A 57428-nucleotide genomic window follows, 5' to 3' on the forward strand; every position below is an offset into this window, starting at 1 on the left:
CCCAACCCGACCAACCCACCCACCCCGCAAAGCAGTTACGGCCACCCGGCCCCCGGCACACCCGCCACCTCCCCCGCACCTCACACCCCACCGACCCCGCCACCCCACACGCCCGCCGCCAACTCCCCCGCCGCACCCCCCGGTTACGGCTACCCCCAGCCTCCGGCTGCTCCGCAGGCCCACGCGCCGGGCGCCCCCGGACCGTACCCGCAGGCCCCCGCCGACCCCCGTGACGGCGGCTGGCCCTCACCCGCCGCCGCGGACGGGCAGCGGCAGCGGACCGTGGGCGGGGCACCGCTGGGGTTCACGGCGTCCATGGAGCTGTCCTCGGAGCGGCTGCTGCGCGCCAAACCGAAGCCCAAGAAGCAGGCGGGGGGCTCCCGTTTCAAGTTCGGCGGGCGCAAGGAGGAGGCCGAGCGGCAGCGCAGGCTCGATCTCATCCGCACCCCCGTGCTGTCCTGCTACCGCATCGCCGTCATCAGCCTCAAGGGCGGCGTCGGCAAGACGACCACGACCACGGCCCTGGGCGCGACGCTCGCGAGCGAGCGCCAGGACAAGATCCTCGCGATCGACGCCAACCCCGACGCGGGCACGCTCGGCCGCCGCGTGCGCCGGGAGACGGGCGCGACGATCCGTGACCTCGTGCAGGCGATCCCGAGCCTGCACAGCTACATGGACATCCGCCGCTTCACCTCGCAGGCCCCCTCCGGCCTGGAGATCATCGCGAACGATGTCGACCCGGCGGTCTCGACGACCTTCAACGACGAGGACTACCGGCGCGCGATAGACCTGCTCGGCCAGCAGTACCCGATCATCCTCACCGACTCCGGCACGGGCCTGCTCTACAGCGCGATGCGCGGAGTCCTCGACCTCGCCGACCAGTTGATCATCGTCTCGACGCCGTCCGTGGACGGCGCGAGCAGCGCCAGCACCACCCTCGACTGGCTCGGCGCGCACGGCTACGCCGAACTGGTCTCGCGCAGCGTCACCGTGATCTCCGGGGTCCGCGAGACCGGCAAGATGATCAAGGTGGAGGACATCGTGGCGCACTTCGAGACGCGCTGCCGCGGTGTCGTGGTCGTCCCCTTCGACGAGCATCTGGCGGCGGGCGCCGAGGTCGACCTGGAGATGATGCGGCCGAGGACCCGGGAGGCGTACTTCGCCCTCTCGGCGCTGGTCGCCGAGGACTTCCTGCGGGCCCAGCAGCAGCGCGGCGTGTGGGGCGAGCACGGTGGCGGCACGGCCGTACCGCCGGTGCCGGGCGGCCACGGGCAGCAGCCGCAGCCGGGCGGCCCGTACGCGCCGGGCGCCCCGGGCCCGTACCAGCAGCCCCACAGCCCCTACGGGGACAGCGCGCCGCACCAGCCGCTGCCGCCGCAGCAGCACCCCCAGCCCCCGCAGCCCGGCGCCTGGCAGCCACCGCAGCCGCCCCCGCCGGGCGGTTACGGCTACCCGCAGCAGCAGTAGCAGAAGCGGGCGGACACGGCGAGGGCCCCGGGACGCGCCGTCCCGGGGCCCTCGCCGTCATGTCCGGCTCAGCGGCCGGCGGCGTTCGCCGCCACCCGCTCCCGCTCGTAGGAGGCCACCAGCTCACGGGCCTGCTTCACGTCGTGCGCCATCCGCTCCAGGAGCTCCTCGACCGAGGCGAACTTCTCCATGCCGCGCAGATAGGCCAGGAAGTCCACGGCCACGTGCAGCCCGTACAGTTCGAGGCCGACGCGGTCGATGGCGTACGCCTCGACCGTCCGCTCCGTCGCGTCGAACTGCACGTTCGTGCCCACCGAGATCGCCGCCGGCATGGCCTCGTCGCCGACGGTCAGCCAGCCCGCGTACACGCCGTCGGCGGGGATCGCGGTGTGCGGCAGCGTCTCCACATTGGCCGTCGGATAGCCCAGCGCGCGGCCGCGCTGCGCGCCGCGCACCACGACGCCCTCGACCCGGTGCGGCCGGCCCAGGATCTCGGCGGCCCCCGCGACATCGCCCTCGGCGACCAGGCGGCGGGTCAGCGTGGAGGAGAACGGCTGCCCGCCGCCCGCCGCCCCGCTCATGAACAGGTCGACGACCTCGACCTCGTAGTCGTAGACGGCGCCGAGCTCCTTGAGGAAGTCGACGGTGCCCGCGGCCCGGTGCCCGAAGCGGAAGTTCGGACCCTCCACGACGCACTGCGCGTGCAGCTTGTCCACCAGGACCTTCACCACGAAGTCGGCGGGCGAGAGCTTGGAGAACTCCACCGTGAACGGCAGGATCAGCACCGCGTCCACACCCAGCTCCGCCATCAGCTCCGCGCGCCGGTGGTGCGCCGCCAGCAGCGGCGGGTGGCTGCCGGGCCGGACGACCTCGCTCGGGTGCGGGTCGAAGGTGACCACGACGGCGGGCACCCCCAGCTCCCGCGCCCGCTCCACCGCACGGCCGATGATCAACTGATGTCCGCGGTGGACCCCGTCGTACGAGCCGATGGTGACGACGCTGCGCCCCCAGTCCTGGGGGATGTCCTCCAAGCCACGCCAGCGCTGCACTGTGCCCGCTCCTCGCCGAAACCCGAACTTCTGTCTGTCCTACGCAGGTCTAAGAGTGCCATGCCGCCTCCCGGTGCCCCGCATCGGCCAGGGCCCCGGCTGTCAGGTCGGCGGTGTCGACTCCGTCACCTTCCCCTCCCGGCCCGCCGCCGCTCTCGCCGCGCGGGGCCTCCGCCGTGATCCGGATCCGTGCCCGCGGACCCACCACGACCGCCCACTGCGCGGGCGCCGACCGCAGCCAGCGGCGCACCTGGGCGCCGAAGACCGGGATCTCCCGGGCGAGCTGCGCGAGCCGCCGGTCGAAACAGGCCGCGCCCTCCGGGGAGCGGGCCATCAGCAGCCCGACGCGGTGCACCAGATCGCGGGTACGGGCCTCGACGCGGTCGGGGGCCCCGCCCGCGACCGCCCGCAGCAGCGCGTCCAGCACCGTGACGTCGCGCTCGAACGGCCCGTACTGCTCGCGCTCCAGCAGCACCTCCAGCAGTTCCTGGCGCAGCGGGCGCGAGACGGGCGTGCCCGGCGAGGCCAGGACGGGCGCGAGCGCGCGGCGGATCTGCGGCGGGCGGCAGCCCAGCAGGTGCACCACGAGCGGGAAGAGCACCGAGCGCGCGGCGGGACCCGCCTCCAGCCGCCGGTCGACGAAGGCGGCGGCGTCGACCGCGCCCTCGGGGCGGTGCTCGATGTGCTCCTGGACGAGGGCCGCGGCCCGGCGCGCGAGCGCGGGCGTGCCGACGTCGGCGAGGGTGCGCAGCACCTCCCCCGGGCCGTCCCCCGGCTCGTACAGCCGGGCCCGGAACGCGGCGAGCACGGGCTCGGGGTGCGTGGTCAGGGCGGGCGCGAGCGCGCCGGCCGGCACGTGCGGGTCGCCGGCGGCGAAGCGGGCGACGGCCTGCGGCAGATACTTGCCGCGCGTCTCGCCGTCGCGCACCAGCAGGGTCAGGGCCGTGCCGTGCAGGGCGCCCTCGGCGGGGCGGGCGAGCAGGGCGAGCGCCGAGTAGCGCAGCAGCTCGCGGTCCGCGTCGATGACGACGCGGGGAGCGGCCTTGAGGCCGTACGCGGCGGCGGCCACGTGCCGCTCGACGCGGTCGTCGTGCGCCCAGCGGTCCACGGCACGGCACAGCGCGGACGGCTCGTCCTCGGCGAGGGCGCACAGCAACTCGTCGGCGAGCGGGTGCGCGGCGTCCACCAGGGCCTCGGTCAGATCGTCGATGGCGCGGCGGCGGTGGGTGTGCAGCAGGGCCTGGGCGGCGGTGGCGACCGTGGGCCGGACCCCGTCGGCGCCCGCCTCGCCGGGCGGCGTCTGGAGCGGGCGCCCGTCGCCGAACCAGCGGCACAGCAGGGGCTGCACGACGCACGGGTCCTCGGTGAGGATGCCCGCCACGGTGGGCAGGAAGCGGTCGGTCTGCGGGAGCTGCGCGAAGGGGTGGGGGCGCTCGGCGCCGGGGGGCGGCGGGTCGGCGGGCAGCAACAGCCGCAGCAGGTCCAGGCGTTCGGGCAGGCCCAGCGGGAGCCGCAGCCAGAACCAGGGGCCGAACTCGGCGAGCCCGCCCAGGGCGTTCGTCGCGGCGCTGTCGAAGCCGCCGGTCTCCCGCGCGCGGGCGGTCAGCCGCCCGGCGAGCAGCCGCAGCACCTCCAGGCAGGGTGTCGCGTCGGGCAGGCGCAGCAGCGTTTCGCCGAGCAGGTGTGCGGCCCACCAGGCGGGGTCGGGCAGGGCCGCGCGGCCCTCGTCCTCCGCCCGCTCCTCGCGCCGGGGCGGCGCCGGCTCCGGCGAGCGGGGCGCGCCCGCCCTCGGCGGCGCCTCCACCGCGTGCACGAGCGCGGTCAGGCGCTCGCACAGCTCGTCGGTGCCCGAGCGGCGGCCGAGCAGCAGCAGCGCCTGGACCACGGGGCCGATGCGGTGCCGGGGCACCGGCAGCGGGCGCGGCCGGTCCTGGCCCTTGCGGCCCCGGCGGGAGGTGCGGCGGGCGGCCGCCTTGGCGGAGCCGGGGGGCGGCGGGACGTGCCCCTCGGGGGGCGGGCCGCCGCCGGGGCGCGAGGGGAGGCGGGTCTCCGCGTCGGCGGGCGGGGCCTCCGGCTCGTACCAGCGGTGGATGAGCGTGTGCAGGGCCGCGTCCAGGTCCAGGTGCATGCCCTGCAGCCAGTCGGCGAACTCCTCGTGCGCGAAGCGGTAGCCGTTGCCCGCCGGGACGAGCAGGCCCTCGGTGAGCACGGCGGACGCCCAGCCGTTGCGCCACGGGAAGAGCTCCTCGAAGGACTCCCGCTCCAGCTCGCCCTGGCCCGGCCCCAGACAGCGGCGGGCCGCCTCGTGCACCTGCCCGGCCACGCGGGCCGCGAGCCGTCTGACGAGCGTGCCGCGCAGCGGGGGTCTGCGCGCGGCCGCCAGCCGGACCGCGATGCGCAGACAACTCAGGTCCAGATAGGCCGAGAAGACGTCCCAGCGGTCCGGCGGCGGGGCCTGCTCGCCGGCGCCGTCCCCGCCGCTGCCCCCACTGCCGTCCCCGCCGCCGGGCAGCGCCGCCCGTACTTCGGCGAGCAGCCGCAGCGTGAGCGGATGGGCCGCGTCGGCCGGCTGGATCGCCTCCTGGGGGACCTCGTACGCGGCCCGGGCCTCGGCGGCCTGGCGGGGCGTGAGGTCCGTCAGGTGCAGACAGCGCGGCAGGCCGCGCGGATTGGCCAGCGCGGTCGCCGGGGCCGGGGCCGCGTGCAGGGCACGGCGCGGGAAGAGCGCCCCGGCGGTCTCCCAGTACTCGGGGCGGCAGGCCACGATCAGCCGGGCGCCGTGCTCGTCCAGCCAGTCGACGCCGGCGGCGGTCCAGGCGGGCAGCGCGTGGGCGAGGACGGGCGGCATCTCCTCGGGGCCGTCGAGCACGATGAGCAGGGGGCGGCCCACGCGGTGCGCGAGCGCCGCGACCGTCTCCGGGGTGGCCGTGGAGGCGTCGCCGACGGTGCCCGCGGCCCCGGCGGAGGCGGTGACGATACGGCCGGCGGACTTCAGGGCACGGGCGACGGCGTCCCGGACGCTGCGGTCGCCCTCCTGCAGATCGGCGCCCCGCAGCCACAGCGTCGGCGCGGGCTCGGCGCCGCGGGCCCGCCGGGAGGCCAGCGCGCTCAGCTCGGTGGTGCGGCCGGTGCCGGGGGCGCCGACGAAACCGAGCACGACGGGAGCGGCTTCCCCGGCCCCGTCCTGCCCGTCGGCGGGATCCGGGCCGGCCGGGCGCCGCTTCCGCTTCCTCTCCGGCTCCTTCCCGCCCGGTGAACTCCCCTCGCCACAGGGCGCGTTGTCCGGATCGTCCCCCTCGGCCGCCGGTCCTGTCCCCGGCCCCGCGAGCGCGCCCGCCGCGCCCGGCGGCGCGCCGTCCGCGAGGGCGTCCTCCTCGCGGGCGGGCGGTCTGCCGCCGTCCAGGAAGCGCGCGAACTCCGCCTCGACGTCCGGGCGGCGGACCGCGTCCCGCCACGGGCGGGCCGTGGTGACCTGGCCGAGCGAGGTCGCCGTGAGCTGCAGGGCGCCCGCCAGGTTCAGATCCGGGCCGAAGGCCGGGACCGTGGCCGCGTTGCGCTCGACGAGCGCGGCCAGCGGGCCGTGCGGCGAGGCGTCCGCCGCGGCCCGCAGCGGGATCGCGAAACCCCCGGAGCGGCGCTCGGCGTGCAGCGCGGTACCGAGGACGGCGACCACCGCTCCCGACCGCGCGTCGAGCACGGGCCCGCCCGTGGCCTCCTCGCCGAGCCGCAGACCCTCGCGCTCCGTGAGCAGCAACTCCACGGCGGCGTCCAGGAGATGGAAGCGGTCGGTGGCCGTGTAGGTCACCAGGGCCTCGCCGACCACGCGGGCGCTCTGCCAGCTGCCGGCCCGCAGCCGCACCTGGGACCCCTCCGCGACCGAGGGCGACGCGGCGATCGGCAGCGGCGGCGCCCCGAGCCCCTCCGTGCGCACGAGTGCCAGGTCGCAGCCGGGAAGCGGGGTGACGGCCTCCGCGCCGACGAGGCACGTGCGGTCGCCGGGGGCGAGCAGCACGAGGCGGGCGAGACCGTCCACGGCCTCGTGGCTGGTGATCAGAGTGCCGCGGTCGTCCGCCAGGAATCCCGTGCCGCGCGGCCGCCCAGCGAGGTCTCGGATGCGGACCAGTGATTCGTCCGCATCGGTCCGCCGACCGCTCATCCGTCGAACCTCCCCGCCGTGCACGTAGCTTCGACGGTAGGCAGCGGATGATCGGCGGGATAGATCGCGACCGGAACGCGCCCCCTTCCACCCCCTCGGTTCACTCCGAGCGCCTGCCCATTGGAGTGAATTCCGAGTGTCGATTGGATAGAGAGCACTAGGGAGGGGGACCGTGGGCCGGACCTTTCGTCCCACGGTACGGAACGGCCCCGGTGGCCCGTCCGGGAGGGACGGGCCACCGGGGCCGTGACAGGCCGGGCGCCGTGACAGGCCGGGCTCAGCCGAAGGCCGCCAGGCTCTTCGCCCGGCCGCCCTGGTTCTCCACGAGGACGAGGAAGCGGCCGTCCGGGCCGAAGACCGCTATCGGGCCCTCGGTGTCGAACTGCGGCACCCTGATCCGCACCCCGTTGGCGAGCAGGCGGGCCTGCTCCTCGCCGACGTTCCAGCGCTGGAAGGCGGCGGCCGCCGCGTCCGCGACCGGCATCACGGTCAGCTCCTCCTGGAGCTGTTCGAGCGTACGGGCCTGCCCGAGCCCGTACGGGCCGACGCGGGTGCGCCGCAGCGCCGTCAGATGCCCGCCGACGCCGGTGTCGGCGCCCAGGTCGCGGGCGAGGGCCCGCACATAGGTGCCGGACGAGCAGACGACGGAGACCAGCACGTCCTGCACCGGGGTGCCGTCCTCGGCCTGCGCCGGGTGCACGGCGTGCACGGTGAAGGAGGAGACCGTCACCGGCCGCGCGGGGATCTCGAAGTCCTCGCCCTCCCGGGCCCGCTTGTACGAGCGCTTGCCGTCGATCTTGATGGCGCTGACCTTCGACGGCACCTGCATGATCGCGCCGGTGAGCTTCGCGACCCCGGCGTCGATGGCCTCCCGGGTGAGCGCCGAGGCGTCCGCGCGGGAGGTGATCTCGCCCTCCGCGTCGTCCGTCACGGTGTTCTGCCCGAGCCGGATCGTCGCCACGTACTCCTTCTCCGTCAGCGCGAGATGGCCGAGGAGCTTGGTCGCGCGCTCGACGCCGAGGACGAGCACACCGGTCGCCATCGGGTCGAGGGTCCCCGCGTGCCCGACGCGCCGGGTGCGGGCGATGCCCCGCATCTTGGCGACGACGTCGTGCGAGGTGAAACCGGCGGGCTTGTCGACGATGACGAGCCCGCTCGGGGTCCCCCCGGCCGGGGACCGGGGAGGAGTGTCCTGCCGCTTCATGCGCCCGCCGCGTCCTTACCGCCGTCCTCGCCGGCGTCCTCGCCCGGCTTGCGGTACGGGTCGGCCTCGCCCGCGTACGCGGCGCCCGAGGACGCCTCGCGCACCTTGGCGTCCGAGGCCCGGGCCTTGTCGAGGAGGTCCTCGATGGTCCGGGCGGTCTCCGGCAGCGCGTCGGCGACGAACGTCAGGGTCGGCGTGAACTTGATGCCCGCCGCGCGCCCGACCTCCGAGCGCAGGATGCCCTTCGCGCTCTCCAGGCCGGCGGCCGCGCTCGCGCGCTCCTCGTCGTCGCCGTAGACCGTGTAGAAGACCGTCGCCTCCCGCAGGTCGCCGGTGACCCGGGTGTCCGTGATGGTCACGTGCGAGCCCAGCCGCGGGTCCTTGATGCCGCGCTGCAGCTTCTGGGCGATGACCTCGCGGATGAGGTCCGCCAGCCTTTTCGCCCGCGCGTTGTCGGCCACTGGTCCTTCTCCTTCTTGTTGTCCATTGTGCTTGCGACGCCGGAGGTCCGCCCGGCGGCCGCCGTCAGTCGTCCTCGCCGTGGAACCGCCGCCGTACCGACAGCAGCTCCACCTCGGGACGGGCCGCGACCCAGCGCTCGCAGCGGTCCAGTATCTCGGTGAGGTGCCCCGCGTCCCCGGAGACCGCCGCGAGGCCGAGCCTCGCCCTGCGGTACAGGTCCTGGTCGCCGACCTCCGCCACGCTCACCGCGAACCTGCGGTGCAGCTCGGCGAGGATCGGGCGGACGACGGAGCGCTTCTCCTTCAGCGACCGTACGTCGCCGAGGAGGAGGTCGAAGGACAGCGTCCCTACATACATGCGTGACGGGTGAAGCCCACCCGGGAGGCGTGAGACGTACCGGGCCCCAGGAGCCCTGCTGGTCCCTCGAACCGTACACGCAACGGCCGGGGCCGATCGACGGAAATTTCCCGCCGACCGGCCCCAGCGTCGCGTTGCGGCGTCAGCCGCGCGGCTTCTCGCGCATCTCGTACGTCGCGATGACGTCGTCGACCTTGATGTCGTTGAAGTTGCCGAGGTTGATACCGCCCTCGTAACCCTCGCGGATCTCGGTGACGTCGTCCTTGAAGCGACGCAGGCCCTCGATGGTGAGGTTCTCCGCGATGACCTTGCCGTCGCGGATGAGGCGCGCCTTGGTGTTGCGCTTGACCTCGCCGGAGCGGATGAGGACACCCGCGATGTTGCCCAGCTTGGACGAGCGGAAGATCTCGCGGATCTCCGCCGTACCGAGCTCGACCTCTTCGTACTCCGGCTTCAGCATGCCCTTCAGGGCCGCCTCGATCTCCTCGATCGCCTGGTAGATGACCGAGTAGTAGCGGACGTCGACGCCCTCGCGCTCGGCCATCTGCGTGGCCCGGCCCTCGGCGCGGACGTTGAAGCCGATGACGATCGCGTCGGAGCCGGACGCCAGGTTGATGTCGGACTCGGTGACCGCACCCACGCCGCGGTGCAGCACGCGGATGTCGACCTCCTCGCCCACGTCGAGCTGGAGCAGCGAGGACTCCAGGGCCTCGACCGAACCGGACGCGTCGCCCTTGATGATGAGGTTGAGCTGCTGGATCTCGCCGGCCTTGAGCACCTTGTCCAGGTCCTCCAGGGACACCCGGCGGGTGCGCTTGGCGAAGGCGGCGTTGCGCTCGCGCGCGGCACGCTTCTCGGCGATCTGACGGGCCGTACGGTCCTCGTCGACCACCAGGAAGTTGTCGCCGGCGCCCGGGACGTTGGTCAGACCCAGGACGAGGACCGGGGTCGACGGACCCGCCTCCTCCACGTTCTGGCCCTTGTCGTCGAGCATCGCGCGGACCCGGCCGTAGGCGTCACCGGCGACCATCGTGTCACCGACGCGGAGGGTACCGCGCTGGACGAGGACGGTGGCCACGGCGCCGCGGCCGCGGTCGAGGTGGGCCTCGATCGCGATGCCCTGCGCGTCCTGCTCCGCGTTGGCGCGCAGGTCGAGCGCGGCGTCGGCGGTCAGGACGACCGCTTCGAGCAGCTTGTCGATGTTCAGACCCTGCTTGGCGGAGATGTCGACGAACATCGTGTCGCCGCCGTACTCCTCGGCCACCAGACCGAACTCGGTGAGCTGGCCGCGCACCTTGGTCGGGTCCGCGCCCTCGACGTCGATCTTGTTGACCGCGACCACGATCGGCACGTCGGCCGCCTTGGCGTGGTTCAGGGCCTCGATCGTCTGCGGCATGACACCGTCGTTGGCCGCCACCACGAGGATCGCGATGTCGGTCGACTTCGCACCGCGGGCACGCATGGCGGTGAACGCCTCGTGACCCGGGGTGTCGATGAAGGTGATCCGGCGGTCCTCGTCGTTGACCTGGGTCGCGACCTGGTAGGCACCGATGTGCTGGGTGATGCCGCCGGCCTCGCCCGCCACCACGTTGGTCTTGCGGATGGCGTCGAGAAGCCGCGTCTTACCGTGGTCGACGTGACCCATGACGGTCACCACCGGCGGACGCGCGACGAGCATCTCCTCGCCGCCCTCGTTCTCGCCGAACTCGATGTCGAAGGACTCCAGGAGCTCGCGGTCCTCCTCCTCCGGGCTGACGATCTGGACGACGTAGTTCATCTCGCCGCCGAGCAGCTCAAGCGTCTCGTCGGAGACCGACTGCGTCGCGGTGACCATCTCGCCGAGGTTCATCATCACGGCGACGAGCGACGCCGGGTTGGCGTTGATCTTCTCCGCGAAGTCGGTGAGGGAGGCGCCACGGGAGAGCCGGATGGTCTCGCCGTTGCCGCGCGGCAGCATCACGCCGCCCACGGACGGGGCCTGCATGGCCTCGTACTCCTGGCGACGCTGGCGCTTGGACTTGCGGCCGCGGCGCGCCGGACCGCCGGGACGGCCGAAGGCACCCTGCGTGCCGCCACGGGCACCCGGGCCGCCGGGACGGCCGCCGAAACCGGGACGGCCGCCGAAGCCGCCACCGCCACCACCGGGGCCACCGCCACCGGGACGGCCGGCGAAACCGCCGCCGCCGCCACCCGGACGACCGCCGCCGCCCGGACCGGCCGGACGGCCGGCGAAGCCGGGACGGCCGGCACCGCCGCCGGGACGACCGCCGGCACCGGGGCCGCGACCGCCGCCACCGGGGCCCGGACGCGGGCCGGCGGCGGGACGCTGCGGCATCATGCCGGGGTTCGGCCGGGCGCCGCCCGGACGCGGACCGCCCGGAGCCTGCGGACGCGGCATGGCACCCGGGGTCGGACGCGGGCCCTGACCCTGCGGACGCGGAGCGCCGCCGGGACCGCCCTGCGGACGCGGGGCACCGGGGGCACCGCCACCGGGGCGCGGACCGGCCGGGCGCGGGGCCTGCGGACGGGCCATGCCGGTGGAGCCACCGGAGGTGAAGGGGTTGTTGCCCGGGCGCGGACCGGCCGGACGGCCGCCGGGACGCGGGGCCTGGCCCTGACCGGGGCGCGGCGCGCCGGAACGGCCGCCCTCACGCTGGCCGGACGGGCCGGGACGGCCGCCGGGACGCGGGCCGGGGGCACCGGGACGCGGGGCCGAGGGCGCGGCCGGGGCCGGCGGCGCCGAGAACTCGGCGGCCGGCACCGGGGTGACCGGGGCGGGCTTGGCCGGGGCCGCCGGGCCGGGCTTCGGACCGGGCTTGGGCGCCGCGCCGGGCGCCGGGGCCGCGGCGGGCTTGGGAGTGGGGGCCTGCGCCGCCGGCTTGGGGGCAGCAGGACGGGGGGCGCCCGGAGTGGGGGCACCCGGCTTCGGCGCAGCCTTGCGCGGCGCCGCGGGCTTCGCGGCGGACTTGCCGCCGGACCCCTGCAACGCGTCAGTCAACTTACGGACGACCGGCGCCTCGATCGTCGAGGACGCCGAACGGACGAATTCACCAAGTTCTTGGAGCTTGGCCATGACGACCTTGCTCTCGACTCCGAACTCCTTGGCGAGTTCGTATACCCGGACCTTAGCCACTTCGCTCCTTCTAGGTCCGGGTGTCCGCCGGACCGTCGCTACTTCATGGGCGTACTCATCGCGTACTCATCGAGTGCTCATCGCAATCTCGACCTACTTCCGACTCGCGAGGTACCTGACCGCACGGTCACCCGTGCCGTGCTTCTTACGGTGTTGCCTGCCGGTGCTCCTGGCACCGGCCGGCCTGTCCGAGGTACTGGCGCAGCGCCGCGGTGTCGAGCGGTCCCTGGGTCCGAAAGGCCCGCGGGAACGCCCGGCGGCGGACCGCCAGGTCAAGACAGACCAGTGTGGGATGCACGGAGGCACCCCGGCCGGGCAGCGTACCGCGCGGATCGGGAACGCAGGCGCCCTCGATCAGCACGATCCGCAGCAGATCACCCTTGGCCGCTCGCTCCCGGCACCCCACACAGGTTCGCTCAGGGCATGCGCGGGCATGCGTCCGGCCAGACACTGGTTAAGTCTACCTCCCCGTGCCGACCTCACCCCTGGGGGGCAGTGATCGGCCACGTATACGTTTCGGCCAGAACGCCACGGCGGCGGGCCGCATTCCCGGACCGCCGTCCCGGGCGGGCTCAGCCGCGGTCGGCGCCCGGCTCGCCCTGCTCGGTGTCCGGGCGGATGTCGATCCGCCAGCCCGTGAGCCGCGCGGCGAGGCGGGCGTTCTGCCCCTCCTTGCCGATGGCGAGCGAGAGCTGGTAGTCGGGGACGGTCACCCGCGCGGAGCGGGAGCCGAGGTCGACGATCTCGACCTTGCTCACCCGCGCGGGCGACAGCGCGTGCGCCACCAGCTCGGCGGGGTCCTCGGACCAGTCCACGATGTCGATCTTCTCGCCGTTGAGCTCGGCCATCACCGCGCGCACCCGGCCGCCCATCGGGCCGATGCAGGCGCCCTTGGCGTTCAGGCCGGGGCGGGTCGAGCGCACGGCGATCTTGGTGCGGTGACCGGCCTCGCGGGCGATGGCCGCGATCTCCACCGTGCCGTCGGCGATCTCCGGGACCTCCATGGCGAAGAGCTTCTTCACCAGGTTCGGGTGGGTGCGCGAGAGCGTCACGGACGGGCCGCGCACGCCCTTGGCCACCCGCACCACGTAGGTGCGCAGCCGCGTGCCGTGCTTGTACTCCTCGCCGGGGACCTGCTCCTGCACCGGCAGGATGGCCTCCAGCTTGCCGATGTCGACCAGGACGTTCTTGGGGTCCTTGCCCTGCTGGACCACGCCCGCGACGACGTCGCCCTCGCGGCCCGCGAACTCACCGAAAGTGATCTCGTCCTCGGCGTCGCGCAGACGCTGGAGGATGACCTGCTTCGCGGTGGTCGCGGCGATCCGGCCGAAACCGGAGGGGGTGTCGTCGAACTCGCGGGGCTCCTGGCCCTCGGGGACGTCCTGCGGATCCTCCTGGGCCCACACCGTCACATGGCCGCTGTTGCGGTCGAGCACGACGCGGGCGCGGCGGCGGCTTCCCTCGGTGCGGTGGTAGGCGATGAGGAGGGCCGACTCGATCGCCTCGACCAGCAGGTCGAAGGAGATCTCCTTCTCTCGCACCAGACCCCGCAGGGCACTCATGTCGATGTCCACGGCTACGCCTCCTCTTGGCTCTCGTCGTCAGTGGCCTTTTCCGCGGCCTTGCGGTTGAACTCGACCTCCACGCGGGCCTTCGCGATCTCGTCGAAGGCCAGGCGGCGGGCGGTGGGCTTGCGGCCCTTGACGCCCGGCACCTGCAGATCCAGTCCTTCGTCGTCCACGGCGACGATGCGGGCCACCAGCTCGTCGCCCGAGGTCAGCCGGGCCTTCATCAGCCGGCCGGTCGCGCGCACGTAGTGCCGGTGCTCGGTCAGGGGGCGGTCGGCGCCGGGGGAGGTGACCTCCAGGACGTACGGGGCGCCGCCCATGGCGTCCGTCTCGTCGAGCTTCTCCGAGACCGCGCGGCTGACGTCGGCGCACTCGTCCAGCTCGACGCCCTGCTCGGAGTCCACGACGATGCGCAGCACACGCCGCTTGCCGGCCGTGGTCACCTCGACTTCTTCCAGATCCAGCTCCCGCGCGCTCACGAGAGGGGCCAGCAGCTCGCGCAGCCGCTCGCTCTGGGTGGTGCTCATCCGGGTGACTCCTCGGCCGCGTGTGCTGTTGTGGGAAAGTCGCGTGTCAGGTCAAAGCCTATCTGTTCCGGCAGCCCGCTGACGATTCGGTGCCTGGTCGGGGGCGTCCGGCGTGCTGCGGCTGCCCGTGCGGGGGAACGGAAGCCGGTACGCTCACCTGCGGTGATCATGACGAGCTCCGGCGGTTCCCGCCGCGGGGGCGGAAGCGGAAATGAGGACCGTGCCGATCACGACCACGACGCGCGGCCCGGACGGGCCGCGGCGACGCAGGGTACTCGCCGGGAGCGCGGCCGCGCTCATCGGGCTCTCCGGCTGCTCCGGCGGTTCCCCCGGCCCCGGGGACGACAGCGCGGAGCGGGCGCCCGCCGGGCGGCGGCTGCGCGAGGCCGCCGGCCGGGACACGCTCGCACTGCTGGCCCGCTACGACGCGACGGCCGGCGCCCACCCCGCCCTCGCCGCCCGGCTGCGGCCCCTGCGGGACCAAGTCGCCCTGCACGCGGGGGCGTTCGCGGCCTCCCCGCAGCCCTCCCCCGCGGCCGACGGGGTACCGGGGGACGAGAAGGCCGCGCTGGCCGCGCTCGCCGACGCCGAGCGCCGCGCCGGTGACGCCCGTACCGCCGCCCTGGACGCGGCGCCGCCCGAACTGGCCCGGCTGCTCGCCTCCGTCGCGGCCGCCTGCGCGGCCCACGCCTTCCTGCTGCGGGGCACGGCATGAGCGCCGCCCGGGAGACACTCACGGCCGCGCAGGCGGCGCTGGCCGCCGAGCACGCGGCGGTGTACGGGTACGGGGTCGTCGGCGCGCACGTCGGCGAGGCGCGGGCCGACGCGGCGCGCGAGGCGTACGACGCGCACCGGGCGCGCCGCGACGCGATGGAACGGACCGTACGGGAGCTGGGCGCGGCGCCCGAGGCGGCCGCCGCCGCGTACGCGCTGCCGTTCCCCGTACCGGACGAGGCGGCGGCCGTGCGGCTCGCCGCCGAGCTGGAGAACCGCGTCGGCGCGGTCTACGCCGCCCTGGTCGGCGCCGCGAGCGGGGCCCTGCGGCGCGAGGCCGCGGCCGCCCTGCGGGAGGCGGCGGTGCGCGCGGTGCGCTGGAGCGGGGACGGCGTAGCCTTCCCCGGGCTGCCCGGCGGGCCCGGGACCGGCTCCGCGAGCCCCTCCCCCGCACACAGCTGACAGCCCTCACGACAGGCAGCACGGCAGACCGACAGCACGACAGACGGACAGCACGGCAAAGGACAGCGCCAGGATGAGCATCGCCGACCACCGCTTCGAACCGCCGGAGCGGCTGGCCCGCAGCCTGGGTGCCGGCCCCGCCGACGAGACGGCGCACGCCTGGCTCGCGAAGCTGCCGCACACCGTTCAGGAGTACCTGGAACGCTGGGAGTTGACACCCGAACGGGTTGTGACGCCCGGCGGCCGCAGCAGCATGCTCGTCCTCGTGCGGCAGTCCGACGGCACCCCCGCCGCGCTCAAACTCGCCCTGCCCGACGGCCGGGCCGCCCTGGAGCACGCGGCGCTCACCGCCTGGCACGGCCTGGGCGCGGTACGGCCGCTGCGCGCCGACACGGAAGCGGGCGTACTGCTGCTGGAGCGGCTCTCGGGCGAGGTGAGCCTGCGCTCCCTGACGGAGCCCAAGGCCGTGCTGGAGGCCACGGCCACGCTGCAGCGCCTGTGGGTGCGCCCGCCGCAGGACCACCCGTTCCCGTCCGTGGCCGACGGCACGGCCCGCCTCGCCGGGGCCGTACGGGAGTACGGCGCGCAGCCGTGGGCCGCCGAGGCGCGGGCGCTGGCCGAGGAGGCGCTGGACCTGCGCGAGGCGCTGACCGCCGGCGGTCAGGAGCCGGACTGTCTGCTGCACGGCGCGTACGAGCAGGGCAAGGTGCTCGCGGGCAGCCGCGCGCCGTGGCTCGCGGTCGGCCCGCGCCCCCTGGTGGGCGAGCGGGCCTACGACCTCGCGTGGCTGGTCCGGGACCGCGTCGACACCCTCCTGGCCTCCCCCGGCTCGGGCGCCGGCGCCCGCCGCCGTGTGACACGGCTCGCCGACGCCCTCGATGTCGACGCGGAACGGCTGCGCGGCTGGACCCTCTTCCGCGCCACACACGCGGGCCTGTCCGCCCTGGCCCACGGCAGCCGCCCGGCGGGCGAACTCCTCCTGGAATTCGCCGCGATGCTTTGACGCCTCCGGCACGGTCGCGTGAGGCGGTGCCCCTGGCGGGGCGGCCGGATGGGGCGCCGGCGCGCCAACCCGGCGCCGCCCGGGGCCCGTTGCCCCGCGCGCACCCCGCCGCTACGCCCCCGTCAGCCGGGCCACCGCCTGCTCCAGCGGGAGTTCCTCGCGGCTGCCCGTGCGGCGGTCCTTCAGTTCGACGCGGCCCTTGGTGGCGCCCCGGCCCACGATGAGGATCGTCGGCACTCCGATGAGTTCCGCGTCGGTGAACTTGACGCCCGGGGAGACGCCCGTACGGTCGTCGACCAGGACGCGTACGCCCGCCGCGCCGAGCTTCTCCGCGGTCTCCAGGGCGAGTTCGGTCTGGGGGGCCTTGCCGGCCGCCACGATGTGGACGTCGGCGGGCGCGGCCTCGCGGGGCCAGCACAGGCCCGCGTCGTCGTGGGTCTGTTCGGCGAGCGCGGCCACCAGGCGCGAGACGCCGATGCCGTACGAGCCCATCGTGACCCGAACCGGCCTGCCCTGCGGGCCGAGCACGTCCAGGCCGAAGGCGTCGGCGTACTTGCGGCCCAGCTGGAAGATGTGGCCGACCTCGACGGCCCGCCCGACGGCGAGGCCGGCCCCGCAGCGGGGGCAGGGGTCGCCGGGTTCGACCACGACGACGTCGAGGTGGCGGCCGACGGTGAAGTCCCGTCCGCACACGACGTTCCGGGCGTGCCGGCCGGGCCGGTTGGCGCCGGTGATCCACGAAGTGCCGGGCGCGATCCGGGGGTCGGCGATGCAGGGCAGGTCCAGGCCCTGGGGGCCGACGTAGCCGCGCACCAGGCCGGGCCGGTCCGCGAAGTCCTCGGCGGTCACCAACTCCACGGCGGCGGGCGCCAGATGCCCGGCCAGCTTGCCGAGGTCCACCTCGCGGTCGCCGGGCACGGACACGGCCGTGATCTCGCCGTCGACCTTGACGAGGAGGTTCTTCAGCGTCGCGGAGGCGGGCACGCCCAGGTGCCGGGCGAGGGTCTCGATGGTGGGGGTGTCCGGGGTGTCCAGTTCCTCGACGGGGCCGTGCCCGGACGGGTCCGCGGGGGCGACGACGGCCGTGACGGCCTCGGTGTTGGCGGCGTAGTCGCAGCGGGGGCAGTCGACGAAGGTGTCCTCCCCGGCGGCCGCGGGCGCCAGGAACTCCTCGGACGCCGAGCCGCCCATCGCGCCCGAGACCGCGGAGACGACGCGGTAGTCGAGGCCGAGCCGGTCCAGGATGCGCGTGTAGGCGGCGCGGTGCAGCCGGTAGGACTCGGCGAGGCCCTCGTCGGTGACGTCGAAGGAGTAGGAGTCCTTCATCTGGAACTCGCGTCCGCGCAGCACCCCGGAGCGGGGCCGTGCCTCGTCGCGGTACTTCGTCTGGATCTGATAGAGGATCACCGGCAGGTCCTTGTAGGACGCGCACTGGTCCTTGACCGTGAGGGTGAAGACCTCCTCGTGGGTGGGGCCGAGCAGATGGTCGGCGCCCTTGCGGTCCTTCAGGCGGAAGAGGAGTTCGCCGTACTCGTCCCAGCGTCCGCTGGTCTCGTAGGGCTCCCGGGGCAGCAGGGCGGGCAGCAGCACTTCCTGCCCGCCGATGGCGTCCATCTCCTCGCGCACGACGCGGGCGACGTTGTCGAGCACCTTCTTGCCCAGGGGCAGCCAGGTGAAGACCCCCGCGGAGGTACGGCGTACGTAACCGGCGCGGACCAGCAGCTTGTGGCTCGCGGTCTCGGCGTCGGCCGGGTCGTCGCGCAAGGTCTTGAGCAACGTCGTGGACATGCGCTGGACGTGGGCCATGGCGGGTCTCCCGGGCAGGGGTGCGGTTGGGTTCCCAGGAGGGTAGCGGCCGCCGCCGCCACCGGCGCAAACGAGTATTCCGCGGCCGGGCCGTCGGCCCCTCAGTCGAGCAGCGGCAGTTCCGCGCCCATCACCACGTACGGGCTGGGCGCGCTCGGGAAGTGCACGGGCCGGGCCAGGTCGCGGTAGCCCAGTTTGCGGTACAGGGCGCGGGCCGGGCTCTCGACGTCGATGGCGGAGAGGATCGAGCGCGGTTCGCTCGCCCCCGCGGTGATGGCGGTGATCAGGGTCCGGCCGATGCGCCGCTTCTGGAAGGCGGGGTGGACGTGCAGTTCGGTGATGACGAAGGAGTCGTCGAGCCACTCCTCGCAGCCGGTGGCCCGCAGATACGGCTCGACGACCGTGGACCACCAGTGTCTGCGGTCGTTGGGCATGCCGTAGACGAAGCCGACGAGCCGGCCGGTGGGTGTGGTCGCGCCGAGCGCGCGGGCCCCGGGGCAGGCGAGGTGCCGGAGCACGATGTGGCGCCGTACGCCGATCTCCTCCGCCGTGAGGCCGAAGGCGAGCGCCTGTACCTGGAGCGCCTCGTCGACGCGCGCGGCGAGGTCGAGGGGGCCGACCACGATGTCATCCATGCCGGGAGGCTACCCGTACGGCGGCCGCCGCCGGGGGGCGGATCACCAACGCCGGATCACGGGGGCTCCGGAACAGGACGCCGGAACAGGGGGCTAGAACAGGACACTCATGAAGGCGCCGGTCTCGCGGAAGCCCACGCGCCGGTAGGTGGCCCTGGCGGCGGTGTTGTAGTCGTTGACGTAGAGGCTGACGAGCGGGGAGACCTCGGTGAGGGCGTAGCGCAGCACGGCGGCCATGCCCGCCACGGCGAGCCCGCGGCCGCGGTGTTCGGGGGCGACCCACACGCCCTGGATCTGGCAGGCGCGGGCGGTGGCGGCGCCGATCTCGGCCTTGAAGACGACGTGGCCGTCCTCGATCCGGGCGAACGACCGCCCGGAGCCGACGAGTTCGGCGACGCGTGCCTGGTAGAGCAGTCCGCCGTCGCCGGCCAGCGGGGAGACCCCGACCTCCTCGGTGAACATCGCCACGCACGCCGGCATGATCAGGTCCATCTCGTCCTTGCGGATGCGGCGTACGAGGGGGTCGGGCTCGATACCGGCGGGCAGGGAACGGGTGACCATCAGGGGCTGGTGGGCGCGGACTTCGCGGGCCGGGCCCCAGTGCGGTTCGAGGAGCTCCCACAGGCCGGCGGTGGCCTCGGCGGGGCCGACGATGGACGAGCAGCGGCGGCCGGCGCGGCGGGCGCGCTCGGCGAAGGCCCGTACGGCCTCGGGGCCCGCGCCGATGGGCACGAGGTTGGCGCCGGCGTAGCAGAGGGCTTCGAGACGGCCGTCGGCGTACCAGCCCCACATCTCGCCGCCGAGCCGCCACGGGTCGAGGCCGGCGACGTGGACGCGGGCGGCGACGAAGGCGTTGGCGACGGGATCGCGGTCGAGGACGGCGAGGGCGGCGTCGAGCTCGCCGGGCTCCAGGACCTTGGTGGTGGTCGTGGTCAGCACGTGGGGATACGCCTCACCGTCGTGGGCTCCGGGTCGGGGGAACAGATGAGGGGAACTGTACCTCTCCGCCCTGCGCACGGCCTCCCCGCGGGCCGGTCCCCAGGCCGTGCCCCGCCGTGCGCAGGATACGGCGGGGCACCGCCTCGCTCAGGACCGGCGGACCCGCGGCCCGCGCGTGCTGTCAGCCGCTGACGCTGACGGTGGGCTCGCCGGAGGCGGCGCCGTCCTTCTCCATCTGCTCGGCGATCTTCATGGCCTCCTCGATGAGGGTCTCCACGATCTTCGACTCGGGGACGGTCTTGATGACCTCGCCCTTGACGAAGATCTGGCCCTTGCCGTTGCCGGAGGCCACGCCCAGGTCGGCCTCGCGGGCCTCGCCGGGGCCGTTGACGACGCAGCCCATGACGGCGACGCGCAGCGGGACCTCCATGCCCTCCAGGCCCGCGGTGACCTCGTCGGCGAGCTTGTAGACGTCGACCTGGGCGCGGCCGCAGGACGGGCAGGAGACGATCTCCAGGCCGCGCTGGCGCAGGCCGAGGGACTCCAGGATCTGGTTGCCGACCTTGATCTCCTCGGCCGGCGGGGCGGAGAGGGAGACGCGGATGGTGTCGCCGATGCCCTCGGAGAGCAGGGCGCCGAAGGCGACCGCGGACTTCACGGTGCCCTGGAAGGCGGGTCCGGCCTCGGTGACGCCCAGGTGCAGCGGGTAGTCGCACTGGGCGGCCAGCTGCCGGTAGGCGTTGATCATCACGACCGGGTCGTTGTGCTTGACCGAGATCTTGATGTCGCGGAAGCCGTGCTCCTCGAAGAGCGAGGCCTCCCACAGCGCGGACTCCACCAGCGCCTCGGGGGTGGCCTTGCCGTACTTCTGCAGCAGCCGCCTGTCCAGGGAACCGGCGTTCACGCCGATACGGATCGGGGTGCCCGCGTCGGAGGCCGCCTTCGCGATCTCCTTGACCTTGTCGTCGAACTGCTTGATGTTGCCCGGGTTGACCCGCACCGCGGCGCAGCCGGCGTCGATCGCCGCGAAGACGTACTTCGGCTGGAAGTGGATGTCCGCGATCACCGGGATCTGCGACTTCCTCGCGATGACCGGCAGCGCGTCCGCGTCGTCCTGGGTGGGACAGGCCACGCGGACGATCTGGCAGCCGGACGCCGTCAGTTCGGCGATCTGCTGGAGCGTCGCGCCGATGTCGGAGGTGCGCGTGGTGGTCATCGACTGCACCGAGACGGGGGCGTCGCCGCCGACGGCCACGGAACCGACCTGGATCTTCCGGCTGACCCGTCGGTCGGCGAGCTTGAGAGGAACGGACGGCATTCCCAGAGAAATGGCAGTCATCTGTCGAGCAACCCCAAGTGTGGATTCAGGTCCCGAGATCGGCGGGCTCCGCTTCGAGATTACGGCACCCGATCTGTTCGAAGCACATCCCGTCCCGTTTCCCACTCGAACGTGGACGGCCGGGCACGGGCTGTGCCCGGCCGCCGGTGTTCGAACGGTGCCGGTGTCCGCCGCGGTCAGGTGAGCCGGACGGGATTGACCACGTCCGCGATCAGCACGAGCAGCGTGAAGCAGATGAAGATGCCCGCGACGACATAGGCGACCGGCATGAGCTTCGCCACGTCGAACGGGCCCGGGTCGGGGCGGCGGAAGACCTTGGCGCAGTTCCGCCGCAGGGACTCCCACAGGGCGCCGGCGATGTGCCCGCCGTCGAGCGGCAGCAGCGGGAGCATGTTGAACAGGAACAGCGACAGGTTGAAGCCGGCCAGCAGGAAGAGCATCGTGGCGATCTGCTGCGACGGCGGGATGTCGAGGTTGAAGACCTCGCCGCCGACGCGGGCGGCGCCGACGACGCCCATCGGGGAGTCGGGCTTGCGCTCGGCGCCGTCGAAGGCGGCCCGCCACAGGTCGGGGATCTTGCCGGGCAGGTCGAGGAGGGACTGGACGCCGGTCTGCACCATGTCGCCCATGCGGTCCACGGACTGGCCGAAGGTCTGCGGGACGACCCCGGTGGCGGGCGAGAAGCCGAGGAAGCCGGCGGTGACGTACTGTCCCTTGATCGGGGCGCCCTTGCGGTCGTACTTCTGCACCTGGTTGGAGATCAGGTCCGCGTGCAGGGTCATGCGCCTGCCGTCGCGCAGGACCGTCACGGTGGCCGGTCCGGTGGTCTTGCGGATCTCGCGCTGGAGCGTGGCCCAGTCGTCGGTGCGGTGCCCGTTGAACTCCACGATCCTGTCGCGCGGCTGGAGGCCGGCGGCCTTGGCCGGGGAGTCCTTGGCGCCCTGGGGGCACTTGTCGGTCTTGGCGGTGGCGGCCACCACGCACTCGGAGACCGTGGAGACGGTGGTGGTCTGGGTGCTGATGCCGAAGGACATCATCACGCCGAGGAAGATCGCCACGGCCAGCACCAGGTTCATGAACGGCCCGGCGAACATGACGATCACGCGTTTCCACGGCTTGCGCGTGTAGAACAGCCGGCTCTCGTCGCCGGGCCGCAGTTCCTCGAAGGCCGCCGAGCGGGCGTCCTCGATCATGCCGCGCCACGGGGAGGTGGAGCGCGCGCTGAGCCGCCCGTCGGCGCCCGGCGGGAACATGCCGATCATGCGGATGTAGCCGCCGAGCGGGACGGCCTTGATGCCGTACTCGGTGTCGCCCTTCTTCCGCGAGAAGATCGTCGGCCCGAAGCCGACCATGTACTGCGGCACCCGGATGCCGAACAGCTTCGCGGTCGAGAGATGGCCGAGCTCGTGCCAGGCGATGGAGAACAGCAGCCCCACCACGAACACGAGTATGCCGAGGACGGTCATCAGGGTCGTCATGCGCGGGCCTCCGAGGTCGCCTGTGCGCTGCGGGCCGCGGGAGCCGTGTGCGCCGCCAGTTCCCGGGCCCGCGCGCGGGCCCAGCTCTCCGCCTGCAGGACGTCCGGGACCGTCAGCCGGGTTCCCGCAGCGGGTTCGCCGTGTTCGGCCACGATCTGCGCGACCGTATCGACAATCCCGTTGAACGGCAGCTTCCCCGCCAGGAAGGCGTCCACGCACTCCTCGTTGGCGGCGTTGAAGACGGCGGGCGCGGTGCCGCCGAGGCCGCCGACGTGCCGGGCCAGGTTCACCGCCGGGAACGCCTCGTCGTCGAGCGGGAAGAACTCCCAGGTGGAGGCGGTGGACCAGTCGAAGGCGGGGGCCGCGTCCGGGACGCGCTCGGGCCAGCCGAGGCCGATGGCGATGGGTCCGCGCATGTCCGGCGGGGTGGCCTGGGCGAGGGTGGAGCCGTCGACGAATTCCACCATCGAGTGGACGTAGGACTGCGGGTGGACGACGACCTCGATGCGGTCGAAGGGGATGTCGTAGAGCAGATGCGCCTCGATGACCTCCAGGCCCTTGTTGACCAGGGTCGCCGAGTTCACCGTGATCACCGGGCCCATGGACCAGGTCGGGTGGGCGAGCGCGTCCTTCGGCGTGACGTGCGCGAGCTCGTCCTTGCTGCGGCCGCGGAAGGGCCCGCCGGAGGCGGTGACGACGAGCTTGCGGACCTCGGCGCGGCTGCCGCCGAGCAGGGCCTGGAAGAGCGCGGCGTGCTCGGAGTCCACGGGGACGATCTGTCCGGGCCTGGCCAGTGCCTTCACCAGCGGGCCGCCGACGATCAGCGACTCCTTGTTGGCCAGGGCCAGGCTGCGGCCCGCGGCCAGGGCGGCCAGGGTCGGGGCGAGGCCGATGGAGCCGGTGATGCCGTTGAGGACGGTGTGGCACTCGCTGCGGGCCAGTTCGGTGGCCGCGTCGGGCCCGGCCCAGACCTCCGGCAGCGGCTCGCGGCCGTACTGCGCCGCCAGCGCCTCGCGCAGCGCGGGCACCTTCTCCTCCTGCGCGACGGCGACCGTCCGCACCCGCAGCCGCCGTGCCTGCTCGGCGAGCAGGGCGACCCGGCCCCCGGCGGCCGACAGGCCGGTGACCGTGAACCGGTCGGGGTTGCGCAGCACGAGATCGATGGCCTGGGTGCCGATGGAGCCGGTCGAGCCGAGGATCACGATCTCGCGCGGGCCGCCGGCGGCGGGCAGCGGGTGGCGCAGGTGCGGGTTGGCGAGGGAGTCCGTCATGGACCCCATTGTTGCGTCTTCGGCCGGCGGGGCGGACCGGCAGGCCCCGCGTCGCCCCGCCCGCCGCCCTCAGCGCAGGGTGCGGTGGACGTTCTCCGTCCTGGCGGGGCCCGGGGTGGAGTCGGCGATCCAGGGGCCGTCGCCGCTGGGGTCGACGATGCCGGCCTCCAGCCAGGTGTACGCCCCGCCCAGGACCCCGGAGACGACCTTGCGGTCGAGCTCGTCGGTGTTGGTCCACAGCCGCTGGAACAACTCGTCGACGCGGATGCGGGCCTGCCGGCAGAAGGCGTCCGCGAGCTGGTAGGCCTCGCCGCCGTGCGCGCCGGTGACCCGCAGGTGCTCGGCCCGTACGCACGCGGCGCTCATCGCGAACAGTTCGGCGCCGATGTCCACGATCCGCCCGAGGAAGCCCTGCTTGGTCTCCATGCGGCCCTGCCAGCGGGACATGCCGTAGAAGGTGGAGCGGGCCAGCCGGCGCGCGGCGCGCTCGACGTAGCGCAGGTGCCCGGACAGGTCGCGGTGGCCTGCCGGGTGGAACTCGGCGTACGCGCGCGGCAGGGCGCCGGGGCCCGCGACGAGGGTGGGCAGCCAGCGGGCGTAGAAGCCGCCCGCCTTCGCGCCGGCCCGTGCCTTCTCGCCGAGGGTCCTGTCCGGATCGATCAGGTCGCCGGCGACGGAGAGGTGGGCGTCGACGGCCTCGCGGGCGATGAGCAGGTGCATGATCTCGGTGGAGCCCTCGAAGATGCGGTTGATGCGCGCGTCGCGCAGCATCTGCTCGGCGGGCACGGCGCGTTCGCCGCGGGCGGCGAGGGAGGCGGCGCTCTCGTAGCCGCGGCCGCCGCGGATCTGCACCAGTTCGTCGGTCATCAGCCAGGCCATCTCGCTGGAGTAGAGCTTGGCGAGCGCGGCCTCGATACGGATGTCGTTGCGGTCCTCGTCGGCCATCTGCGCGGACAGGTCGAGGACGGCCTCCAGGGCGAAGGTGGTCGCCGCGATGAAGGAGATCTTCGAGCCGACCGCCTCGTGCCGGGCGATGGACTTGCCCCACTGCTCCCGGGCGGTGGACCACTCGCGGGCGATCTTCAGGGCCCACTTGCCGCCCGCGACGCACATCGCGGGGATCGACAGCCGGCCGGTGTTGAGCGTGGTCAGCGCGATCTTCAGGCCGGCGCCCTCGGGGCCGACGCGGTTCGCGGCGGGCACCCGCACCCGGTGGAAGCGGGTGACGCCGTTCTCCAGGCCGCGCAGGCCCATGAAGGCGTTGCGGTTCTCGACGGTGATGCCCTCGGCGTCGGCCTCGACGACGAAGGCGGTGATGCCGCCCTTGTGGCCCTCGCTGCGGGGCACCCGGGCCATGACCACGAGCAGGTCGGCGACGACGCCGTTGGTGGTCCACAGCTTGACCCCGTCGAGGACGTAAGTGTCGCCGTCGGGGACGGCGGTCGTCGCGAGCCGGGCGGGGTCGGAGCCGACGTCGGGCTCGGTGAGCAGGAAGGCGGAGATGTCGGTGCGGGCGCAGCGCGGCAGGAAGGCGTCCTTCTGCTCCTGGGTGCCGAAGAGTTTGAGCGGCTGCGGCACCCCGATGGACTGGTGGGCGGAGAGCAGCGCGCCGAGGGCGGGGCTGACGGAGCCGACGAGGGCCAGGGCCTTGTTGTAGTAGACCGAGGTCAGGCCCAGGCCCCCGTACTTGGTGTCGATCTTCATGCCGAGGGCGCCGAGCTCCTTGAGCCCGGCGACGGTCTCGTCGGGAATCCGCGCCTCCCGCTCGATGCGGGCGGGGTCGACGTGGTGCTCGCAGAAGTCGCGCAGCCTGGCGAGGAACTCCTCGCCGCGCCGGACGTCCTCGGCGGCCGGGGTGGGGTGGGGGTGGATCAGGTCGAGCCGGAACCGGCCGAGGAAGAGTTCCTTGGCGAAGCTGGGCTTGCGCCAGTCCTGCTCGCGGGCCGCCTCGGCGACCTGGCGCGCTTCACGTTCGGAGACCGGTCGTACGGATGGTGCGGTCATCAGGCACCTCGCCGCGTGAGTCGGGCCGGACCGGTCGCAACTACCGACCGGTGCTACTCGATCGTATGTACCCGATCCCGGACATCCCTACCAGCCCTCGCGCAAGGATCCGGTCCGTGCCCGTCCGGTCACTCCCCGACGGTCAGCACGATCTTGCCCTGGGTGCGGCCGCTCTCGCCGAGTTCGTGGGCCTTCGCGGCGTCCTCCAGCGGCAGGACGGCGGCGATCTCGGTGTGCAGGCGTCCGGACTCGACGAGTTCGCCGATGGCCTTGAGGCCCGCGAGGTCGGGCTCGACCACGACGCGGGCGGCGCGCACGCCCTGCTCGCGGGCGGCCGTCTGGACCTCCGGGTCGAGGGTGAGCAGGGCGGCCAGGAAGCCGCCGGGGCGCAGGGTGCGCAGGGAGCGCCGCGGGTAGTCGCCGCCGATCGCCTCCAGGACGACGTCGACGTCGCGGACCGCGTCGGCGAAGTCGCGCTCGCGGTAGTCGATGAGTTCGTCGGCGCCCAGGCCGCGCAGGAAGTCGTGCTTGGCGGCGCTCGCGGTGCCGATGACGTACGCGCCGCGGGCCTTGGCGATCTGCACGGCCAGGTGGCCGACGCCGCCGGCGGCCGCGTGGATCAGGACGCGCTGTCCCTCGCGGACCCCGGCGGTGTCGACGAGCGCCTGCCAGGCGGTGAGTGCGGCGAGCGGCAGGGCGGCGGCCCGCGTGTGGTCGAGGCCGCGGGGCTTGGGGGCGAAGTGCCGGGTGGGCGCGGTGACGTACTCGGCGTACGCGCCGGCCGGGTGCGGGAAGCGCGGCATGCCGTAGACCTCGTCGCCGGGGGCGTAGAGGGTCACGCCGTCGCCGACGGCCTCGACGACGCCGGAGACGTCGTAGCCGAGGACGAAGGGCGCCTGCTCGCCGCTGTAGAACCAGCCGCGCTGCCGGGTCTTCCAGTCGACGGGGTTGACGCCGGCGGCGCGCACGCGCACGAGGACCTCGCCGATCCCCGGTGCGGGGCGGTCGGTCCCGACGACGCGGAGCACCTCGGGGCCTCCGGCGGTCTCGGCGCGGACGGCACGCATACGGGCCGGGGTGGTGGTGTCGTTCATGATGGTTCGCTCTCCTCGCGGTGATTCGCCCCGTTGTCCTGGGGGTGTGTCCCAGATTCGCGGAGAGAACGGCCCCGGACGAGTGGCCCGGATGCCATGGTGCGCAAGGATCGGGCCACGCGGGCAGCGGCGGGGCGGCCGGATCGCCCGGCCGCCCCGCTGTGCCCGTCGTGTCCGGCGGCCTGGCTACAGGTCCAGGCCGGAGAGGACCAGCACCCGCTCGTAGGTGTAGTCCTCCATCGCGTAGCGCACGCCCTCGCGGCCGACGCCGGACTGCTTGGCGCCGCCGTAGGGCATCTGGTCGGCGCGGTAGGAGGGCACGTCGCCGATGATCACGCCGCCGGTCTCCAGGGCGCGGTGCGCGCGGAAGGCGGTCTGCAGGTCGTGGGTGAACACGCCCGCCTGCAGGCCGTACGGGGAGTCGTTGACGGCGGCGAACGCGGCGGCCTCCCCCTCGACGGCGGTGATCGTCAGGACCGGGCCGAAAACCTCCTCGCAGGCGATCGTCACGCCGGCCGGGACGTCCGCGAGCACGGTCGGCGCGTAGGTGGCGCCCTCGCGCTTGCCGCCGGTGAGGAGCTTCGCGCCGGCCGCGACGGCCTCGTCCACCCAGGACTCCACGCGCCGGGCGGCGTCCTCACTGACCAGCGGGCCGACGTCGGTGGTCGGGTCGGCCGGGTCGCCGGTGACCTGGGCCTCGACGGCGGCGACGACCTTGGGCAGCAGCCGGTCGTACACCGAGGCGTCGGCGATCACGCGCTGCACGGAGATGCAGGACTGGCCGCCCTGGTAGTTGGAGAAGGTCGCGATGCGCTGCGCGGCGTGGTCGAGGTCCGCCTCGCTGGACCAGTCGGCGAGGACGACGGCCGCGCCGTTGCCGCCGAGCTCCAGGGTGACGTGCTTGCGCGGCACGGAGTCGAGGATCGACCAGCCGACGGGGCCCGAGCCGGTGAAGGAGATCACCGGCAGCCGCTCGTCCCGCACGAGTGCGGGCATCCGGTCGTTGGGCACCGGCAGCACGCTCCAGGAGCCCTCGGGCAGCTCCGTCTCGGCGAGGATCTCGCCGAGGACGAGCGAGGACAGGGGTGTCGCCGGGGCCGGCTTGAGGACGATCGGGGTGCCGACGGCGAGCGCGGGCGCGACCTTGTGGGCGGCCAGGTTGAGCGGGAAGTTGAACGGGGCGATGCCGAGGACGGGGCCGCGCGGGAAGCGGCGGGTGAGCGCCAGGCGTCCGGTGCCGCCGGCGTCGGTGTCCAGGCGCTGGGCGTCCCCGGCGCCCCAGCGGCGGGCCTCCTCGGAGGCGAAGCGGAAGACGGAGACGGCGCGGCCGACCTCGCCGCGCGCCCACTTGATGGGCTTGCCGTTCTCGGCGGAGATCAGCCGGGCGATCTCCTCGGTGCGCTCGGTCAGCCGCTTCGCGACGTGGTCGAGGGCGGCGGCCCGGACGTGCGCGGGGCTCGCCGCGAAGGTCTCGCGCACGGCGTGCGCGGCGGCCACGGCCTGCTCGACCTGGGCCGGGGTGGGCACGCTCACGGTGCCGACGAGCCGGCCGTCGTAGGAGTTGGTGACCTCGAAGGTCTCCTCGCCGGTGGCCTGCCGGCCGGCCGGCCAGAACGCGGAGACGGCGCGGGGCTCGTCAGGGGTACGGGGCGCGCGGGGAGCAGTCACAGGCCCGGCCTTCCGAAGTGATGAGGGACAGTGCCCCTTCACGGTAGGGGCGGTGGGCCGCACCGGCGTTTGTCCACGGTGGAGTGCGGGAGGGGGCGGGCGCTACGCATTGGCGGGGCCGGGCCGGCGCTGTCCCTCTCCAGCCCGTTCAGTCCCCGCCCGTCGAGGTCGCCTTCAGGGCCAGCCACAGCTCCATGCGCACGTCCGGGTCGTCCAGGGAGCGGCCGAGGATCTCCTCGACGCGGCGCATGCGGTAGCGCAGGGTGTGGCGGTGGACGCCGAGGTCGGCGGCCGCGGCGTCCCACTGGCCGTGGCGGGAGAGCCAGGCCCGCAGGGAGGCGACGAGGTCGCCGCGGCCGGTGGCGTCGTGCTCGCGCAGGGCGCGCAGCAGGCCGTCGGCGAAGGCCCGTACCGCGTCGTCGGCCAGGAGCGGCAGGACGGAGCCGGCCGCGACCTCCTCGTGCTCGACGAGGACCCGGCCGCGGCGGCGGGCCACCGACAGGGCCTGCCCGGCCTGGCGGAAGGCGGCCGCTGCGGCGCTCGGGCCGGCCGGCGCGGACAGGCCGACGGCCAGTTCGGGGGCCGGGGCCCGGTCCTCGCGCTGCCCGGTCCGCTCCGCGCCGCGCCGGGCCGCGAGGGCGCGCGCGTGCTCCGCGCACGCGGCGACGACCGCGCCGCCGTCGGGCGCGAGGACGACCAGGCGCTGCCCGTCGGGCACGGCCAGGACGGGCTCGGCGGCCCGGCCCGCCGCGGTCTCGACCGCGTCGGCGAGGGCGCCGAGCGCGTCGTGCGCCCGGGGCGTCCGCCCGTCGCCGGGCGCCGCCGTCTCCGCTTCGGCCGCGCCCCCGGTCGCTTCCGCCACCAGCACCCGGAACGGCGCGTCCAGCAGCCCCCCGTACAAATCGCCCGCGACGGCCCGCGCGTGGTCCGGCTCGCCGGCGAGCAGCATGCGCAGCACGGCGGCCGCCAGCCGCTGCTCGGCGTCCTGCAGGGCGCGGGAGCGCTCGGTGGTGAGGGTCAGCAGGGCGATCGCGGACTGCACGGCGTAGCGCTCGGCGGTGCCGAGGGGGGCGTCGGTGCCGACGGCGAGGACGCCCCGCACGCGCCGGCCGGAGCCGAGGGAGTGCAGTTCGACGCGGTCGCCGCCCTCGTCGCCGGGGTCGGGGCCGACGACGGCGGTGGCGGGCGCGGGCCTGGTCCGCAGCCGTTCGACGTCGGCGGCGAGCCGGGCGGCGCGGCGCGCGGCCCACTCGGGGGCGGCCGCGAGGACCGTGCCGGACGGGTCGTAGAGGGCGGCCCAGCCCCGCAGATGGGTGGCGAGCCGGCTGAGCAGTGCGGCCGGTCCGCCCTCGGCGAGGGCGGCGCGGGTCAGTTCGCGCTGCGCCTCGAAGCCGGCGGTCACCGCCCGGTACTGGTCGGCGGCGACGGCCGCGGAGACCGCCTTGGTGATGGCCAGGAACGGGGTGCGGCGCGGCACCTCCAGCAGCGGCAGGCCCGCTTCCCGGGCCGCCTCGACGAGCGCGCCGGGCACCTGCTCGTAGGTGACGCCGACGGCGAAGCCGAGCCCGACGACGCCCGCGTCGACGAGCCGGCGCACGTAGCGGCGCATCTCCTCCCGGTCGGTCGCGTCGATCTTCATCGCGGTGATCAGCAGCAGTTCCCCGCCGTCCATCCACGGCACCGGGTCGGCCAGCTCGCTGACGTGGGCCCAGCGCACGGGGGTGTCCAGCCGGTCCGCTCCGGCGCGCACGACGAGCTTGAGCGCGGAGTGGTGGACGAGGGAGGCGAGGGTCAGAGGCATGGCACCTTCGGGGAGCGCACGGTGTGGGGCATGGGAATGCGCCGTCCCGTATGAACGGCCGTTCCCGATTCTGCCCCAGCGGCGGATTCCCGGGGTACGCGTACCGGTTCACACGGTACGGAACGCCCGCGGCGGCTACTCCAGGGGTACGGAGCCGTCCGCGCGCCCGCGCAGGTCGACGAGGACCGGCGGCGCCCCCCCGCCCCGTACGGACTGCACGGAGAGCACGGCGTGCCCGGCGGGCAGCGTCGCGAGCTCGGAGGCCGACCAGCGCTCCCGCTCCACCCTGCGGACGGTCACCGACTGGGCGGTCACGGCACGCCCGGTGACCAGCCGGCGCAGGACGTGCGTGGCGCGGGTGACCGGTTCGTGCGCAATGACCTGACGATCCGTCACATCCCGGGTCTCGACCCACTCCTTGCCCCACACCTCCGCGAAGAGCGTCCCGTCCCAGGTGGTCACCCCGGCGAAGGCCATCCGGCAGCCGACCGCGCCGAGCAGCGGGCCGCGCAGCGCCTCGGGGACGTCGTCGAGCGCGCGCAGGGTGAGCAGGGCACCGGCGTTGGCGGAGCGCAGCCGGCCCAGGCCGCGCACGGTCTCGGGGGTGACGGCGCGCGTGGCGTCGTCGAGGACCAGACAGGCGAACAGGGAACGCTCGCCCCGGCCGGCGACCGCCTCGGTGAACTGGGCGAGCACGAGCCGCGCCAGCATCCGCGAGGCCTCGGCGTGCCCGCGCTCGGGCAGGTCGATACGCACCCGCAGCGGGTGTTCGAGACCGCGGAAGGAGAAGGCGCGGCCGTCGGAGGCGTCGAAGGAGCGGGCGAAGGCGGGCCGGTCCAGGAGGGCGAGCCGGTCGGCGAGCAGGGGCCCGGGGTCGCCGGGGCGCCCCGACTGCCGCTGCCTGGCGTCGAGTTCGCGGGCCAGCGCCTCGTGCCCGGCGGCCGCGAGGCCGCCGCGCAGGGCGGCCAGGGCGGCGGGCGAGCCGTCGAGGAGCTCGCGCAGCTCGGGCACGCCCGGGAAGCGGCCGTGGACCGCGCGGTAGGGGCCCAGCAGCTGGGCGAGCGCGGTCGCGGCCCGCCGCCCGTCCCCGTCCGGCAGTCCGGGGGCGAGGTCGCCGACGAGGCCCTCGGCGAGGACCGCGGCGGCCTCGTCCGGGTCGTCGGTGCCGCCGTACAGGTCGAGGCCGTGGGTGGAGTCGGCCCGGCCCAGCCGCACCACGACGTCGAAGGCCGCGTCCGGGGCGAGGCCCGCGCCCGCCGCGCCGACCGCGACGACGGCGGCCCGCCGCGCGAGCGCCTGGAGGCACAGGGACTGCACCACGGGCCGCACCAGCCGGTCCGTCTTGCCGCAGCCGGCCGGGCCGACGGCGAGCAGCGAGGTGCCCAGCAGCCCGGGGTCGAGGGCGGCGCCCGCGCCCCGGTGCCCGTAAGGGTTGCGGGGGTCGTCGGCGGCCGTGCCGATCCGCACCTGCCGGGTGAGCAGGTCGTGCGCTCCCGGGGCGCGGACGGGCACGTCGCGCGCCCCGGAAGGGTGGACGTAGGCGGCCGCGCCGTACCGCAGCACCGTGTCGGTGAACTCGGCGGCGGCGTCCGGGTGTTGGGACGAAGACTGCCAGATGTGGGCGATCCGGGCGTGGTCGACGTCGTTCATCAGCCCGTGGCGGGCGTCCGCGGCGAGCCGGTCGGCGGCGGCGTGCGCGCCGCGGGCCCGCAGCCGGGGCCAGTCGGCGGGGTCCTCGTGCGCCGCCGGGACGGCCTGCCGCGGGATACCGCCGTCGTCCCACAGCCTGCGCAGCTGCGGTACGGCGTACCGGCGCCAGACCTGCGGCCAGCGCCCGAGCCGGCCGAAGACGGTGACGAGCAGGCCCAGGCAGATCGCGTAGTAGCCGTAGGCGGTCCACACCGGGCCCATGCCACTGCCGTCCAGCCAGGAGTCGGGGGCCAGCACGGTCAGGGGCCACAGCCAGTACGGCCCCAGGTAGCCGTTCCACGCGAGCGAGCCCAGCAGCCACGCGCACAGCAGGGAGATGACGGCCCCGCCGATCAGCTGCCGCCCCGGGATCCGGTCCGGCTCCTCGGCCGGCCGCGGCCGGTGGCCGTGCCGCCAGATCCCGGCCCCGGCCTCGGGGCGCGGCGCCCGCAGCCACTGGAGGAACGGGGACTGCCCGGGGGCGGGGGGAACGGGAGGGGGCGGAACGGCGGGCATCTCCGGCACCGTCCCGCGGTCGTGCCGCGCGTCGTGCGTACCGTCGTACTCCATTGCCGCCCCTTGCCCCCGCCGAAACCCCAACCGGAACTCCACCGACTCTCGTCGCGCCTCAATGTAGTGCGGGCGGCCGGTGAGTTCACGGCCTCGCCCGTCCACCCGACCGGGGTCCCGGGGGCTCCGGTCGCGGCCGCGCCGCACCCGCACCATGTCCGCCACGGACAACCCGCCCCGCCCACTTCTCCTGATCGGAACATGCCGGTCCCCCTCCCCCGCCCCTAGCCTGCGAAGTGAACCCGAGTGAGCCGGTGGCCGGGCGACGCGGTCGTCTCCCCGGACCGTCCCCGTCCCGCCCTGCTAGCCCCCTCCCGTCCCGCCCCGCTATTCCCCTGGAGCCCCCTCATGAGCGAACTGACCGGAGGCCCGGCCCTCCCCCAGGAGCGCCGCGTCGTCACCGCGATCCCCGGCCCCAAGTCCCAGGAACTGCTGGCCCGCAAGAACGCCGCGGTCGCGGGCGGCGTCGGGGTGACGCTGCCGGTGTTCACCCGGCGCGCGGGCGGCGGCATCGTCGAGGACGTGGACGGCAACTCGCTGATCGACTTCGGCTCGGGCATCGCCGTCACCTCCGTCGGCAACTCCGCCGAGGCCGTCGTACGGCGCGCGGCCGCCCAGCTCGCCGACTTCACCCACACCTGTTTCATGGTCACCCCCTACGAGGGCTACGTGGAGGTCTGCGAGGCGCTCGCCGAGCTGACCCCGGGCGACCACGCGAAGAAGTCGGCCCTGTTCAACTCGGGCGCCGAGGCCGTGGAGAACGCGGTGAAGATCGCCCGCGCGTACACCAGGCGGCAGGCGGTCGTCGTCTTCGACCACGGCTACCACGGCCGCACCAACCTGACGATGGCGCTCACCGCCAAGAACATGCCGTACAAGCACGGCTTCGGCCCGTTCGCGCCCGAGATCTACCGCGCCCCGCTCGCCTACCCCTACCGCTGGCCCACCGGCCCGGAGAACTGCGGCCCCGAGGCCGCCGCCGCGGCCATCGACATGATCAGCAAGCAGGTGGGCGCGGACAACGTCGCCGCGATCGTCATCGAGCCGGTGCTCGGCGAGGGCGGCTTCATCGAGCCGGCCAAGGGCTTCCTCCCGGCGCTCGCGCGGTTCGCGAAGGACAACGGCATCGTCTTCGTCGCGGACGAGATCCAGTCCGGCTTCTGCCGCACCGGCCAGTGGTTCGCGTGCGAGGACGAGGGCGTCGTCCCCGACCTGATCACCACGGCCAAGGGCATCGCCGGCGGTCTGCCGCTCGCCGCCGTCACCGGCCGCGCCGAGATCATGGACGCGGCGCACGCGGGGGGCCTCGGCGGTACGTACGGGGGCAACCCGGTGGCGTGCGCGGCGGCGCTCGGCGCGATCGAGACGATGCGCGAGCTGGACCTGAACGCGAAGGCCCGGCGCATCGAGGAGGTCATGAAGGGCCGCCTGCTCGCGATGCAGGGCAAGTACGACATCATCGGCGACGTGCGCGGCCGGGGCGCGATGATCGCGGTCGAGCTGGTGGAGTCCGGCTCCAAGACGCCGAACGCGGCCGCGGCCGCCGCGCTCGCCAAGGCGTGCCACGCGGCGGGCCTGATCGTCCTGACCTGCGGCACCTACGGCAACGTGCTGCGCTTCCTGCCGCCGCTGGTCATCGGCGAGGACCTGCTGGGCGAGGGCCTGGACATCATCGAGGAGGCGTTCGCGGGGCTGTGAGCCCCCCGGGCGCGAGCCGGTGAAGAACCTGTGCGGGGCGGGTGGTGGAGGAGTGAGCCGACTGTCCGTCCCGCCCCGGCCTGCCGTACGGTTTCTGCAGATGAGTGAAACACCTCGCCCGCGGGAGACCGCGGACAGCGCCGCGCCGGTAACTCCCCAAGTCCGGCCCGGCCGTGCCTTCGCGCACACCGCTGGAGCCGACGGCTCCGGACATCCTCACCGGCCGGACGACCGCCCGTCCCAACCCCCCCGGGGCGCGCGGCCCACCGGTCGAGGCGGCGGCCTCGGAACCTCCCCCCCTGTTCCGGGGCCGCCGGCCACGACGGCCGCTCCCGCGGCAAGCCACAGGTGGCGCGGCGGCGTGCGCACGCCGCTCCGCCCCCGGGTGGGCCTCCCGGCGCTGAGCGGGCTCGCCTTTGCCGCACTCACCTGGCAGATCTCCGTGCACGGCCCCCTGCGCACCGCTGACGAACGCCTCGGACGGACCGCCGTCACCGACGGCGTCCCCGGACTCCCGCCGGGCGTCGCCCAGTTCCTCGCCGACCTCGGCAACGCCACGGTGGCCGTACCCGTCCTGGTCCTGGCCGCCCTGTGGGCACTGTGGCGACCGTGCCACGCGCCGCGCTGGCACGCACCGCTCGCCGCGGCCCTGGCGATGGCGGCCGTCCCCGCGCTGGTCGTCCCGCTGAAGCTGTGGATCGCCCGGCCCGGCCCGCCGCCGATGGCGGGCGTGCCCGCCGGTTTCTTCCCCTCCGGGCACGCGGCCACCGCGGCGGTCGCCTACGGGGCCGCCGCGCTGCTGCTGGCGTACGGGCGCCCCTCCGGCCGCCTGCGCGCGGTGGTGGCGGCCGGCTGCGCGGTGGTGAACATCGGCGTGGGCGCCGGCCTGGTGCGCCGTGGCTACCACTGGCCGCTGGACGTGCTGGGCAGCTGGTGCCTGGCGGGCGTCCTGCTGTGGGCCGTGGCCCGCGTCCTCACGCGGGCCCGTGCCCCGCGCGGCCCGCGGCCGCCTCGTGCATCGACCACTCCAGCAGCGCCGGGTCGGTGAGGGTGCCCGTCCCGTCGGGCGGCACGATCCAGCGCACCCCGCTCGCGCCGCGCACCGGGTGCGGGACGACGATCCACGTACCGGCCCCGGCGGCCCGTACCCCGGTCGCGACCCAGCCCGCCGCCGTGCCCGGGGGCACGAAGAAGCCGACGCGGCTGTCGCCGAAGTCCGCGAGGACGGGCCCGAGCCGGTCCGTGCAGCGGCCGAGGATCTCCAGGGTGGGCCAGCCCAGGGTGCTCGGCAGGACCAGGACGTCCCAGAGCCGGCCCGCGGGCAGGAGGGCGACCCCCAGGGGGTTGCGCTCCCACTCCCGCCGGCAGGTGCCGGGATCGGGCGCCGCCGATACCAGCCACTCCAGCACGCCCCTCGCCGCCGCGTCGTCACCCATGCCCCGCGCCTCCGTCCGTCTCCCGGCCCGCCCTTGTGGGCGGACAGGGGTGAGAGGGCCGTACAGGCGCGTCCTTACGCGGGTTTCGCGGCCCGCCGGCGCGGGGCGGGCCGTGCGCGCCGGGCGGGGGTCAGCTGTCGAAGCCCATGCCGACCTTGTCCATGGCCTTGAGCCACAGATTGCGGCGGCCGCCGTTCTCGTCGGCGCGGGTCATCGACCACTGGGTGATGCCGATCCCGAGTGAGCGCACCGGCTCCGGCGGGAAGGGCAGCGGCCGTGAGCGGACCATCTCCAGCGCGGTGCGCTCGGTGTACGCGCCGGCGAGCAGGTCGAGCATGACGTCCGCGCCGAAGCGGGAGGCGCCGACACCGAGCCCCGTGTAGCCGAGGGCGTAGGCGGCGCGGCCGCCGAGCGCGGTGCCGAAGAACGCCGAGAAGCGCGAGCAGGTGTCGATGGCGCCGCCCCAGCTGTGCGTGAAGCGCACGCCCTCCAGCTGCGGGAAGCAGCGGAAGAAGTGCTCGGCGAGCTTCTCGTAGGTGGCCGGATGGTGCTCGTACTCGGAGCGGACGCCGCCGCCGAAGTGGTAGACGATGTCGTAACCGCCCCACAGGACACGGTGGTCGCGGGTGATGCGGAAGTAGTGGAAGTGGTTGGCGGCGTCGCCCAGGCCCTGCCGCCGCCGCCAGCCGAGGGCCTCGCGCTGCTCGGCGCTGAGCGGTTCGGTCATCAGCGCGTAGTCGTAGACGGGGGCGATGTACGGGCGGACGCGCCGCACCAGGGAGGGGAAGGCGTTGGTGCCCAGGGCGGTGCGGCGGGCGAAGACACGCCCGTAGGGGGTGCGGACGGCGGTGCCCGCGCCCTGTTCGGCGAGCGCGGTGCCGGGGGTGTTCTCGTAGACGCGCACGCCCAGTTCGCGGCAGGCGCGCTTGAGCCCCCAGGCGAGCCGGGCCGGGTCGAGCATGGCGACGCCATCGCGGTCCCACAGTCCGGCGAGGAAGGTCGGGGAGCGCACCTCGGCGCGCAGCCGGTCCTGGTCGAGGAACTCGTAGCCGCTCACGCCGAGGGCGGCGAGTTCGTCGGCGGACTCGCGCAGTTCGGCGACCTGGTGCGGGGCGGTGGCGATGTCGATCTCGCCGGTGCGCTCGAAGTCGCAGTCGATGCCGTGGCGGGCGAGGGTGGCCTCGATCCCGTCGAGGTTGCGCAGGCCCATCTCGTGCAGGGTGGTGAACTCCCGCGGCCAGCGGGCCTGTCCGTTGGCCCAGCCGTGGGTCAGGGAGGCGGAGCAGAAGCCGCCGTTGCGGCCGGAGGCGGCCCAGCCGCACTCGCGGGCCTCTATGAGGACGACGTCACGGCCGGGATCGCGTTCCTTGGCCCGCAGCGCGGTCCACAGTCCGCTGAAGCCGCCGCCGACGACCAGGAGGTCGCAGGTCTCGTCGCCGACGAGGGCGGGGAGGGCGGCCGGCCGGCCGGGGTCGTCGAGCCAGTACGGGCGGGGGGCCGCGTCGGCCAGTGCCCGGCGGGAGAGTTCGTGGTGCGCTCGGTCACGGTCCATGGCTCTGCCGGCCATGCTCTCAGCTCCTTTTCCGGCGCCCGCCGACGAGTCTGCCGGCGAGGACGCACAGCACGGCGATGGCGAACATCGCCGTTCCGATGACATTGATCTGAACGGGTGTGCCTCGTTGTGCGGCTCCCCACACGAACATGGGGAAAGTCACAGTCGAACCGGCGTTGAAGTTCGTGATGATGAAGTCGTCGAAGGACAGGGCGAAGGACAGCAGGGCGCCGGCCACGATGCCGGGGGCCGCGATCGGCAGCGTGACCCGCAGGAAGGTCTGCAGCGGAGTGGCGTACAGATCCTGCGCGGCGGCCTCCAGGCGCGGGTCCATGCTCATTACACGCGCCTTGACGGCCGTCACCACGAAGCTCAGGCAGAACATGATGTGGGCGATGAGGATGGTCCAGAAGCCGAAGCCCACCCCCATGTTGAGGAACAGCGTGGCCAGTGAGGCCGCCATGACGACCTCGGGCATGGCCATCGGAAGGAAGATCAGCGTGCTGACGGCCCCGCGGGCGCGGAAGCGGTAGCGGGCCAGCGCGAAGGCGATCATGGTGCCGAGGACGGTGGCGCCGAGCGTGGCCCACAGCGCGACGCGCAGGCTGAGCGAGAGCGAACCGCACAGGTCGGCGACGCCGCACGGATGCGTCCAGGCGTCGGTGGAGAAACGCTGCCACTCGTAGTTGAAGCGCCCGTTGGGCTTGTTGAACGAGAAGACCGTCACGATGACGTTGGGCAGCAGCAGATACGCGAGCGTGCAAAGGCCCGCGATCACCACGAGGTTGCGGCGCAGGAAGCGCGTCAGGGTGCGCATCAGACGAGCTCCTCCGTCCCGGAGCGGCGGATGTAGACGGTGACCATGGCGAGGATGGCGGCCATGAGGAGGAAGGAGAGGGCGGCGGCGGTCGGATAGTCCAGGACGCGCAGGAACTGCGACTGGATGACGTTGCCGATCATCTTCTGGTCCGTGGAGCCGAGCAGTTCGGCGTTGATGTAGTCGCCGCAGGCGGGGATGAAGGTCAGCAGGGTGCCGGCGACGACGCCGGGCAGGGACAGCGGGAAGGTCACCCGGCGGAAGGTGGTCAGCGGCCGGGCGTACAGATCGCCCGCCGCCTCGTGCAGCCGGGGGTCGATGCGTTCCAGCGAGGTGTACAGCGGCAGGATCATGAACGGCAGGAAGTTGTACGTCAGCCCGCACACGACGGCGAGCGGGGTGGCGAGGACCCGGTGCCCCTCGGTGATGCCGAGCGTGCTCGTCACGTCGAACAAGTGCAGGCTGTCGAGCGCGGAGACGACGGGGCCGTTGTCGGCCAGGATCGTCTTCCAGGCGAGGGTGCGGATCAGGAAGCTGGTGAAGAACGGGGCGATGACCAGGATCATCAGCAGATTGCGCCAGCGTCCCGCCCGGAAGGCGATCAGATAGGCGAGCGGGTAGCCGAGGGCCAGGCACAGCACGGTGGCGGTGGCGGCGTAGCCGACGGAGCGCAGGAACTGCGGCCAGTACTCGCGCAGCGCGTCCGCGTAGGTCGCGAAGTGCCAGGTGACGCTGAAGCCCTCTTCGAGGGAGCCGGTCTGCACCGAGGTGGACGCCTGGTAGACCAGCGGTGCGGCGAAGAAGAGCAGGAGCCAGAGGATGCCGGGGAGCAGCAGCCAATAAGGGACGAGTTTTCCGCGGCGGACGGCGGCGCGGGCGGCCGGGCCGGGCGCGGCAGCGGCGGGGGGTTCGTCGGCGCGGGGGGTGGTGAGTGCGTTCACGTGCCTTCTCCCGTGTCCGTTCCCGCCTCCAGGCTCTGCGCGGCGTCCAGTCCGAAGCCGTGGCCGGGGTTCCAGTGCAGGATCACCTCGGCGCCGGGCACGAGCCGGGCGTCGCGCTCGATGTTCTGCTCGTAGACGGACAGACCGGTGCCCACGGGGCTGTCGACGAGGTACTGGGTGGACACGCCGATGAAGCCGGCGCCGGTGATGCGGCCGCGCACCTGGTTGCGGCCCCCGGGAACGGCGGAGGCGTCGTCGGCGTGGGTGAGGGTGATCTTCTCGGGCCGTATGCCGAGGGTGAGCCTGCCGCCCGTGCGGGCGGCGGCTGTACATCGGGCCCTGGGCAGCGCGAGTTTGGTGTCGGCGGCGCGCAGCACGAGGGTCTCGCCGGTGGTGTCGAGGACGTCGGCGGTGATGAGGTTGGAGGTGCCGAGGAAGTTGGCGACGAAGGTGGTGCGCGGGGTCTCGTAGAGCTCGGCGGGGGCGCCGAGCTGCTCGACGCGGCCGGCGTTCATCACGGCGACGGTGTCGGCCATGGTCATCGCCTCTTCCTGGTCGTGGGTGACGTGCACGAAGGTGATGCCGACCTCGGTCTGGATGCGCTTGAGCTCCAGCTGCATCTGGCGGCGCAGCTTCAGATCGAGGGCGCCGAGCGGTTCGTCGAGGAGCAGCACCTGCGGGTGGTTGATCAGGGCGCGGGCGAGGGCGACGCGCTGCTGCTGCCCGCCGGAGAGCTGGTGGGGCTTGCGGCGCGCGTACTCGCCGAGCTGGACGAGGTCGAGCATCTCGCCGACCTGCCCCGCCACCGACTTCACGCCGCGGCGGCGCAGCCCGAAGGCGACGTTCTCGTGGATGTCGAGGTGCGGGAAGAGCGCGTAGCTCTGGAAGACGGTGTTGACGGGCCGTTTGTAGGGGGGCAGGGCGGTGACGTCCCGGCCGGCGAGTTCGACGGTGCCGGTGGTGGGGGCCTCCAGACCGGCGATCATGCGCAGCGTGGTGGTCTTGCCGCAGCCGGACGCGCCGAGCAGTGCGAAGAAGGAGCCCGCGGGCACGGTCAGGTCGAGCGGGTGGACGGCGGTGAAGGCGCCGTAGCTCTTGCTGATGCGGTTCAGGCGGACGTCCGTGCCGCTGCTCGCGGCGGGGGCTGTTGCTGTCATGGGTCTTCGCAGTCCAGGGGGGTCGGGGGGTGAGCACGGACGGGGCGTACGGGACGTACCGCCGCGTACGTTCTCATATGTCCGGGGCCGGGTGGCCGCGCCGGGGCCCCACCGGCGCGGCAGGCGCCCGGTGGGCCCGGAGAATTCTGCCCCGAACAGCGCGTGCCGCGCTCGCCGCCGCCCTCGGGGCGCGGCGGACGGGGCGTCAGCGGCAGGTGAAGACCGTGCGGTGCCACGCCTTGCGGGCGGTCCCGGTGTTGTCGGACATCACGTGCTTGATCTGGGTGTACTCGTCGAAGGAGTAGGCGGACATGTCCTTGCCGTGGCCGGACGCCTTGTATCCGCCGTGCGGCATCTCGCTGATGATCGGGATGTGGTCGTTGACCCAGACGCAGCCGGCCCGCAGGGCGCGGGTGGCGCGCCCGGTGCGGTAGACGTCGCGGCTCCAGACGGAGGCGGCGAGCCCGTAGGGGGTGTCGTTGGCGAGCGCGAGGCCCTCGTCGTCGCCGTCGAAGGGCAGCACGACCAGGACCGGGCCGAAGATCTCGGCCTGGACGGCCTCGCTGTCCTGGGGGGCGCCGGTCAGCAGGGTGGGCAGGTAGTAGGCGCCCCCGGCGAGCGCGCCGCCGGGGGCCGCGCCGCCGGTGACGACGGTGGCGTACGCGCGGGCCCGCTCCACGAAGCCGGCGACGCGGTCGCGCTGGGCGAAGGAGACGAGCGGGCCGAGGTCGGTGGCCGGGTCGAAGGGGTCGCCCGGGCGCACGCCCGCCATGAGGTCGGCGACGCCGGAGACGAAGGCGTCGTACAGCGGCCGCTGGACATAGGCGCGAGTGGCGGCGGTGCAGTCCTGGCCGGCGTTGATGAGGGCGCCGGCGACGGCCCCGTGGACGGCCGCGTCCAGGTCGGCGTCGTCGAAGACGAGGAAGGGGGCCTTGCCGCCGAGTTCGAGGTGGACGCGCTTGCCGGTGCGGCCGGCGAGTTCGGCGACCCGGCGGCCGACGGGGGTGGAGCCGGTGAAGGAGGTCATGGCGATGCCCGGGTGGGCGACGAGGTGTTCCCCGGCGTCCTTCCCGGCCCCGCTGATGACGTTGATCACGCCGTCGGGCAGGCCGGCCGCGGTGGCGGCCCGCGCGAACATCAGGGGGGTGAGCGGGGTGGTCTCGGCGGGCTTCAGGACGATCGTGTTGCCCGCCGCGACGGCCGGCAGGACCTTCCACGCGGCCATCTGCAGCGGGTAGTTCCACGGCGCGATCGAGCCGATGACGCCGATCGGCTCGCGGCGCACGTAGGAGGTGTGGTCGGCGCTGTACTCGCCGGCGGAGCGGCCCTCCAGATGACGGGCGGCGCCCGCGAAGAAGGCGGTGTTGTCGATCGTGCCGGGCACGTCGAACTCGGTGGTGAGCCGGATCGGCTTGCCGCACTGCGCGGACTCGGCGCGCGCGAACTCCCCGGCCTGCTCCGCGAGTACGCCCGCGAAGCGGTGCAGTGCGGCGGAGCGCTCCGCCGGGGTGGCGCCCGCCCAGACGGGCAGCGCGGCCTCGGCGGCGGCCACGGCCGCGTCCACGTCGGCGGGGCCGGCGAGTTCGTAGGCCAGCAGCTCGGCGCCGGTGGCCGGGTCGACGACGGACTGCTTGCGGCCGGACGTCCCGGCCCGCCGGGTGCCCGCGAGATACTGGGCGCCGTCGGCGAACTGCCCGGCGGCATCGAACCGTTGAACCATGACGCACTCCTCCGCCGACCGTGGCGATCCGTGAACGGGCGTAGCTCTCACCGGTTTCGGGGCAACGATCCTGGCAGAGCAGTCGATTGACAACAAGGGATTCCGTCGCGGCGTTTTACTGCCGCGACGGAATCAGTGAGTTGGAGGTGGGCCGGAGCGGGGCCGGCCGGGGCCTTCAGGCGGACATGCCGACACCTGCCGCGACAAGCCCGATCCAAGCGAACAGCAAGACCACGGCCACGATGCCGAGCACCAGACCGGAGGTGGCCACCCCGCGGTTGGTCGCCTGCCCCTTCTTCGCCCGGGAACGGCCGACGGCGCCGAAGACGATCGCGAGGACGGCGAGCACGAACGCGAAGAACCAGAAGGGCCACATGAAGCTGAGGACCAGCCCGACGATGCCGCAGACCAGACCGGCCGTACCCATCCCGTTGCGGGGCGGCACGGGCACCGGACCGCCGTAGGCGGCCGCGTACGGGTGGCCGTACCCCGGGTACTGCGGGAGCTGTTGGGGAGCGTTCTGCCCGTACGGGTTCTGCCCGTGGTCCGACATGGTGTGCCTTTCCTCGTCTTTCGTCACATCATGCTAGGTCCGGGCCGGGTCGGGGTTTTCTCCGGGCCGCTCCCGGTGGGTGCTGTCAGTGGCCTCTGCCACCATGAAGGCATGAAGATCAACGGGGGCAGGGAAACAGCACCTCACGCGCACCGGGCCGACGGGCCGCGCTCCGTCGCGGAGCTCACGGCGGCCGTCGGCGCCGCGACGGAGCGCGGCGAGCGCGTGAAGTACGTCTACTTCTGGGGGCATCGGGCGCCGCGCGGCGGCGGGGTGGGCCCGGGGTGCTTCAGCCAGTGGTGGCCGTCGCCGTTCACGGTCGACGGGGTGGCCTACGCGACGGCGGAGCACTGGATGATGGCCGGCAAGGCGCGGCTGTTCGGCGACGCGGAGGCGGAGGCCCGGGTGCTGGCCTCCGGCCACCCGAAGCAGGCCAAGGACGCGGGGCGCACGGTGCGCGGCTTCGACGAGGAGGTCTGGCGCCGCCACCGCTTCGCCCTGGTGGTGGCGGGCAGCGTCCACAAGTTCGGCCAGGATCCGGCGCTGCGTGCGTATCTGCTGGGCACGGGGAGCCGCGTGCTGGTCGAGGCCAGCCCGGTGGACCGCATCTGGGGCATCGGGCTGGCCGCGGACGACGAGCGGGCGGCGGATCCCGCGCAGTGGCGCGGCGCGAATCTGCTCGGCTTCGCGCTGATGGAAGCGCGTCAGCGGCTGGCGGCGGCGTCGAGCACGAGCGTCGGCGCCGAGAGATAGGCCCCGTAGGTGCCGGCGGGGTCGTCCTCGGGGGTGGGGCCGTCGTCGTCGCTCGCGTCGCCGATGCGGAAGTAGACCAGCAGCATCAGCGCCGTGGTGACGAGCGCGACGCCGCCGAGGATCAGCCCGGCGAGCGCCTGTCCGCCGTTGTCGGCCTCGCCGCGGGCGGCCTTGGCACGGCCGATCGCACCGAAGACGATCGCGAGCACGCCGAGCACGGCGCTGGGCACGATGGTGGGCGACAGCACGATGCCGACGATGCCCAGGACGAGGGCGGTGACGCCGAGCCCGTTGCTGGGCGCGGGCCGGTAGGCACCCGCCGCGTACCCCGGCGCCGGCCAGCCGTAGGCCACCGGCTCGTAGGGGCCGGCGGCGTAGGGCGGCGGAGCGTACGGCCCGGGATGCCCATAGGGCGCCTGCCCGTACGGGCCGGAGGGGTACGCGCTGGGGGTACCCGGCCCGGTCGGCGCAGGCGGCACGGGCGGAACCCCCTCGGGGGCCGGCGCGAGACCGGGCACGGCTTGCTGCGGGGCGGGACCGGTGCCGGGCGCTTGCTGCCCCGGCGGGGTGGTCGCCGCGGCCTGCTGCGGACCAGGCTGCGGGGTGCTCTCGCCCGGGCGGGCCGACGCGACGACAGGCGCGGACTGCTGCGGGGCGGGACCGGCGTCCGGCACGGCCGGTGCGAGCGGTACCGACGGGACGCCCTCGGAAGCCGACGCGGTCGGGGCGCTCTCGGCAGTCGGCGCGACGGCGGGCCCGGGCTGCCCCGGTGGGGTGGTCTCGGGGGCACCGGGCGTGGCTTGCCGGGGTGGTGCGGTGCGCTGGGGTGGCAGGGCGGGTGTGGTCGCGGCCGGGGTGTCCGGGCGGCCGTCGGGCTCGGTGGGCTCCCGCCGCTGCGGCGGAGCCCACGGGTCGCGGGCTTGCGGCTGTTCCTCGGCGCCGCCGGCCTTGTCGGACATGGTCCTCCCCAGTTCGTACCCCGTCATGCTAAGCCCTGGCGGAAGCCGTCGTGCCCGCCCCGCATACGATGACCGGGCCGTACCCACCGCGCGCCCGCACCCGGGGGCGGCGCCCGCCGCGACCACCGACAACCGAAGAACACCGAGGGCGCTAAGGACGGGCAACGGCCCGGAGGAGCGGCCCGCCCCGCAGCCCGACCGGCCCTGGAGGACCGCATGTCCGAACTCGCCCCGTTCATCGCCGGCCTGCCGAAGGCGGAGCTGCACGTGCACCACGTCGGCTCGGCCTCGCCGCGCATCGTCGCCGAACTCGCCGCCCGCCACCCGGACTCCCCGGTGCCGACCGACCCCGGCGCGCTCGCCGACTTCTTCACCTTCCGCGACTTCGCCCACTTCGTGGAGGTCTATCTCTCCGTCGTCGACCTCATCCGCGACGCGGAGGACGTGCGGCTGCTGACCTTCGAGGTCGCCCGGGACATGGCGCGGCAGAACATCCGCTACGCCGAGCTGACCATCACCCCCTTCAGCTCGACCAAGCGCGGCATCCCGGACGTGGCGTTCGTCGAGGCCATCGAGGACGCCCGCAAGGCGGCCGAGCGGGAGCTGGGCGTGGTGCTGCGCTGGTGCTTCGACATTCCCGGCGAGGCCGGTCTGGAGGCGGCCGAGGAAACCGCCCGCATCGCCTGCGGGCTCAAGCCGGAGGGCCTGGTCTCCTTCGGGCTGGGCGGTCCGGAGATCGGGGTGCCCCGCCCGCAGTTCAAGCCGTACTTCGACCGTGCGATCGCCGCCGGGCTGCGCAGCGTCCCGCACGCCGGTGAGACGACGGGTCCGCAGACGATCTGGGACGCCCTGGTGGAGCTGCGGGCCGAGCGGATCGGGCACGGCACGAGCGCCCCGCGGGATCCGCGGCTGCTGGCCCATCTCGCCGAGCACCGCATCCCGTTGGAGGTCTGCCCGACCTCCAATCTCGCCACCCGGGCCGTGGCCGACCTGGAGGAGCACCCCGTGAAGGAGATGGCGAAGGCGGGCGTGCTCGTGACGATCAACAGCGACGACCCGCCGATGTTCGGCACCGACCTCAACCAGGAGTACGCCGTGGCGGCCCGGCTGCTGGAGCTGGACGAGAAGGGTGTGGCCGGCCTGGCGCACAACGCCGTCGAGGCGTCCTTCATGGACGCTCCCGCCAAGGCGGCCCTGCGCGCGGAGATCGACGCCTACACGGCGGCGTACCTCGGCGCCCGGCCGGTCGGCTGAGCGCGGGGCCTGCCGCCCGGCGGACCGGAACACGCCCGCAGCGGGGCCGGCATGCGGGCGGGCACCACCGGCCGGCCGGTTCCGGGCTCCTCGGTGACGGCCGCTGCGGCGGGGCCAGGCCGCGCCGGGCGGCCTCGTCCGCGGGCGTCCGGCGGCCACAATGAGCGCATGCGCGGATCGGACGACGACAGCACCCAGGACGGCACCACCCACGGCGGCACCCACGCCACCGGCAACTCCCCCGGTGGCAGGCCCCGGTTCACGGCGGTCGCCCACCGCGGTGATCCCTACCGGCACCGCGAGAACACCCTGCCCTCGGTCCGCTCCGCGCTGCGGGCGGGCGCGGGGGCCGTGGAGATCGATGTGCGGCTGACCCGGGACCGGGTGCCGGTCCTGCTGCACGACGCGACGCTGGAGCGGCTGTGGGGCGCGGGCCGCCGCCTGGACGCGGTCACGGCCGAGGAGTTGCGCGATCTGACGGGCGGCGGGGTGCCGACCCTGCGCGAGGCGCTCGCGCTCGTCACCGGCGAGAGCGACGGCAACGGCAACGGTGATGGCGATGGCGTTGGCGATGGCGTTGGCGTTGGCGTTGGCGGGCAACACGGCAGCGGGCAGCGGCTGTTCATCGACCTGCCGGACCCGGCGGCCGCCGGCGCGGCCGTGGCCGAGGTGCACGCGTGCGGCGCGCGGGAGCGTGTCTACTACTGCGGCGGGACGGCCTCGATGCGCGCGGTCCGCGAGGCGGATCCGGCCGCCGAGACCGCGCTGACCTGGACCACGCTCGTCCCTCCGCGCGCGGCGCTGCTGGAACGGCTCGCCCCGCGCTGGCTCAACTACCGCTTCGGGCTGCTGAGCCCGGAGCTGGTCGCGCGACACCACGCGGCCGGTTTCCTGGTGTCGGCCTGGACCGCCGACACCAGGGGCACCATGCGCCGGCTGCTGGCCGCGGGCGTCGACTCGATCACCACGAACCGCATCAGGACGCTGTGCGCCCTCCGCCCGGCCGGGCCGGGCCGCTCCTGAACCCGGCGGGTCTCACAGCCCGATGATCTCGTTCCACTCCTTGGTGAGCGCGGGCCGCTCCCTGGGCGTCATGTCGCGCGCGGTCGCGAGCCGCGAGCGCATGTCGTCGGTGGGGAACACCAGGGGGTTCTCGGCGAGTTCGGCGAGTTCCCGGTCCTTGGAGCGGGCGAGTACCTCGCGCGCGGCGGGGACCGGGCAGACGTAGTTGACGGCGGCGGCCAGCCGGGCCGCGACCTCGGGCTCGTAGTAGTAGTCGACGAGCCGTTCGGCGTTGGCCTTGTGGCGCGCGAGGTCGGGGATCATCAGGCTCTCGGCCCACAGTTCCGCGCCTTCCTGCGGGACGACGAAGGCGATGTCGGGGTTGTCGGCCTGGAGCTGGATGATGTCGCCGGAGTACGCCTGGCAGGCCAGTACGTCGCCGGAGGACAGGTCCTTGATGTAGTCGTTGCCGGTGAAGCGGCGGATGTGCTTCTTGCGGACGAGTTCGCGCAGCCGGTCGCACATGCGGTGGAAGTCGTCGGGGGTCCAGCGGGTGACGTTCACGCCCTCGCCCTGCATGAGCAGGCAGAACGCCTCGTCGAGGCCGGAGAAGAGGGTGACGCGGCCGCGCAGGTCGTCCTGCCACAGCTCGGCGGTGCGGCGGATCTCGCGGCCGAGCCGCCTGCGGTTGTAGGCGATGCCGGTGATGCCGGACTGCCAGGGCACCGTGTGCCGGCGGCCCGGGTCGAAGGCCGGGTTGCGCAGCAGCGGGTCGAGCTGGGCGGCGACGTGGGGCTGCCGGGAGCGGTCCATCTCCTGGACCCAGCCGAGCCGGACGTAGCGCGAGCACATCCAGTCGCTGACGACGACGAGGTCCCGGCCGGTGTCCTGATGGTTCATCAGAGCCGGGCTGATCTTGCCGAAGAACTCGTCGTTGTCGTTGATCTCCTCGGTGTACTTCACCGAGATCCCGGAGCGCTTCTCGAACTCCTCCAGCGTCGGCCGCCGCTGCGGGTCCTTGTCGTCGACGTCGATGTACAGCGGCCAGTTGGCGAACGTCAGCCGCTTCTCCCCGGCCGACCGGTCACGGGCGGAGCGCTCCCCGGCGGGCACGTACGCCGCGGGCACGCCGCACCCGGCGAGTACGGCGGCCCCCGCGCCGGCGCCCAGCGCGCGCAGCAGGGTCCGGCGGGCGGGGCTCTTCACGGGGCTCACTCGCATTCCGGCAGGATGACCGTTCTGATCGTCTCGGACAAGCCTTCGATGATAACGGCGCCGTCCGCCGGTGCGCCCCCGGGACGCGGACGGCCGCGCCGGCTGACCGGCGCGGCCGTTCCCCTGCCGTGCGTGACGCCCGTCAGCCCAGGGACGTCATCACGTGCTTGATGCGCGTGTAGTCCTCGAAGCCGTAGGCGGACAGGTCCTTGCCGTAGCCGGACTTCTTGAAGCCGCCGTGCGGCATCTCGGCGACCAGCGGGATGTGCGTGTTGATCCACACACAGCCGAAGTCGAGCTTCTTGGACATCCGCATGGCGCGCGCGTGGTCCTTGGTCCACACCGAGGAGGCCAGCGCGTACTCGACGCCGTTGGCGCGGGCGACGGCCTGGTCCTCGTCCGTGAAGGACTGGACGGTGATCACGGGCCCGAAGACCTCGCGCTGGACGATCTCGTCGTCCTGCTTGAGGCCGGTGACGACGGTCGGGGCGTAGAAGTAGCCCTGGTCGCCGACGCGCCGGCCGCCGGTCTCGACGCGGGCGTGCGCGGGCAGCCGCTCGATGAACCCGGAGACCTGCTCCAGCTGGTGGGCGTTGTTCAGCGGCCCGTAGAGCACGTCCTCGTCGTCCGGGGCACCGGTCTTCGTCTCGGAGGCGACCTTGACGAGCGCGGTGACGAAGTCGTCGTGGACGGACTCGTGGACCAGCACCCGGGTCGCGGCCGTACAGTCCTGCCCGGCGTTGAAGTAGCCCGCGACCGCGATCTCCTCGGCCGCCTTGGCGAGGTCGGCGTCCTCGAAGACGACGACGGGGGCCTTGCCGCCCAGCTCCAGGTGGACCCGCTTGAGGTCCTTGGAGGCGGACTCGGCGACCTGCATGCCGGCCCGTACGGACCCGGTGATGGAGGCCATGGCGGGCACCGGGTGCTCGACCATGAGCCGGCCGGTGTCGCGGTCGCCGCACACGACGTTGAACACGCCCCGCGGGTGGCCGAGTTCACCGAGCACGCCGCCGATGATCTCGGCGAGCAGGACGGTGGAGGCCGGGGTGGTGTCGGACGGCTTGAGGACGACGGTGTTGCCCGCGGCGAGCGCCGGGGCGAACTTCCACACGGCCATCATCATGGGGTAGTTCCAGGGCGCGACCTGCGCGCAGACGCCGACGGGCTCACGGCGGACGATCGAGGTCAGGCCCTCCATGTACTCGCCGGCGGAGCGGCCCTCCAGCATCCTCGCGGCGCCCGCGAAGAAGCGGATCTGGTCCACCATCGGCGGGATCTCCTCGCTGCGGGTGAGCGCGAGGGGTTTGCCGGTGTTCTCGCTCTCGACGGCGATGAGCTCCTCGGCGCGCGCCTCGATCGCGTCGGCGATCCTCAGCAGCGCCTTCTGCCGCTCGCCGGGCACCAGGTCGCGCCAGACGGGGAAGGCCGCGGCGGCCGCGGCCATGGCGGCGTCGACGTCGTCCTTGCCGGACAGCGGGGCGGTGGCGTACACGGTGCCGGTGGCCGGATTGATCACCTCGGTGGTCCGCCCGTCGGCGGCGTCCCGGAACTCCCCGTCGATGTAGTTGCGCAGCCGGCGCGGCTCGGTGGTCACGATGCGCCACCCCTTCTGTATGAAGTCCGAATGAAGTCCGATCGCTTGTGGCGCTCAGCCTAGCCAGGGGACCGACGCTTTCGGCAGACCCGAAAGCCAGGAACAACGGAATCAGTTTCACCGAGCACGATCAACAACGAATTTCATCAGGCAAGCCTTGCTTCACGGACATAACCCGTGCACAGTGGGGTGCGTGGCCACACGTAGCGCAGACGTCAAGCGCGGCGCCCCCGCCGCTCCGCCCCTCGACGCCGTCTCCCTGGCGATCATCGAGCAGCTCCAGGAGGACGGCCGCCGCCCGTACGCGGCGATCGGCAAGGCCGTCGGACTGTCCGAGGCGGCCGTCCGGCAGCGCGTGCAGAAGCTGCTCGACCAGGGCGTGATGCAGATCGTCGCCGTCACCGACCCGCTCACCGTGGGCTTCCGGCGGCAGGCGATGGTCGGCATCAACGTCGAGGGCGACCTCGACCCGGTCGCCGACGCCCTGACCGCGATGGACGAGGTGGAGTACGTGGTCGTCACAGCGGGCTCCTTCGACCTCCTGATCGAGATCGTCTGCGAGGACGACGACCACCTGCTGCAGACCATCAACAAGCGCGTACGGACCCTGCCGGGCGTGCGCTCCACCGAGAGCTTCGTCTACCTCAAGCTCCGCAAGCAGACCTACACATGGGGAACCCGATAGCCGTGAGCAAGGACCTGTCCAAGACGGCGTACGACCACCTGTGGATGCATTTCACGCGCATGGGCTCGTACCAGCACACCCCCGTGCCCACCATCGTGCGCGGCGAGGGCACCTACATCTACGACGACAAGGGCAAGCGCTATCTCGACGGCCTGGCGGGCCTGTTCGTGGTGCAGGCGGGCCACGGCCGCGCCGAGCTCGCCGAGGCGGCCGCCAAGCAGGCCCAGGAGCTCGCCTTCTTCCCGGTGTGGAGCTACGCCCACCCGCAGGCGATCGAACTCGCCGAGCGGCTCGCGCACTACGCGCCGGGCGACCTGAACAAGGTCTTCTTCACCACGGGCGGCGGCGAGGCCGTCGAGACCGCCTGGAAGCTCGCCAAGCAGTACCACAAGCTCACCGGCAACCCCGGCAAGTACAAGGTCATTTCACGGACCGTCGCCTATCACGGCACCCCGCAGGGCGCCCTCGCCATCACCGGACTGCCCGCCCTGCGAGCGCCGTTCGAGCCGCTCGTGCCGGGCGCGCACAAGGTGGCGAACACCAACATCTACCGGGCCCCGGTCTTCGGCGACGACCCCGTGGCCTTCGGCCGCTGGGCCGCCGACCAGATCGAGCAGCAGATCCTCTTCGAGGGTCCCGACACCGTCGCCGCCGTCTTCCTGGAGCCCGTGCAGAACGCGGGCGGCTGCTTCCCGCCGCCCCCCGGCTACTTCGAGCGCGTCCGCGAGATCTGCGACACCCACAACGTGCTGCTGGTCTCCGACGAGGTCATCTGCGCCTTCGGCCGGCTGGGCACGATGTTCGCCTGCGACAAGTTCGGCTACGTGCCCGACATCATCACCTGCGCCAAGGGCATGACCTCCGGCTACTCCCCCATCGGCGCCGCCGTGGTCTCCGACCGCATCGCCGAGCCCTTCTACACCGGCGACTCCGCCTTCCTGCACGGCTACACCTTCGGCGGCCACCCCGTCTCCTCCGCCGTCGCCCTCGCCAACCTCGACATCTTCGAGCGCGAGAACCTCAACCAGCACGTGCTGGACAACGAATCGGCCTTCTTCTCGACCCTCTCGAAGCTGCACGACCTGCCCATCGTCGGCGACGTGCGCGGCAACGGCTTCTTCTACGGCATCGAACTGGTCAAGGACAAGGCCACCAAGGAGTCCTTCACCCCCGAGGAGTGCGAGCGCCTGCTGTACGGCTTCGTCTCCAAGAAGCTCTTCGAGAACGGGCTGTACTGCCGCGCCGACGACCGCGGCGACCCGGTCGTCCAGGTCGCCCCGCCGCTGATCTCCGACCAGTCGACGTTCGACGAGATCGAGCAGATCGTCCGCGGCGTCCTGGCGGAGGCCTGGACACGGATCTGACCGCTCCGGCCACTCCGACCGCGCGAGAAGTCCGCACACGCCGCGCGTGTGCCCCGCGCGCCTGCCGCACGCGCCCCACACCCCGCGGCAGGCGCGCACGCCACGCGTACGCAGCTGCGCTCCGACTCATGGGCGACGGCCCGGCCATGAGGCCGACCGGAGGAAAGTGCGGGCTGCCAGCGCCGAGCCTGGGCGGGGGCTAGGATCACGGTTCCGTACGGTGCCAGTGACCCAATGGCCTCTGGTTCGTTCACCCGGACAGGGGAACGGACCCTTAGCGACCGAGGTGCTCGATATGGTGGCCCCGCCGGACAACGACGTGCTCTGGGCACGCGGCCTGCACTACGCCTACAGCGGTTCCCCCGCTCTCGCGGGGGTGTCCATCGGTGTGCGCGAGAGCGAGATCCTCGCCGTCACCGGACCGCGCGGCTCGGGCAAGACCACCCTCCTCAAATGCCTGTCGGGGCAGTTGCTGCCCGACCCGGGCGAGGTGTGGTTCAACAGCGCGCCCGTGCACACCCTCTCCCGCCCCGCCCGCGAACGGCTGCGCCGCGAGCGGTTCGGCTGGATCGACAGCGAGCCGCACCTCGTACCGGAGCTGACGGCCTGGGAGAACGCCGCCCTGCCGCTGCTGATGCGCGGCGTCGCCCACCGCACGGCCAAACGCGCCGCCGGCGAGTGGCTGGAGCGCCTGGACGTCGGCGACTGCTCGCGCAAGCGGCCCGCCGTACTGCTCCAGGCGCAGCGGCAGCGGATCGCCATCGCCCGCGCGCTGGCCACCGAGCCCACCGTGCTCTTCGCGGACGAGCCGACGGCTCCGCTGCACGCCGCCGACCGCGCCCAGGTGCTGCGCACCCTGACCACGGCGGCCCGCTCGCACCAGATCACCGTCGTCATCGCCACGCTCGACGAGGAGATCGCGACGCTGGCCGACCGCACGGTCCACCTGGCCGACGGCCGCCGCAACAACGGCGTCACGACGCCGGACGCGGCAGACGGAGAGGGAAGGGCGGCGTGCTCAGTCTCCGCCTAGCGCGTGGCGCGCATCCGCTCGTCCTGCTGCGACGGCTGCTGGTGGCGGCCGCCGCCGCGGGGGTCGGCTTCCTGCTGCTGTGCACGCTGGGGTACGCGGTGGCCCATCCGAAGGAGACGGGCCCGTCCCTGGTGCGGCTCGTCTGGTGCGCGGTCCCGCTGGCGGCCGTCGTGCAGTTCGCGCTCGCCGTGGCCCGTACGGACCCCGCGACCCGCCCCCGCGACGGCCTGGACGCCGTGGGCCTCGGACCGGTGCGGCTCTCCCTGCTCGCGGCCGCCTCGACCGCGCTCTCCTGCGCCCTGGGCAGCGGCATCGCCCTGCTGGTCTACCTGGAGCTGCGCGGCGACCTGGGCGGCACGCCGATCAGCGGCGCGGCCGCGAGGATGCTCGGCGGGCAGGCGCCGGTGCCGTGGGGCGCGACGCTGACCCTGCTCGGTCTGCTGCCGGCGCTCGCGGCGGGCGCGTGCGCGCTCGCGCTGCGCCCCGGACGCGAGAGACCCCGCAGGGCGCCGCGCGCCGCGCGGCCGCCGGAGGGGGCGGCGGAGCCGGCCGACGGCACCGCGGTCGCGGAGGCCGCGCGGACCGTGGCCGCGACCGGGGCCGCGCAGGGCGGCGCCGTCAGCTCCCCCGTCGCCCCGCCCGCCGCGGCCCCCGCCGCGCGCCCCGGCTACGCGGGCCTGCCCTGGGGCATCGCGATCATCGCGGTCGGGCTGGCCCTGGAGGCGTACGTGGGCCACCGCCCGGCCCCCGACCCCGAGACCCTCATCGCCCTGCCCGGCCGCTCCCGGGGGACCTCACCGGGCGTCCTGGGCGGCTGGCTGCTGGCCTCCCTGGGCCTGGTGCTGGCCGGGCCCGGGCTCACGCACTGGTGCGGGGCGCTGCTCGCGGCAGGCCGGCCCGGGGCGGTGCGGCTGCTGGCCGGCCGGATACTGCAGGACGCGGCGACGCGCATCGGCCGGCCGCTGGGGGTCCTGTGCGCGGTGGCCTCGGGGGCGCTGGCGGCCTCGGAGCTGTACGGCGCGGCGTGGGAGCACACCGGGCCCCGCCCGTTCGGCCCGCTGACCGGTCTGGGCGCGGCGCTGGTGATGGCCTGCGTCACCGCCACCGCCATCACCGCGGCCCTCGACAGCCGGCACAACCGGACGGACACCACGGACGCCCTGCTGCGGCTGGGGCTGCCCGCCTCGATGCTGCGCACGGCGGCCGTGCTGCGCACCGGTGTCCTGCTGGCGGTGCTGACCCCGCTGACCTGGGCGATCGCGGAGCTCGCGGCGCTGCCGATGACCAGGTGACGGTCCGTTCGCGCGGGCGGCCCGGCCGGCGGCGGGCCGGGCCGCCGCCCTGTCCACGGCCGCGCCCCCGCCGCCGCCCCAACTCTTCTTGACCAGTTCTTGACTTCAAGGCAACTCCGGCGATCGAAAAAGCGTCTGCTTCGGAGCACGACCTTTTTCGGGCGAACGGAGTTATGGGTGTTTCTCGGCCTTCTGACGGCTGTCGCAGCCTCGGTCTGTTATGGCACGGGTTCGGTGCTGCAAGCCGTGGGCTCGCGCAAATCGGCCCGCCGGGAGGCCGCGGCGGCCTCCACGACAGGGGTGACGCAGCGCGGCGGCCCCAGCCTGTCCTCCACCGCGAAGGCCGCGGTGACCTGGGAGTTCATGGTCGGCACGGTGCTGGACTTCGTGGGCTTCGGGCTCGGCGCGCTCGCCGCGCGCATGCTGCCGCTGTTCCTGTCCCAGACGGTCATCAGCGCCAACCTCATCGTCACCGCCCTGCTGAGCATCAAGCTGCTGGGCCTGAGGCTGACGAGGCCGGAGTGGATGTCGATCGGTGTGGTGTGCTCGGCGCTGGTGCTGCTGGCCACCGCGGCGGGCCACGAGGGCGGCAGTGACGCGGCGATGTCCACGCACTGGTGGCTGCTCGTCATCTCCGTGGTCCTGATGGGCGGCGGCACGATCGCCGTGCGGCTGCTGGGCTCGCGGGCGGCGATCCTGGCCGGTCTGCTCTCCGGGCTCGGCTTCGGCGCGATCGGCGTGGGCGTGCGCATTCTGGGCGGCCTCTCCCCGTTCGACCTGCCGACCCTGATCGCCGACCCGGCGCTGTACGCGATCCTCATCTCCGGCTCGGTCGGCATGTATCTGCACACGGTCGCCCTGCAGCTGGGGTCGGTCAACGGCGCGACGGCCGCACTGGTCGTCGGCGAGACGGTGCTGCCGGGCATCATCGGCGTGGTGTGGCTGGGGGACGCCTCGCGCCCCGGCTTCGCCTGGCTGGCGGTCGTCGGCTTCGTCCTGGCCGTCGCGGGCGCGGTCGCGGTGGCGTGGTACGGCGAGCCGGAGGGCGGTCCGCTGCCGGAGCCGGAACGGGCGGAGCGCGCCCCGGCACCGGTCGGCTGACGCGACGCCGCACGCGCGGGCGGGCCCGTCGTTCCCCTCGGGGAGCGGCGGGCCCGCCCGCGTTCACCGGTCCCGCGCGTCTCCGTCGAGCAGCACGACGTGCTCGGCGTCGAAGGCGACCCCGACCCGTGCGCCGCTCGCGGGCGCGTCCCGCAGCGCGCAGGCCGCCTCCAGCACCGGTCCGTCCTCGGGCCGCAGCAGCACGGCGACGTGGTCGCCGCGGAAGGTGCGGCCGGTGACCGTGCACGGCAGCCCGTCGGCGGGTGCCACGAGGCGGACGCCCGCGGGCCGTACGAGCAGGGTGCGCTCGCCCTGCTCGCTGTCGTCGGGCACGGGGACCTTGCCCCAGGGCGTGGCCGCGCGCGTCCCGGCGACGCTCGCCGCGACGACGTTGCGGAAGCCCAGGAAGCGGGCGACGAACGCGGAGGCGGGCCGCTGCCAGACCTCCAGCGGCGTGCCGCTCTGGGCGATCCGCCCGTCGCGCATGACCACGACCCGGTCGGCGAGCGCGAACGCCTCGCCCTGGTCGTGGGTGACGGCGAGCACGGTGGTGCCCAACCGGCCGAAGAGGTCGCGCAGTTCGACGACGAGCCGCTCGCGCAGGCTGCGGTCGAGCTGGCCGAGCGGCTCGTCCAGCATCAGGAGCCTGGGGCGCGGGGCGAGGGCCCGCGCGAGCGCGACGCGCTGCTGTTCCCCGCCGGACAGGGCGGCGACCGCGCGCCGCTGGGCGCCCGGCAGGCCGACCAGGTCCAGGAGTTCGGCCACCCGCTCCTGGATCCCGCCGCGTGCCGTGCCGCGCATGCGCAGTCCGAAGGCGACGTTGCCGGCCACGTCGCGCTGGGGGAAGAGCTGGTGGTCCTGGAACATCAGGCCGACCTCGCGCCGGTGCACGGGCACACCGCTCTGGTCGGCGCCGGAGAGCAGCACCCGGCCGGCGTCGACGCGCTGCAGCCCGGCGACCACCCGCAGCAGCGTGGACTTGCCGCTGCCGCTGGGGCCGAGCACGCACACTCGCTCGTGCTCGGCGACCTCCAGGTCGACGCCGTCCAGCGCGGTACGGCCGCCGAAGCGGACGGTGACGTTCTCCAGGCTCAGCAAGGACATCGCTAGAACTCCCCCGAACGATCGACGCGTACGCGCTCCAGCACCAGCAGGGCTGCCGCGCACACCAGCATCAGGACAGTGCTCAGGGCCATCGCCTGCCCGTAGTTGAGCTCTCCGGCCCGGCCCAGCAGCCGGGAGACGGCCACCGGCAGGGTGGGGCTGTCGGGGCGGGCGATGAAGACGGTCGCCCCGAACTCGCCCAGCGACACGGCGAAGGCGAAGCCCGCCGCGACCCCCAACGCCCGGCCCACCAGCGGCAGATCCACCTCGCGCCAGGCCCGCCAGGGGGACGCGCCGAGCACGGCCGCCGCCTCGCGCAGCCTCGGCTCGACGGCACGCAGGACGGGCAGCATGGTCCGTACGACGAAGGGCACGCCGACCAGGGCCTGCGCGAGCGGCACCAGGATCCAGGAGGTCCGCAGGTCCAGCGGCGGTTCGTCGAGGGTGATGAGGAAGCCGAAGCCCACGGTGACGGCGGAGGTGCCCAGCGGCAGCATCAGCAGCGCGTCGAAGCCCCGCACCAGGCGGCCCGCGCGGTGCCGGAGGGCGGCGGCCGCCAGTCCCCCGACGACGAGCGCGATGGCGGTGGCGGCCAGCGCGTAGGACAGGGAGTTGCCGATGGCCTCCAGGGGGGCCACGGAGAAGGTGCCGCCGCCCGCCGAGGCGAGGGCGCGGTAGAAGCCGAGTCCGTAGCCGTCCGGTCCGTCGAAGGAGCGCAGGACGAGCACGGCGAGCGGCAGCAGCACCAGGAGGGCGGCGACGGCCAGTACCGAGGCCAGCAGCGTCCACTGGGCCGCGCCGCGCGGACGGCGGGCGGTGCGCTCGGGCGCGACCAGCCGCAGCGCCGACTCGCGGCGCCGTACGGTGCGCGCGTGCACGGCCAGCAGCGCGGCGACCGCGGCGAACTGCACGAGGGTGAGCACCGCCGCCGTCGGCAGGTCGAGCAGTTGCGCGGTCTGCTGGTAGATGGCCACTTCCAGGGTGCTGTAGCGGGGGCCGCCGAGGATCTGCACGATGCCGAAGGAGGTGAAGCAGAACAGGAAGACCATCAGTGCCGCCGCCGCGACGGCGGGCGCGAGGGCGGGCAGGGTCACCTGCCGCCAGGCGGCGAAACGGCTCGCGCCGAGTACGCGCGCGGCCTCCTCCTGGCGCGGGTCGAGCCGCTCCCACAGGCCGCCCACCGTGCGGACGACCACGGCGTAGTTGAAGAAGACGTGGGCGAGCAGGATCGCCCACACCGTGGTGTCCAGGCGGATGCCCCACCAGCTGTCCAGCAGCCCGCCACGGCCGAGCAGCGCGAGGAACGCGGAGCCGACGACGACGGTCGGCAGCACGAACGGGACGGTGACCACGGCCCGCAGCAGCCGCTTGGCGGGGAAGTCGAAGCGCGCGAAGACGTACGCGCTGGGGAGCGCGAGCAGCAGCGTGAGCGCGGTGGAGGCGAGCGCCTGCCAGGTGGTGAACCACAGGACGTGCCCGGTCGCGGGGTCGGAGAGCACCTCGCCGATCCGGCCGAACCGCCACTGTCCGTCCGCCTTCAGGCCGCGGGAGACGATCGCGCTGACCGGGTAGGCGAAGAAGACGCCGAAGAAGGCGAGCGGCACGGCCATCAGGCCGAGCCGCAGCGCCGCGCGCCGGGCGCGGGGTGCCGCGCGCGGACCGGACCGCCGTACCGAGGCGGTCACTTCAGGACGAGCGAGGACCATTCCTTGACCCACTGGTCGCGGTTCTTGGCGATCACGTCGGGAGCGAGGGACGCGGGCGCGTCGGCCTGCGCACCGAACTTCGTGAACACCTCGGGC

Annotated in this window: 47 protein-coding genes (1 of these 47 running past the window's edge); 14 read left to right on the top strand and 33 right to left on the bottom strand. The window is 74.0% G+C overall.

What is annotated here, in order from left to right; genetic code table 11:
* Positions 1–1467: MinD/ParA family ATP-binding protein (locus ACFP1Z_RS12965; protein ID WP_390316312.1), on the top strand; the 1467-nt coding region annotated here is incomplete at its 5' end.
* Between the two features lie 68 nt (positions 1468–1535).
* Here the strand turns inward: ACFP1Z_RS12965 and ACFP1Z_RS12970 are convergent.
* From ACFP1Z_RS12970 to rimP, 9 genes are all read right to left on the bottom strand, one after another.
* Complete coding sequence (locus tag ACFP1Z_RS12970) at positions 1536–2516, bottom strand: bifunctional riboflavin kinase/FAD synthetase (protein WP_390316314.1); 981 nt, start codon at positions 2514–2516, stop codon at positions 1536–1538.
* Positions 2517–2565: 49 nt separating this feature from the next.
* A complete protein-coding gene (locus ACFP1Z_RS12975; RefSeq protein WP_390316315.1) occupies positions 2566–6672 on the bottom strand; it encodes a serine protease in 4107 nt (1368 codons plus the stop codon).
* Between the two features lie 277 nt (positions 6673–6949).
* Positions 6950–7876 carry a tRNA pseudouridine(55) synthase TruB gene (gene truB / locus ACFP1Z_RS12980; RefSeq protein WP_390316316.1) on the bottom strand — a complete coding sequence of 309 codons (927 nt, stop codon included), beginning with the start codon at positions 7874–7876 and terminating at the stop codon, positions 6950–6952.
* The gene (rbfA, locus tag ACFP1Z_RS12985) at positions 7873–8337 is read right to left on the bottom strand and encodes a 30S ribosome-binding factor RbfA (RefSeq protein ID WP_390316317.1); all 465 of its coding nucleotides are present in this window, start codon (positions 8335–8337) and stop codon (positions 7873–7875) included. The genes truB and rbfA overlap by 4 nt, the downstream gene beginning before the upstream one ends.
* A 64-nt stretch (positions 8338–8401) precedes the next feature.
* Positions 8402–8695, bottom strand: coding sequence for a DUF503 domain-containing protein (locus tag ACFP1Z_RS12990; protein ID WP_390316318.1), 294 nt, complete (start codon positions 8693–8695; stop codon positions 8402–8404).
* Positions 8696–8837: 142 nt separating this feature from the next.
* Positions 8838–11828: a translation initiation factor IF-2 gene (infB, locus tag ACFP1Z_RS12995; RefSeq protein ID WP_390316319.1), complete on the bottom strand. Its 2991-nt coding sequence runs from the start codon at positions 11826–11828 to the stop codon at positions 8838–8840.
* A gap of 145 nt (positions 11829–11973) precedes the next feature.
* Positions 11974–12279, bottom strand: coding sequence for a YlxR family protein (locus ACFP1Z_RS13000; protein ID WP_390316320.1), 306 nt, complete (start codon positions 12277–12279; stop codon positions 11974–11976).
* 121 nt (positions 12280–12400) lie between these two features.
* A complete protein-coding gene (gene nusA / locus ACFP1Z_RS13005) occupies positions 12401–13402 on the bottom strand; it encodes a transcription termination factor NusA (protein ID WP_390316321.1) in 1002 nt (333 codons plus the stop codon).
* 2 nt (positions 13403–13404) lie between these two features.
* Complete coding sequence (gene rimP / locus ACFP1Z_RS13010) at positions 13405–13923, bottom strand: ribosome maturation factor RimP (RefSeq protein WP_390316322.1); 519 nt, start codon at positions 13921–13923, stop codon at positions 13405–13407.
* Positions 13924–14134: 211 nt separating this feature from the next.
* Here rimP and ACFP1Z_RS13015 point away from each other — a divergent pair, with 211 nt between their 5' ends.
* The 3 genes from ACFP1Z_RS13015 to ACFP1Z_RS13025 all read left to right on the top strand — a co-directional run bounded on the left by ACFP1Z_RS13015 (position 14135) and on the right by ACFP1Z_RS13025 (position 16102).
* On the top strand, positions 14135–14638 hold the full coding sequence (locus ACFP1Z_RS13015) for a hypothetical protein (RefSeq protein WP_417801281.1): 504 nt from the start codon (positions 14135–14137) through the stop codon (positions 14636–14638).
* Positions 14635–15099: a DUF4439 domain-containing protein gene (locus ACFP1Z_RS13020; RefSeq protein WP_390316325.1), complete on the top strand. Its 465-nt coding sequence runs from the start codon at positions 14635–14637 to the stop codon at positions 15097–15099. Before ACFP1Z_RS13015 ends, ACFP1Z_RS13020 begins: the two co-directional genes overlap by 4 nt.
* A 73-nt stretch (positions 15100–15172) precedes the next feature.
* Positions 15173–16102 (top strand): aminoglycoside phosphotransferase family protein, encoded by a 930-nt coding sequence (locus ACFP1Z_RS13025; protein ID WP_390316326.1) that lies wholly within the window; start codon positions 15173–15175, stop codon positions 16100–16102.
* 111 nt (positions 16103–16213) lie between these two features.
* Here the strand turns inward: ACFP1Z_RS13025 and ACFP1Z_RS13030 are convergent, their stop codons facing one another.
* From ACFP1Z_RS13030 to ACFP1Z_RS13080, 11 genes are all read right to left on the bottom strand, one after another.
* Positions 16214–17908 (bottom strand): proline--tRNA ligase, encoded by a 1695-nt coding sequence (locus ACFP1Z_RS13030; protein ID WP_390316327.1) that lies wholly within the window; start codon positions 17906–17908, stop codon positions 16214–16216.
* Between the two features lie 101 nt (positions 17909–18009).
* The gene (locus tag ACFP1Z_RS13035) at positions 18010–18543 is read right to left on the bottom strand and encodes a GNAT family N-acetyltransferase (protein WP_390316328.1); all 534 of its coding nucleotides are present in this window, start codon (positions 18541–18543) and stop codon (positions 18010–18012) included.
* A 93-nt stretch (positions 18544–18636) separates the two neighbouring features.
* Positions 18637–19482: a GNAT family N-acetyltransferase gene (locus ACFP1Z_RS13040; protein ID WP_390316329.1), complete on the bottom strand. Its 846-nt coding sequence runs from the start codon at positions 19480–19482 to the stop codon at positions 18637–18639.
* Positions 19483–19663: 181 nt separating this feature from the next.
* Positions 19664–20821: a flavodoxin-dependent (E)-4-hydroxy-3-methylbut-2-enyl-diphosphate synthase gene (gene ispG, locus ACFP1Z_RS13045; RefSeq protein WP_390316330.1), complete on the bottom strand. Its 1158-nt coding sequence runs from the start codon at positions 20819–20821 to the stop codon at positions 19664–19666.
* A 176-nt stretch (positions 20822–20997) separates the two neighbouring features.
* Positions 20998–22299, bottom strand: coding sequence for a M50 family metallopeptidase (locus tag ACFP1Z_RS13050; RefSeq protein WP_390316331.1), 1302 nt, complete (start codon positions 22297–22299; stop codon positions 20998–21000).
* On the bottom strand, positions 22296–23570 hold the full coding sequence (gene dxr, locus ACFP1Z_RS13055) for a 1-deoxy-D-xylulose-5-phosphate reductoisomerase (protein ID WP_390316332.1): 1275 nt from the start codon (positions 23568–23570) through the stop codon (positions 22296–22298). Before dxr ends, ACFP1Z_RS13050 begins: the two co-directional genes overlap by 4 nt.
* Positions 23571–23639: 69 nt before the next feature.
* Complete coding sequence (locus ACFP1Z_RS13060) at positions 23640–25574, bottom strand: acyl-CoA dehydrogenase family protein (RefSeq protein ID WP_390316333.1); 1935 nt, start codon at positions 25572–25574, stop codon at positions 23640–23642.
* 128 nt (positions 25575–25702) lie between these two features.
* Positions 25703–26668: an NADP-dependent oxidoreductase gene (locus ACFP1Z_RS13065; RefSeq protein WP_390316335.1), complete on the bottom strand. Its 966-nt coding sequence runs from the start codon at positions 26666–26668 to the stop codon at positions 25703–25705.
* A 186-nt stretch (positions 26669–26854) separates the two neighbouring features.
* A complete protein-coding gene (locus ACFP1Z_RS13070) occupies positions 26855–28336 on the bottom strand; it encodes an aldehyde dehydrogenase family protein (RefSeq protein ID WP_390316336.1) in 1482 nt (493 codons plus the stop codon).
* A 148-nt stretch (positions 28337–28484) separates the two neighbouring features.
* A complete protein-coding gene (locus ACFP1Z_RS13075) occupies positions 28485–30137 on the bottom strand; it encodes a PucR family transcriptional regulator (RefSeq protein ID WP_390316337.1) in 1653 nt (550 codons plus the stop codon).
* Between the two features lie 135 nt (positions 30138–30272).
* On the bottom strand, positions 30273–32396 hold the full coding sequence (locus tag ACFP1Z_RS13080; protein ID WP_390316338.1) for a type IV secretory system conjugative DNA transfer family protein: 2124 nt from the start codon (positions 32394–32396) through the stop codon (positions 30273–30275).
* 348 nt (positions 32397–32744) lie between these two features.
* Here ACFP1Z_RS13080 and gabT point away from each other — a divergent pair, with 348 nt between their 5' ends.
* Together gabT and ACFP1Z_RS13090 are read left to right on the top strand one after the other, a co-directional pair.
* Positions 32745–34094, top strand: coding sequence for a 4-aminobutyrate--2-oxoglutarate transaminase (gene gabT, locus ACFP1Z_RS13085; RefSeq protein ID WP_390316339.1), 1350 nt, complete (start codon positions 32745–32747; stop codon positions 34092–34094).
* Positions 34095–34455: 361 nt separating this feature from the next.
* Positions 34456–35142 carry a phosphatase PAP2 family protein gene (locus tag ACFP1Z_RS13090; protein ID WP_390316340.1) on the top strand — a complete coding sequence of 229 codons (687 nt, stop codon included), beginning with the start codon at positions 34456–34458 and terminating at the stop codon, positions 35140–35142.
* Here ACFP1Z_RS13090 and ACFP1Z_RS13095 read toward each other — a convergent pair.
* From ACFP1Z_RS13095 to ACFP1Z_RS13125, 7 genes are all read right to left on the bottom strand, one after another.
* Entirely contained in the window at positions 35069–35530 is a 462-nt protein-coding gene (locus tag ACFP1Z_RS13095; protein ID WP_390316341.1) for a hypothetical protein, read from the bottom strand. The genes ACFP1Z_RS13090 and ACFP1Z_RS13095 overlap by 74 nt on opposite strands.
* Positions 35531–35660: 130 nt before the next feature.
* A complete protein-coding gene (locus ACFP1Z_RS13100; protein WP_390316342.1) occupies positions 35661–37097 on the bottom strand; it encodes an NAD(P)/FAD-dependent oxidoreductase in 1437 nt (478 codons plus the stop codon).
* Positions 37098–37101: 4 nt separating this feature from the next.
* Positions 37102–37899, bottom strand: coding sequence for an ABC transporter permease (locus ACFP1Z_RS13105; RefSeq protein ID WP_390316343.1), 798 nt, complete (start codon positions 37897–37899; stop codon positions 37102–37104).
* Positions 37899–38840 carry an ABC transporter permease gene (locus ACFP1Z_RS13110; protein WP_390316344.1) on the bottom strand — a complete coding sequence of 314 codons (942 nt, stop codon included), beginning with the start codon at positions 38838–38840 and terminating at the stop codon, positions 37899–37901. Before ACFP1Z_RS13110 ends, ACFP1Z_RS13105 begins: the two co-directional genes overlap by 1 nt.
* On the bottom strand, positions 38837–39997 hold the full coding sequence (locus ACFP1Z_RS13115; protein WP_390316345.1) for an ABC transporter ATP-binding protein: 1161 nt from the start codon (positions 39995–39997) through the stop codon (positions 38837–38839). Before ACFP1Z_RS13115 ends, ACFP1Z_RS13110 begins: the two co-directional genes overlap by 4 nt.
* 205 nt (positions 39998–40202) lie before the next feature.
* Positions 40203–41717: a gamma-aminobutyraldehyde dehydrogenase gene (locus tag ACFP1Z_RS13120; protein ID WP_390316346.1), complete on the bottom strand. Its 1515-nt coding sequence runs from the start codon at positions 41715–41717 to the stop codon at positions 40203–40205.
* A 175-nt stretch (positions 41718–41892) separates the two neighbouring features.
* A complete protein-coding gene (locus tag ACFP1Z_RS13125) occupies positions 41893–42270 on the bottom strand; it encodes a DUF4190 domain-containing protein (protein WP_390316347.1) in 378 nt (125 codons plus the stop codon).
* Positions 42271–42381: 111 nt separating this feature from the next.
* Between ACFP1Z_RS13125 and ACFP1Z_RS13130 the strand changes: the two genes are divergently transcribed.
* Positions 42382–43023, top strand: coding sequence for an NADAR family protein (locus ACFP1Z_RS13130; RefSeq protein WP_390316348.1), 642 nt, complete (start codon positions 42382–42384; stop codon positions 43021–43023).
* Here ACFP1Z_RS13130 and ACFP1Z_RS13135 read toward each other — a convergent pair.
* Positions 42975–43982 (bottom strand): DUF4190 domain-containing protein, encoded by a 1008-nt coding sequence (locus ACFP1Z_RS13135; protein ID WP_390316349.1) that lies wholly within the window; start codon positions 43980–43982, stop codon positions 42975–42977. The two genes, ACFP1Z_RS13130 and ACFP1Z_RS13135, sit on opposite strands and share 49 nt — an antisense overlap.
* 216 nt (positions 43983–44198) lie before the next feature.
* On the opposite strand from ACFP1Z_RS13135, the gene ACFP1Z_RS13140 reads away from it, so the two are divergent.
* Positions 44199–45236, top strand: coding sequence for an adenosine deaminase (locus ACFP1Z_RS13140; protein WP_390316350.1), 1038 nt, complete (start codon positions 44199–44201; stop codon positions 45234–45236).
* A gap of 168 nt (positions 45237–45404) precedes the next feature.
* Positions 45405–46259 (top strand): glycerophosphodiester phosphodiesterase, encoded by an 855-nt coding sequence (locus ACFP1Z_RS13145; RefSeq protein WP_390316352.1) that lies wholly within the window; start codon positions 45405–45407, stop codon positions 46257–46259.
* A gap of 12 nt (positions 46260–46271) precedes the next feature.
* Here ACFP1Z_RS13145 and ACFP1Z_RS13150 read toward each other — a convergent pair whose 3' ends face one another.
* The gene (locus ACFP1Z_RS13150; protein ID WP_390316353.1) at positions 46272–47459 is read right to left on the bottom strand and encodes a polyamine ABC transporter substrate-binding protein; all 1188 of its coding nucleotides are present in this window, start codon (positions 47457–47459) and stop codon (positions 46272–46274) included.
* Positions 47460–47595: 136 nt separating this feature from the next.
* Positions 47596–49047, bottom strand: a complete 1452-nt coding sequence (locus tag ACFP1Z_RS13155) for a gamma-aminobutyraldehyde dehydrogenase (RefSeq protein WP_390316355.1) — start codon at positions 49045–49047, stop codon at positions 47596–47598.
* 193 nt (positions 49048–49240) lie between these two features.
* On the opposite strand from ACFP1Z_RS13155, the gene ACFP1Z_RS13160 reads away from it, so the two are divergent.
* The 5 genes from ACFP1Z_RS13160 (at position 49241) to ACFP1Z_RS13180 (ending at position 54522) form a co-directional block, all read left to right on the top strand.
* The gene (locus tag ACFP1Z_RS13160; protein ID WP_390316356.1) at positions 49241–49732 is read left to right on the top strand and encodes an Lrp/AsnC family transcriptional regulator; all 492 of its coding nucleotides are present in this window, start codon (positions 49241–49243) and stop codon (positions 49730–49732) included.
* Positions 49717–51096 (top strand): aspartate aminotransferase family protein, encoded by a 1380-nt coding sequence (locus tag ACFP1Z_RS13165; protein WP_390316357.1) that lies wholly within the window; start codon positions 49717–49719, stop codon positions 51094–51096. Before ACFP1Z_RS13160 ends, ACFP1Z_RS13165 begins: the two co-directional genes overlap by 16 nt.
* A 295-nt stretch (positions 51097–51391) precedes the next feature.
* Entirely contained in the window at positions 51392–52129 is a 738-nt protein-coding gene (locus ACFP1Z_RS13170; protein WP_390316358.1) for an ABC transporter ATP-binding protein, read from the top strand.
* Complete coding sequence (locus ACFP1Z_RS13175) at positions 52111–53421, top strand: hypothetical protein (RefSeq protein WP_390316359.1); 1311 nt, start codon at positions 52111–52113, stop codon at positions 53419–53421. Before ACFP1Z_RS13170 ends, ACFP1Z_RS13175 begins: the two co-directional genes overlap by 19 nt.
* Before the next feature lie 177 nt (positions 53422–53598).
* Positions 53599–54522, top strand: a complete 924-nt coding sequence (locus ACFP1Z_RS13180) for a DMT family protein (RefSeq protein WP_390316360.1) — start codon at positions 53599–53601, stop codon at positions 54520–54522.
* 63 nt (positions 54523–54585) lie between these two features.
* On the opposite strand, the gene ACFP1Z_RS13185 is transcribed toward ACFP1Z_RS13180, so the two are convergent.
* The 3 genes from ACFP1Z_RS13185 to ACFP1Z_RS13195 all read right to left on the bottom strand — a co-directional run.
* Positions 54586–55626 carry an ABC transporter ATP-binding protein gene (locus ACFP1Z_RS13185; RefSeq protein ID WP_390316361.1) on the bottom strand — a complete coding sequence of 347 codons (1041 nt, stop codon included), beginning with the start codon at positions 55624–55626 and terminating at the stop codon, positions 54586–54588.
* A gap of 2 nt (positions 55627–55628) precedes the next feature.
* A complete protein-coding gene (locus ACFP1Z_RS13190; RefSeq protein WP_390316679.1) occupies positions 55629–57236 on the bottom strand; it encodes an ABC transporter permease in 1608 nt (535 codons plus the stop codon).
* A 71-nt stretch (positions 57237–57307) separates the two neighbouring features.
* Positions 57308–57428: the 3' end of a thiamine ABC transporter substrate-binding protein gene (locus ACFP1Z_RS13195; RefSeq protein ID WP_390316362.1), read on the bottom strand. It continues 971 nt past the right edge of the window; the window shows 121 of its 1092 coding nt (coding positions 972–1092); its start codon lies off the right edge, out of view; its stop codon occupies positions 57308–57310.

The organism is Streptomyces gamaensis, from assembly GCF_042656465.1.
Classification (GTDB): Bacteria; Actinomycetota; Actinomycetes; order Streptomycetales; family Streptomycetaceae; genus Streptomyces; species Streptomyces gamaensis.

Excerpts from the sequence above, each read along its gene's own strand:
- rimP (WP_390316322.1), bottom strand. The coding sequence starts at position 13,923 with ATGAGCACCACCCAGAGCGAGCGGCTGCGCGAGCTGCTGGCCCCTCTC.
- ACFP1Z_RS13125 (WP_390316347.1), bottom strand. The coding sequence starts at position 42,270 with ATGTCGGACCACGGGCAGAACCCGTACGGGCAGAACGCTCCCCAACAG.
- ACFP1Z_RS12975 (WP_390316315.1), bottom strand. The coding sequence starts at position 6,672 with ATGAGCGGTCGGCGGACCGATGCGGACGAATCACTGGTCCGCATCCGA.
- ACFP1Z_RS13060 (WP_390316333.1), bottom strand. The coding sequence starts at position 25,574 with ATGACCGCACCATCCGTACGACCGGTCTCCGAACGTGAAGCGCGCCAG.
- ACFP1Z_RS13080 (WP_390316338.1), bottom strand. The coding sequence starts at position 32,396 with ATGGAGTACGACGGTACGCACGACGCGCGGCACGACCGCGGGACGGTG.
- truB (WP_390316316.1), bottom strand. The coding sequence starts at position 7,876 with ATGAAGCGGCAGGACACTCCTCCCCGGTCCCCGGCCGGGGGGACCCCG.
- ACFP1Z_RS13165 (WP_390316357.1), top strand. The coding sequence starts at position 49,717 with ATGGGGAACCCGATAGCCGTGAGCAAGGACCTGTCCAAGACGGCGTAC.
- ACFP1Z_RS13025 (WP_390316326.1), top strand. The coding sequence starts at position 15,173 with ATGAGCATCGCCGACCACCGCTTCGAACCGCCGGAGCGGCTGGCCCGC.
- ACFP1Z_RS13065 (WP_390316335.1), bottom strand. The coding sequence starts at position 26,668 with ATGAACGACACCACCACCCCGGCCCGTATGCGTGCCGTCCGCGCCGAG.
- ispG (WP_390316330.1), bottom strand. The coding sequence starts at position 20,821 with ATGACTGCCATTTCTCTGGGAATGCCGTCCGTTCCTCTCAAGCTCGCC.
- ACFP1Z_RS13075 (WP_390316337.1), bottom strand. The coding sequence starts at position 30,137 with ATGCCTCTGACCCTCGCCTCCCTCGTCCACCACTCCGCGCTCAAGCTC.
- ACFP1Z_RS13130 (WP_390316348.1), top strand. The coding sequence starts at position 42,382 with ATGAAGATCAACGGGGGCAGGGAAACAGCACCTCACGCGCACCGGGCC.
- ACFP1Z_RS13120 (WP_390316346.1), bottom strand. The coding sequence starts at position 41,717 with ATGGTTCAACGGTTCGATGCCGCCGGGCAGTTCGCCGACGGCGCCCAG.
- ACFP1Z_RS13015 (WP_417801281.1), top strand. The coding sequence starts at position 14,135 with ATGAGGACCGTGCCGATCACGACCACGACGCGCGGCCCGGACGGGCCG.
- ACFP1Z_RS13145 (WP_390316352.1), top strand. The coding sequence starts at position 45,405 with ATGCGCGGATCGGACGACGACAGCACCCAGGACGGCACCACCCACGGC.
- ACFP1Z_RS13020 (WP_390316325.1), top strand. The coding sequence starts at position 14,635 with ATGAGCGCCGCCCGGGAGACACTCACGGCCGCGCAGGCGGCGCTGGCC.
- ACFP1Z_RS13035 (WP_390316328.1), bottom strand. The coding sequence starts at position 18,543 with ATGGATGACATCGTGGTCGGCCCCCTCGACCTCGCCGCGCGCGTCGAC.
- gabT (WP_390316339.1), top strand. The coding sequence starts at position 32,745 with ATGAGCGAACTGACCGGAGGCCCGGCCCTCCCCCAGGAGCGCCGCGTC.
- ACFP1Z_RS13100 (WP_390316342.1), bottom strand. The coding sequence starts at position 37,097 with ATGGCCGGCAGAGCCATGGACCGTGACCGAGCGCACCACGAACTCTCC.
- ACFP1Z_RS13050 (WP_390316331.1), bottom strand. The coding sequence starts at position 22,299 with ATGACGACCCTGATGACCGTCCTCGGCATACTCGTGTTCGTGGTGGGG.
- ACFP1Z_RS13185 (WP_390316361.1), bottom strand. The coding sequence starts at position 55,626 with ATGTCCTTGCTGAGCCTGGAGAACGTCACCGTCCGCTTCGGCGGCCGT.
- ACFP1Z_RS13095 (WP_390316341.1), bottom strand. The coding sequence starts at position 35,530 with ATGGGTGACGACGCGGCGGCGAGGGGCGTGCTGGAGTGGCTGGTATCG.
- ACFP1Z_RS13190 (WP_390316679.1), bottom strand. The coding sequence starts at position 57,236 with ATGGCCGTGCCGCTCGCCTTCTTCGGCGTCTTCTTCGCCTACCCGGTC.
- ACFP1Z_RS13150 (WP_390316353.1), bottom strand. The coding sequence starts at position 47,459 with ATGCGAGTGAGCCCCGTGAAGAGCCCCGCCCGCCGGACCCTGCTGCGC.
- dxr (WP_390316332.1), bottom strand. The coding sequence starts at position 23,570 with ATGACGGACTCCCTCGCCAACCCGCACCTGCGCCACCCGCTGCCCGCC.
- ACFP1Z_RS13135 (WP_390316349.1), bottom strand. The coding sequence starts at position 43,982 with ATGTCCGACAAGGCCGGCGGCGCCGAGGAACAGCCGCAAGCCCGCGAC.
- ACFP1Z_RS13140 (WP_390316350.1), top strand. The coding sequence starts at position 44,199 with ATGTCCGAACTCGCCCCGTTCATCGCCGGCCTGCCGAAGGCGGAGCTG.
- ACFP1Z_RS12990 (WP_390316318.1), bottom strand. The coding sequence starts at position 8,695 with ATGTATGTAGGGACGCTGTCCTTCGACCTCCTCCTCGGCGACGTACGG.
- ACFP1Z_RS13105 (WP_390316343.1), bottom strand. The coding sequence starts at position 37,899 with ATGCGCACCCTGACGCGCTTCCTGCGCCGCAACCTCGTGGTGATCGCG.
- ACFP1Z_RS13170 (WP_390316358.1), top strand. The coding sequence starts at position 51,392 with ATGGTGGCCCCGCCGGACAACGACGTGCTCTGGGCACGCGGCCTGCAC.
- ACFP1Z_RS13030 (WP_390316327.1), bottom strand. The coding sequence starts at position 17,908 with ATGGCCCACGTCCAGCGCATGTCCACGACGTTGCTCAAGACCTTGCGC.
- ACFP1Z_RS13115 (WP_390316345.1), bottom strand. The coding sequence starts at position 39,997 with ATGACAGCAACAGCCCCCGCCGCGAGCAGCGGCACGGACGTCCGCCTG.